Raw genomic sequence first — 45,475 nt, 5'->3', positions numbered from 1 at the left:
TCGCCGCTCTTGAACGGCCGATTCGTCATGCCCCCAAATCTTACCGTGAACACTGAGTTCTTGCCCAGCCTCGACGGCGCAACGTTTCAGCATGCGACATAATAACTCGACGGGCTGCCTCAAACAGGTAGTCCTCGAAACCATTATCGCAGCCGTCAAACGTCGGTCCCTCGGGGGGCTGCCGTGACAGAAATCTGGGTTGATTGCACAACAATCCTGGCGGGATGAAGCCGTAGCCGAAGTGTTTATCAATCGCCGCACCTGGCGGGGATCATGCTGCGCAGATATCATTGAAATGTTGTTGGAGTTCTGAAGTAGATCACATCTGGTGCAGGTGACGGTCCAGGCTTTGCTGCCGCACAGGGAGCGATAACAATGGCATCAGCGTACGGATACGGTAATCTAAAGAGATTCAGCGACGAGTGGGACGAATTACATAAGAATCCAAAGAGCGATGAAATTGAATGGATCAGCGCAAGTCGCGCCTTGCAGATGTTAAAGAGCCTCCAACTTTCGATCGCAACGCGGCGGATCTGTGAGCGAGCTAACCATGGACTTATCCGTGCTCGTGCTGAACGCCTTCAAATAAATGAGAAGCAGTTCGAGGATAGGGACATTCCCCGTGCGTTTTGGTGGGCTCACGGAGAGATCGCGCTAAAACAACAATGGGATTCCGGCGACTTTTCCACTTGGCTGGATAGCAAGATTCAGATCTTTGCGTACGGCGTGAAGTTTGATCGTGCCGCGATCGAGAAGATTTTGCCGGTGGAAGCCGTGAAGCCTGAAGTTGTTCCGCTCGTAGCTGGCGGTCGTCCACCGGCTGAGTGGTGGGATGACCTATGGGTCGAGATATGCCGACAGCTATACGAGGGCGACCTGAAACCAGAGAAGCAAGCTGACATCGAACAGGTCATGCTTACGTGGCTCACGGCCAAGGGCCACAATGCCAATGAAAGTACCGTGCGGCCGCGTGCCCGCAAGTTGTGGGCAGCCATAAAAGGCAAAAACTAGGTTTCTGGCCCTTTCTACTCTTACCTGCCCGACGTTAGGCCCGAACTTCCGCATGATGATCAGCACATTACTGGTGCGTTGCAGCGCCGACCGTAGCGGTTGACGCTCGCCTGCATCGGTTAGCGCTACTGGCCCCAATACGGGAGAGATCGGAAATGAGCTCGCGCGACAGGTTCGACAGCTTCAATAAGGTTGTTGTGGCCGTTGCCACCCTGATCACTGCTATCACTGGCGCCGCCAGCGTCGGCCACACCATAGGCTGGTGGTGATGCTCTAGATATCGCGAATTTGATCCAGCAAAGGCACGAATATCTATGATGATGAGTCGGTGTTTGCCGGGTCGACCTTCCAGAGCAGCCATAGGCTAAAGGTGACGAAATGTCTGGAGCAAGAAGCCGGCGCCCTTGATCGACTTAATCCCGTAGTGAATTTCTTACGCGACCCTTCCACTCATAACCGGTGTCGTCCCCGCGAACGCGGGGACCCATACCGCGTGATGTCTGAAATGGGCAGTCGGCACGTTCCGCGTGCCCCACTCCGTTCGGTGGTTATGGGTCCCGGATCTGCGCCCGCCGACGCGTTGCGTCGGCAGGCTTGTCCGGGACGACAGCGGAGCATGTGGCTGTCACGCCAACGACCGCCCAGTCCAGCTATCCCTTGTAGCCCATCAACAGGCGCGGCAGCCACAGTGAGAAGGCGGGGACGTAGGTCACGAACATCAGGGCGGCGATCAGCGCGGCGTAGAACGGCAGGATGGTGCGCATGACGGCGCCGACCGAGATGCCGCCGATGGCGCAGCCGACGAACTGGGTGGTTCCGACCGGCGGGGTGTTGAGGCCGAGCGCGCAGTTGATCAGCATCAGCATGCCGAACTGCACCGGATCCATGCCGGCCTTCATCGCGATCGGCAGGAAGATCGGGGTGCAGATCAGGATCGTCGCCGCCATGTCCATGAACGTGCCGAGCAGGAACAGGATGATGTTGATGAGCAGGAAGATCATCCAGGGCTGCGTCGAGACCTTGCTCATCAGATCGCCGGCGAAATCGGCGACCTCGTAGAGTCCCATCAGGTACTGGAACATCGTGGACACGCCGATCAGCAGCAGCACCACGCCGGTGGTCTTGACGGCCTTGGCGGCAGCCCGCAGGAAGTTCTGCAGGGTCATGGTGCGGTAGATGAAGAACGTCAGCAGGATCGTGTAGGTGACGGCGACGGCCGCGGACTCGGTGGCCGTGAACACGCCGGACAGGATGCCCGCCAGGATGATGCCGACGATCAAGAGGCCGGGCAGCGCCGCCGCGAACGAGCGGAACACCTCCGCCCAGCCGGGAAACTTGCCCGCGGGATAGCCGCGCTTCACGGCGACCGCGTAGGCGGCGACCAGCATGCAGACCATCAGCACGAGCGCCGGAAGAAGACCGGCGGCGATCAGCGCGCCGATCGACACCTTGCCGCCGGCGGCGAGCGCATAGATGATCATGTTGTGGCTGGTCGGCATCAGGGCGCCGACCAGCGAGGCGTGGGTGGTGACGTTGACGGCGTAGTCGGTGTCGAACCCTTCCTTCTTCATCATCGGGATCATCACCGCGCCCATCGCCGACACGTCGGCCACGGGAGAGCCGGAGACCCCGCCGAACAGCGTGCAGGCGACGACGTTCGACATGCCGAGCCCGCCGCGGATGTGACCGACGAGATTCTTGGCGAGCTGCACGATCTTGTCGGCGACGCCGCCATGCAGCATCAGCTCGCCGCTGAAGACGAAGAACGGGATGGCGAGGAACGAGAAGATGTTCATCCCCGACATCATCTGCTGGAAGATGACGGCAACCGGCAGGCCTTCATAGAGGATGGTGCAGATCGCCGAAAGGCCGATCGCAAACGCAACGGGAACGCCGAGGACCAGGAAGCCGAAGAAGGTGACGCCGAGAATGATCAGTTCCATGACGGGACGACCTCTTCGCCGCGCAAGAGAGCCATGATGTGCTCGATGGAAAACATGACGATCAGGATTCCCGAAGCGATCAGCGGCACGTAGCGGACGACTTCGGGCAGGCCGAGATTGGCGATCTTCACGGTGCCCACGGAGGCGCCGAGGATCCAGCCGTTGTAGGCCATCGCGACGCCGAACATCGCGACCAGCACGTGGATGACGAGCTCGATCTTTTCCCGCATATGATCCGGCAGCATCACGAGGAGGCTGTCCATGCCGATATGGCCGGCGTCGCGAACGCCGACGGCGGCGCCGATCAGCGTGACATAGAGGATCAGGACCAGCGCCAGATTCTCTGTCCAGGTCGGGCTGGAGTTGAGAACGTAGCGTCCGAACACCTGGTAGAAGACGATGGTGACGATGACGAGCAGGCCGGCGACGGACAGATACATGCCGACGCGCGCGATGACGGCGTTGATCCGCGAGAGCAGGCCGGTCGACGGACGTCCCTCCTGCTGCTCGTGGTCTCCAACATGAGGATCTGTCATTCCCGGCCCTCCCTGGCCTGAGTCCGGTGCCGCCGCACGGCGACGCCGGACCCGGTCCCTATTTTTATGTGGTTCTTACTTGGTGTCTTGGATGCGCTTGACGAGGCTCGAGAGCTTCTCGTCGCCGGCGAACTTCTGGTACACCGGCTTCATCGCGTCGACGAATTCCTGCTTGTTGGCGATCGTCACGACCTGGACGCCGGCGGCCTCGACGGCCTTGCGGGAGGTCTGCTCGCGCTCGTCCCAGAGCTTGCGCATGACCGGCACGGAGTCCTTGGCCGCCTTGCGGATCATCGCCTGATCCTCCTTGCTCAAGGTGTCCCAGACCTTCTTGGACATCACGAGGACTTCGGGCGCCAGCGAGTGCTCGGTGACGTTGTAGAACTTGGCGGCCTCGAAGTGACGCGAGGACTCGTAGGACGGCCAGTTGTTCTCGGCGGCGTCGACGAGGCCGGTCTTGAGCGCGGTGTAGACCTCGCCATAGGGCATCGGGGTCGGGTTGGCGCCGAGGCTCTGGATCATGCCGACCCAGAGGTCGGACTGCTGGACGCGAATCTTCAGGCCCTTGAGATCGGCGAGCGACTTCACCGGCGCCTTGACCGTGTAGATCGAGCGCGCGCCGCTGTCGTAATAGGCCAGGCCGACCAGGCCGGCGGGCTCCATGGCGGCCAGGATCTCATCGCCGATCGGCCCGTCCAGGACATTGCGCATATGCTGCGTGTCGCGGAACACGAAGGGCAGGCACAGCGCGACGGTCTCCGGCACGAAATTGTTGAGCGGCGACGAGTTGATCCGCATCATGTCGAGCGCGCCGATCTTGAGCTGCTCGATCGTGTCCTTCTCGGAGCCGAGGGCGCCGTTCGGAAACACCTTGACGCCAAGCTTGCCGCCGCTCGCGGTTGCGAGCTGCTTGCCCATGAACTTGACGGCTTCGACGGTCGGATAATCGGCGGGGTGCACATCGGCGGAGCGGAAATCGCGCGCGGTCGCCAAAGGCGACGAGACCGCCAGCACAGCGGCCGCAATGATACCTGTAAGTGCCTTCATCTTGGCTTCCTCCTCAATTGATTATGTCGTTGTTGTTGGGCAGATGCTGCAGGCCGCCTTGGGTCGCTGCACTCCAGATGCGAAGTCATGCGACAATATCACGCGTACGGCCAGTGGCATTTTCTGTCCAAGCCAAAGGCGGCATCGATCAATGCAAGAGTTGCATCGATCGATTGGGTGCGATCTGGCGCGATGCAACCAGCGGGTCGACCGCCTCAATGACGAAGGCGCCGCCTCGAACGGCCGCGGAGACATTGCCGGCGCCACCTCAGATGCGATCACCTGGCCCTGTCCGGCCCTTGCGCCCGGGCGGCGGGGCTGGCATTCCCACGGCTGATCTCCGGACCGGCCCGGCGGGTTTGCCGGTTGGTTACCAGCGCCGGGCTACAGCCGGTTCCCGAGCGCTTCCCGCGGCGTTGCTCCGGCCCGTCGCGTCCGATTTCGATTCGACGAGGTTTTGAGAGCCATGACCGTACGCCTGCACCGCGGCGACCTGCCCGATCTTTCCCGCTACACCACCTCGGTGGCGATCGACACCGAGACCATGGGGCTCAATCCGCACCGCGACCGGCTGTGCGTGGTGCAGCTGTCGCCCGGCGACGGCTCGGCCGACGTGGTGCAGATCCCCAAGGGGCACACCGATGCGCCGAACCTGAAGGCGCTGCTCGGCAACCCGGACATCACCAAAATCTTCCACTTCGCGCGCTTCGACGTCGCGGCGCTGTTTCACGCGTTCGGGGTGATGCCGCAGCCGGTCTATTGCACCAAGATCGCCTCGCGGCTGGCGCGCACCTATACCGACCGCCATGGTCTCAAGGACCTCGTGCGCGAGCTGCTCAATGTCGATCTCTCCAAGCAGCAGCAGTCGAGCGACTGGGGCGCCGAGCAGCTCAGCGAGCCGCAGCTCGCTTATGCTGCCTCCGACGTGCTGCATCTGCATGCGCTGCGCGAAAAGCTCGACGGGATGCTGGCGCGCGAAGGGCGGCTGGCGTTGGCGCAGGCCTGCTTCGCGTTCCTGCCGCACCGGGCGACGCTCGATCTGGGCGGATTCGAGGCTGAGGACATCTTCGCGCATTCCTGAGGGGGGCGAATCGCAGCCGCGTTCACGATCATTAATGTCTCGTAATGATCGCGAGGCCCCTGCGTCGCGATTTAGCGCCAGTTCCAGGCTGCAATGGTGGGGCCCCCCATGGTAGGATGGGTGCTGTTTCGCGCGCATCCCGTGTCCGTCGGAGCCCTGGTGAACTCGGTCCACAACCCCGCCTATGATCCCACCCTGCAGGCGCGCTTCGCGGTCGCGGCGCGCCACAGCCGCTTCGTGCGCGTGCTGCGGGTCGCGGTGCCGGCGGCGGTGGGACTGGCGATGGCGGTCGTGATCGGCATCGCGCTGTTCAATCCGTTCCACATGGAGATCAACACCCCGAATCTCACCGGCAACCTCGTCATCTCCGGCCGCAAGATCACGATGGAGACGCCGCATCTGACCGGCTTCACCCCGGACCAGCGGCCGTATGATCTCGTCGCCCGGAGCGCGGTGCAGGACCTCACCGATCCCGATCACGTCGAGCTCAACATCCTCCGCGCCAAGGTGCTGATGGAGGATCAGTCGACGGTGACCTTGAAGGCGAATACCGGCGTGTTCGACACCAAGCAGCAGCAGCTAGAGCTGACGAAGGACATCCTGCTGACGACGTCGACGGGCTACGAGGCGCGTCTGAGCCGCGCCTCGGTCGACATGGCCAAGGGCACCGTGAGCTCGGACGAGCGCGTCGACGTCAAGCTCACCAACGGTACGCTTTCTGCCGACCGCCTGCGCATCACCGACAATGGCGAGGTCATCCGCTTCGAGGGCAATGTGATGATGAACCTCGACAACATGAATGCCGCTCCGGCCACGACGGCGAGCGCCGATCCCGGCCGTCCGGCCCGCAACGTGAAGTGAGCTCATGACGACGTGTCGTTTCATTCCCGTAGCGATTCGCGGCGCCGGCTTCGCCGCGCTGGCGTTGCTCGCGCTTGCCGACTCATCGCAGGCGCAGAGCGCGACCACCGGTGTTCCGAACGCGCTGCAGGGATTTTCCCAGAACCGCGACCAGCCGATCCAGATCGAGGCCGCTGCGCTCGAGATGCGCGACAAGAAGAAGGAGGCGACCTTCACCGGCAACGTCAAGGTCGTGCAGGGCGATACCACCATGACCTCGAAGTCGCTGGTGGTGTTCTACGACGGCGGCGCCCAGCAGGGCGGCGCCAAGGCGACCAAGGCGACGCCGGCTGCGACGCCAGGGCCGGATGGCAGCTCGGCGATTCGCCGTCTCGAGGCGCGCGGCGACGTCAAGGTGACGCAGAAGGACCAGGTCGTGACCGGCGAGACCGCGGTCTACGACACCAAGACCAACATGATCTCGATGCAGGGCGGCGTGGTGCTGACCCAGTGCAAGAACGTGATGCGCGGCGACCGGCTGACGGTCGACATGACGACCGGCGTGTCGCGGGTCGAGTCGGACAGCGGGCGCGGGGTGCAGGTGCTGCTGCCGCAGGCGGGCGCGGGCGCGGGCGGCGGCTGCGGCCCGTCGACGGCCTCGGCGCCGGGCGGCGCCGGGCCGCTGCAGCTCGGTCCAGGCAAATCGAAGTGACTTCAATTATTTAGCAAAACACCGGCGGCCCAGTTGAACCGCGCCGCTGCTGCCTCTATCTAGCGAGCGGGCGGTTCTGTCGCAGGACCGATGCAACGGGAGGCCGTGGAACCCGTTGCGTGGCTGCGAAAGAGTGATGCCGGACACGATTGCGATCTTGCGATCGGTCGCCTGCGTGGGGCGACCGCGACTTCGCCGTCAGACGACGAACTCCGGAGCGCGGCCTCCCGCGCTTTGGCCGGCCTCGCGCTCCCTGTGATCCGCGAGAGGTGAGATGCGTTCGCTCGCGGTGGGCGGGCGAGCCAGCGCTGCGGTCGATGACGGGCAGCCTCGAAGGGCGTAAGCGAAGCGGGGATGGTGGATCTACTCGGCATGTTTCGTGGGCGTCCCGCCAAGCGCGGCCAGCGAGGCTCCTCGCGCCGGCGCGACGACATCACGGCCATGGACGATCCGTTCGGCAATTCCTACAGCGATGATCCGCTCGCCGCGCTCGCCGACTCCGTGCGCGATGAAACGGTGCCACGCATCAATCCGCGCTCGCCGCAGAACACCGAGCAGATCCAGCGCAAGCGGCCGGCCTCGCAGCCGATGCCAGCCAAGCCGCGCAACAATGGCGCGGGGGGCGGTCCGCAACTGCTGCGCCGGCCGGGCTTCCTCGCCGTGCACTCGATCGAGAAGAGCTTTGGCAGCCGCCAGGTCGTGCGCGGCGTGTCGATCTATGTCCGCCGCGGCGAGGCCGTCGGCCTGCTCGGGCCGAACGGCGCCGGCAAGACCACCGTGTTCTACATGATCACCGGCCTGATCAAGGCCGATCGCGGCGCCATCGAGCTCGATGGCCATGACGTCACGCGGCTGCCGATGTATCAGCGCGCGCGGCTCGGCATCGGCTACCTGCCGCAGGAGGCCTCGATCTTCCGCGGCCTCACCGTCGAGCAGAACATCCGCGCCGTGCTCGAAGTGGTCGAGCCGTCGCGCAAGAAGCGCGAGCGCGAGCTCGACGCGCTGCTGGAAGAATTCACCATCACGCGGCTGCGCAAGTCGCCGTCGATCGCGCTGTCCGGCGGCGAGCGCCGCCGCGTCGAGATCGCGCGCGCGCTGGCGACGCGCCCGAACTACATGCTGCTCGACGAGCCGTTCGCCGGCATCGATCCGATCGCGGTCGGCGACATTCAGCAGCTGGTGCGCCATCTCACCAACCGCGGCATCGGCGTGCTCATCACCGACCACAACGTCCGCGAGACGCTCGGCCTCACCGACCGCGCCTACATCGTCTATGCTGGGCAGATTCTCACCGAAGGCAGCCCGGAGGAGATCGTCGCCGATCCCGACGTGCGCCGGCTGTATCTCGGTGAGGAATTCCGGCTGTAGGATTGCCGACGCGGTGCTTGTCGGCTTTTGTCGTCTGCGCGACATCAGGCGGAAACGCTACGATTGACGTTGTTTCCAGCAGGTTCGCGATGGCCGGTAACCTCGTCTTCTCCGCGCGCCATACTCCGTTTTTCTTATTCGTCAAGCCGTGTACATCGTGCGCGGATTAGGATAAGCAAGAATTGGACCAGTAAGGGAATGTTCTTGCTCCCATGGCGTTGACGCAGAGATTAGAATTCCGCCAGTCGCAGTCGCTGGTGATGACGCCGCAGCTGATGCAGGCGATCAAGCTGCTGCAACTGTCCAATCTCGACCTCTCCACGTTCGTCGAAGAGGAGCTGGAGCGCAATCCGCTGCTGGAGCGCGCGAGCGACGGTCCGGAAGCGCCGGTCGCCGGCGAGCAGCAGATGTCCGAGCGCGCCGAGTTCTCGGAAGGCAGCGAAGCCAACGGCGACGATTTCGGCGAGGGCGCGAGCGGCGGCGGCGAGAGCTTCGAGGGCGCCCAGGAAGACTGGATGAGCCGCGATCTCGGCACCCGTACGGAGATCGAACAGACGCTCGACACCGGGCTCGACAACGTGTTCTCCGAGGAGCCGGCTGAGGCCGCCGCGCGCACCGCGCAGGACGCAGCGCCGACCACTTACACCGAATGGGGTGGCGGCGCCTCCGGTGACGAGGACTACAATCTCGAAGCCTTTGTCGCGGCCGAGACCACGCTGTCGGATCATCTCGCCGAGCAGGCGGCGGTGGCCTTCACCGCGCCGGCGGACCGCATGATCGGCCAGTACCTGATCGATCTCGTCGACGAGGCCGGCTATCTGCCGGCCGACCTCGGCCAGGCCGCCGACCGCCTCGGCGCCGAGCAGGCCGACGTCGATGCCGTGCTCGGCGTGCTGCAGACCTTCGATCCGCCGGGCATCTGCGCGCGCAACTTGAGCGAATGTCTCGCGATCCAGCTGCGCGAGCTCGACCGCTATGACCCGGCGATGCAGGCGCTGGTCGAGCATCTCGATCTGCTGGCGAAGCGCGACTTCGTTGCCCTTCGCAAGTTGTGCGCCGTCGACGACGAGGACCTCGTCGACATGATCGGCGAGATCCGCAGGCTCGATCCGAAGCCGGGGCTGAAGTTCGGCACCACGCGCACGCAGACCATGGTGCCCGACGTCTACGTCCGTCCCGGTCCCGACGGCGGCTGGCTGGTCGAGCTCAACAGCGACACGCTGCCGCGCGTCCTCGTGAATCAGGTCTATTACTCCGAGCTGTCGAAGACGATCCGAAAGGACGGCGACAAGTCCTACTTCACCGACTGCCTGCAGAACGCGACGTGGCTGGTGCGCGCGCTCGATCAGCGCGCCCGCACGATCCTGAAAGTGGCGACCGAGATCGTGCGCCAGCAGGACGGCTTCTTCACCCATGGTGTCGCGCATCTGCGTCCGCTCAACTTGAAGGCCGTTGCGGATGCGATCCAGATGCACGAATCGACCGTGTCGCGCGTTACCGCCAACAAATACATGGCGACCAATCGCGGCACGTTCGAGCTGAAATATTTCTTCACCGCCTCGATCGCATCGGCCGATGGCGGCGAGGCGCATTCGGCAGAGGCCGTGCGTCACCACATCAAGCAACTGATCGATGCGGAAGATCCCTCCGCAATTCTCTCCGATGATACGATCGTCGAGAAGCTGCGCGCCGCGGGCATCGACATCGCCCGCCGCACGGTCGCGAAATACCGGGAGGCGATGCGGATCCCGTCCTCGGTGCAGCGCCGCCGCGATAAGCAGAGCATGCTGGCGCATGCCCTCTCGGCCCCCGCCAGCGCCGACCGCACCCGGGATACCGCGTCAGTTTGACCGCTGCGCAAGATTGCGCCTTCACCAAATAGGCTTAGTGTCATACTTGGTTCACATGAATCGAGGCGGCACATGACCCTGCGGATTTCCGGAAAGAGCATCAGCGTCAGCGAAGCGCTGCGTGGGCGCGTCAGCGAGCGCACCGACGAGGTCTTGCGAAAATACTTCGACGGCAACTATTCCGGCCATGTCACGCTCTCCAAGGACGGTTTCGGGTTCAAGACCGATTGCGCGCTGCACCTCGATTCGGGCATCACGCTCGAGGCCGAATCGAACGCGCCGGACGCCTATGCCAGCGCCGACCAGGCGCTCTTGATGATCGAGAAGCGCCTACGCCGCTACAAGAGCCGGCTGAAGGACCGCTCGGGGCGCAAATCCCATGCCGCCAATGCAGCGCTCGCCAATCTCGACGGCGCGGTGCTGGATGCGCCGAGCTACGTGATCGAGGCGCCGGCCGAGGGCGACGAGGAGATCACCGGCTACAGCCCGGTGATCATCGCCGAGAACACCACGGCGTTGAAGCGCCTGTCGGTGTCCGAAGCCGTGATGGAGCTCGATCTTTCGGGGGCACCCTGCATGGTGTTTCAGCACGGCTCCAGCGGCCGGGTGAACATCATCTACCGCCGCGCCGACGGAAATATCGGCTGGGTCGATCCGCCGGCGGTGAAGCCGTAGTCCCGCGGATGCGTTCCAGGGATCTTCCGGCGGCGCGAAAACCGGTTCCCGATCAGGCGGTTGGCCGACCGGTTGCGACGTCACGCCACGGCAATGAACAGATGCGATCAAGCGGTTGGGGCGCTGGCGCCTTCAGGCCGCCACGCTCCGGCGATCTTTAAGGATAGGCTGCGGGAACACGCTTGCGGGTGTTGGCACGGCCGTTGCGTTGGGGTAGAAGCCCCACCCATCGGACACGGGTTAAGCCCGCCTGCCGCCTCAGCTTCTTGACGCCGGTCTGTCCCGACCTATTCGCACCCTGACGGTTCAATCACCTCGGAACGCCCTATGCCGATTACCGATCTGGTCGCACCCGAGGCGATCGTGCCGGCTTTGAAGGTCATCAGTAAGAAGCAGGCGCTGCAGGAGCTGGCAGCGCGCGCGGCTGCGCTGACCGGGCAGAATGAGCGCAACGTGTTCGAAGTCCTGCTGCAGCGGGAGAAGCTCGGAACCACGGCCGTCGGCTACGGCGTCGCGATTCCCCACGGCAAGCTGCCGAAGCTGGAGAAGCTGTTCGGCCTGTTCGCCCGGCTGGAGCGGCCGATCGATTTCGAAGCCATGGACGGCCAGCCGGTCGATCTCGTGTTCCTGCTGCTGGCGCCGGAAGGCGCCGGTGCCGACCATCTGAAGGCCCTGGCGCGGATCGCCCGCCTGCTCCGCGACCAGGATGTCGCCAAGAAGCTCCGCGCCTCGCGCGACGCCCAGGCGATCTATTCGGTGCTGGCGCTGCCGCCCGCTTCCGCGGCCTGACGTCGTATCGCGCCGCCCCGCAAGGACCGAGAAAGCCTGCTGGCGAACCTCCGCGCGGCCCCGAGCCCGTTCGTCCGAGCGCACGTGGGCAACGGCGTCGGCTCGTAGCCGAACTCGACGACGAGCTCCTGGAATGCCTCGCTGCGGAGCAGGTCGAAATGATGCGGCATCATTCGCTCCTTGTAGATGCCGACCTTCCGGCCGCGTCCCGACGACGTCAGGCCGCGGCCGAGCACATCGAGCTCCGCGGCCGTCTTGCGCGGAAGTCCCAGGTAGTCGCAGATGCGGTTAAGGACAGGAAACGACGACCGCGCCACATCGTCGATCGCGAGCTCTGAATAGAGCTCTTCGAACTTCACGGTCAGGCAGGCTGGCGAGTCCAGCCAGCTCATGAACTTCTTGATGCCCGATCGGGGCAAAGAGAGGAGGGTCGATGTGATTCGGGAGGCGTCATCGGAGTGAGCGGCCGATCCGGCCGACCGCAGATAGGCGTTCCACTTCCGCATCTTCGGATAGGCCGCCGAGTGGTAGACGAAGTCGACCCAGCTCACGACGATGTCGCGGGGGTCGCGGACGATGAACAGCATCTTGTGTTCTGGTCTGCCCAGGAGGTATTGCTCAAGATACGGACAATACTCGGTGTGCGAGGCGCAGGAGTAGCCGGAGCGCAGGGCCGACGCCCAGAGCGGGGCCGGAAGCGCGCGTCCGTAGTCGAGCGAACCGTCGGGATTCAGCTTGCTGATCGATGACGTGTAGGTGTGATAGCCGACATCGACATGACCGCCCAGCGCTCTGACGAGTTCGACCAGCAGGTACGTCCCCGCTTTCGGCACGCTGTTGCAGATGACGTAGTAAGGGCTCGGCCCCGGCGGAGGACTGCCAAGAAAGACGTGCCGGTTGGGTAGGGTCCCGAGTGCAAGTTCTCGAAAGACGCCTGCATCAAGCCGTGATCCATGCATTTGCCATCCCTACACATGCTCGTCACACAGCGGACTAGCGCGTGCCGCAACAGGGACAACTTAAGGATTGGACACCTTCGCCTTAAACCGGGTCGGATTGTATCTGGTTGTCAAATCGACCGTTACGGACATCGACGGAAACAAATTTCTCAAAAGCACTTCGGCCGCCGCTTCGTCCTTCCCCGGCTATCGCAATGATCTCGCCATGTAGCGCACCGTTTTGGCGCCGCCATGGATGCTGGCCGCCGCCAGCGGCGCGAAGCCGAGCGCAGCATGAAACGCGTCCGACTGCGGATTGGGCGGATCCAGATTGACCTCGCAGACGATGCGGTCGTGGTCCGCCGCGGTCGCCTCCCGAATCAGCTCCTCATAGAGCTGCCGCGCCAGGCCCCGGCCGCGGGCGGCCGGCGCCACCACGATGCGGTCGACATAGATGAACCGATCGTAGCGCGCGCGAAACCAGCGGTGATTGGGATTATCGTAGACGGCGGCGTGGTCGAGCGCGATCATCAGCGCATCGGCCCCGCCAATCCGCCAGGCCCGCCATGCCCGATCGAGCAGCTGCACGAGCGTTTCGGGCGTGAGCCACGACAGCTCGGAGGCATGCGCGTTGTTAAGCGCGAGCAGTGCGTCCGCGAGCGCAGGATCTGCGCGCAAACCGGCCGCGCTCATGGGTGTTGTCAGCAAGGTCATGTGCGGCGATCGTTCCGGGCAGCCCAGCAGAAAAAAGGGCCGTCCCCGTTTCCGGGGACCGCCCTCGTGTCAGTCCGTGAGCCGCGTGCTCCTCATGAGCATCGAGTCTCACGAGAAGCGGTCGCTGCAAGCGCTGCGGCTCGGCCTTTGCGTCAGTGGACGCTCACGGCCTGGAGTTCGTGGCTCCACGCATTCGCAATCGCTGCTTCGCGGCTGTCGGTAAGCATGATCGGCGTGCCGTCGGCGGCATGCAAGGCGAACAGCTTCAGTCCCGGCGCGATGTGCGGCGCCTGCGGAAACAGTCCCGGCACGTCTTCAGAGCGGATCTGCTTCACATAAGCGATGTGGCCCTCGCCCAGGGTTGCCAGTGACTCCAGGGAGACGGGGGATTCCGACGCGACATTACCTTCAGTCATGGTCTCGACTCCTTCTGAGACTCAAGCGGTCGAGTCCGCTACTCGTTCCATCAAACCATTATTCGTGTTCATTGATAGCGATTGTCTTAACGATCCGCTCAGGCTCCGGCCTGGCCAGATCGACCGACAACAACCCGTTCTTCAGGTCCGCACCGAGCACATGCATTCCCTCCGCCAGCACGAAGGTGCGCTGGAAGTGGCGCGCGGCGATGCCGCGATGAATGTATTGCCTGGTCTTGTCGTCCTGCTGCCGGCCGCGGATGACGAGCTGGTTTTCCTCAATGGTGACATCGAGTTGGTCGCGGGTAAAACCCGCCACCGCCAGCGTGATCCGCAGACGCTCGGGCTGGCCATTGGTGCGCTCGAACCGCTCGATATTGTAGGGCGGATAACCGTCGGCACCTTTGACGACGCGGTCGAGCACGCGCTCGATCTCGTCGAAGCCCAGCAGGAACGGACTGGAGAGCGAAGGAACACGAGACATGGTTTACAAAGTCCTCTCGAAGCGACTTTGATGTATCAGGGCCCTGACGGCACCCCTTGAGCAGCAATATGGGCACGATCCGGGGCGCGTTCAAGCACCCCGAATGCGCCGGAACGGCCAGCCTGTGGAAGGGTTTAAACGGACAGCCGCTGCCGGCCGTCGGCCGAGAACAGATGCAGCTTGGCCCGCGGCGCCACGGCGCGAATCCGCGCGCCGATCTCCGGCGCGGCGGTGCCCGGCAGCCGCACGATGATGTCGTTGGCGGTCGCGGTGAGCCGGTCATCGCTGCCCATATCCTGGCGCGCGCCATAGACATAGGTCTCGGCGCCGACATGCTCGATCGCCTCGACGCGGAGGTCGAGCCCGACCCCGCCCGCCGGAACGGTGTCGCCGAGCTGGAAATCCTCAGGCCGGATGCCGAGCTGGCCCGCCTCTGCGGGAACCGCGTCGGCGCCGTGCAACTGGGCGCGCACGCCATCGGTCGGCATCAGGTTCATCGGCGGTGCGCCGATGAAGGACGCGACGAAGGTGGTCGCGGGCTTCTGATAGATGTCGAGCGGATTGCCGATCTGCTCGACCTTGCCGCCGTTCATCACCACCAGGACGTCGGCGAGCGTCATGGCCTCGAGCTGGTCGTGGGTGACGTAGATCGCGGTCGTGTTGAGCCGGCGCTGCAATTTGCGGATCTCGACCCGCATCGCGATGCGCAGCTTGGCGTCGAGGTTGGACAGCGGCTCGTCGAACAGGAACACCTTGGGTTGGCGCACGATGGCGCGGCCCATCGCCACGCGCTGGCGCTGGCCCCCGGACAGCTGCCGCGGCTTCCGCTCGAGCATGGAGCCGAGCTCGAGAATGCGCGCGGCGTCCTCGACGCGCGTCCTGATCTCCTTCTCCGCCATGCCGCGATTGCGCAGGCCGTAGGCCATGTTGTTATAGACGGTCATGTGCGGATAGAGCGCATAGTTCTGGAACACCATCGCGATGTCGCGATCGGCAGGCTCGATGGCATTGACGATGCGGCCGCCGATGTCGATCTCGCCCGACGTGATCGTCTCGAGCCCCGCGACCATCCGCAGCAAGGTGGATTTGCCGCAGCCCGACGGCCCGACCAGCACGCAGAACTGACCATCGCCGACATCGACATCGACGCCTTTGATGGCTTCGAAGCCGCCGGGATAGACCTTGCGGACGTTGCGGAGTGTGACGTTGGCCATGGGTTACCTAGCGAATAGCGAATGGGGAGTGGCGAACAGGGAAGGGGACGAAGCGAGCCGTTGCGCGAACATCCCTGTTCGCCACTCGCCATTCGCTATTCGCCCCCTCGTCACTTTTCCGTCTCCACCAGCCCCTTGACGAACAGGCGCTGCATGACGACGACGACGAACACCGGCGGCAGCATCGCGAGCACGGCGGTCGCCATGACGACCGGCCACTCCGTCAGCGCGTCGGTCGTCGTGATCATCTTGCGGATGCCGATCTGGATGGTCTGCATGTCGTCGCGCGTGGTGATCAGCAGCGGCCAGAGATATTGATTCCAGCCGAGGATGAACAGGATCACGAACAGCGCCGCCATGTTGGTGCGCGACAGCGGCAGCAGGGTGTCCCAGAAGAAGCGGAGCGGCCCGGCGCCGTCGATGCGGGATGCCTCCAGGAGCTCATCCGGCACGGTCATGAAGAACTGGCGGAACAGCAGCGTGGCGGTGGCCGAGGCGATCAGGGGCAGCGCCAGCCCCGCATAGCTGTCGAGCATGTGCAGGTCGGCGACGATCTTGTAGGTCGGATAGATGCGCACCTCGACCGGCAGCATGAGGGTGATAAAGATCAGCCAGAAGATCGCCATGCGGAACGGGAAGCGGAAGTAGACGACCGCATAGGCCGAGATGATCGAGATCGCGATCTTGCCGACGGCGATCAGCAGCGCCATGACCAGCGAGTTCAGCAGCATGGTCGCCACCGGCTCGCGGGTCGAGCCGCTCGTGCCGACGAAGATGGTCTGATAGTAGGTCGACAGGAAGTGCCCGCCCGGCAGCAGCGACATCTGCCCGTTGGCGATGACCGCATTGTCCTGCGTCGAGGCGACGAACGCGAGATACACCGGGAACGCCACGATCGCGATTCCGATCCACAGGATGGCGTGCGCGACGTAGCGTCGAATGCCTTCTTGCTCGACCATCAGTAGGTCACCTTGCGCTCGACGAAGCGGAACTGGATCGCCGTCAGCACGATGACGATGACCATCAGAACGACGGATTGTGCGGCCGACGAGCCGAGATTGCCGCCGAGCAGGCCGTCCGTGTAGACCTTGTAGACCAGCGTCTCGGTGGACTTGCCCGGGCCGCCACGGGTCATCGTGTCGATGATGCCGAACGTCTCGAAGAAGGCGTAGACGATGTTGATGACCAGCAGGAAAAAGATGGTCGGCGACAGCAGCGGGAAGGTCACGGTCCAGAACCGCCGCATCGGCCGCGCGCCGTCGATCGCGGCGGCCTCGAGCACGCTGCGGGGGATGCTCTGCAGCCCGGCGAGGAAGAACAGGAAGTTGTAGGAGATCTGCTTCCAGGCGGCCGCGAGGATGATCTGCAGCGCCGCCTGGTCGCCGTCGAGCAGCGGATTCCAGTCGATGCCCATCGCGCGCAGATAGCGCGAGATCACGCCGAGCGACGGGTGCAGCATGAAGATCCAGAGCACGCCCACCACCGGCGGCGCGACGGCATAGGGCCAGATCAGCAGCGTCCGGTACAGCGTGACGCCGCGCAGCGGCTTGTCCGCCATGACCGCGAGCAGCAGCGCGACCGAGAGCGACGAGAGCGCGATGGCGAAGGAGAAGCCGAAGGTGCGGAGAATGGCTTGAAAATAGTCCGGCTGACTGAGCAGGTCGGCGTAGTTCTCGAACCAGACGAAGCTCGTGGACAGGCCGAACGCGTCCTGCAGCAGGAACGACTGGATGACGGCCTGGATCGCGGGCCAATAGAAGAAAATCAGCACGATCGCGAGCTGGGGAGCGACCAGCACGAACGGCAGCAGTTTTGATTGGAAGATGGCGTTCTTCTGCATGGTCGGTCGGCGAGCCGGCAGGCCGCGGGTGGCCTGCCGGCTCTTGGCCTCACTTCACGGCCGTCTTTTCGAACTGGCGCAGCATCTGGTTGCCGCGCTCGACCGCGGCGTCCAGCGCCTGCTTGGCGGTCTTCTTGCCGGCCAGAGCCTGCTCGATCTCCTCCGACCAGACGTCACGCAGTTGCACCATGTTGCCAAGACGCAGGCCGCGGGAATTCTCCGTCGGCTCCTTGTTGGTCAATTCGAGCAGCGGCGTCTCCAGGTAGGGCTGATCCTTGTAGAAGCCCTCGGCCTTGGCCTTCGCGTAGGCAGCCTTGGTGATCGGCAGATAGCCCGAGGCCTTGTGGATATAGACCTGACGATCGGTGTCCGAGAGGAAGGTCAGGAACTTCGCCACGCCCTTGTATTCGTCCGCGCTCTTGCCGCCCATCACCCAGAGCGAGGCGCCGCCGATGATCGAGTTCTGCGGTGCGCCCTTGGCGTCGGGATAATAGGGCATCGGCGCAGCGGTGAAGGCGAACTTGGCCTGCGCCTTGACGTTGCCGAAGAACGCCGACGAGGTCAGGTAGATCGGGCATTCGCCCGAGGTGAAGCGGCCCTCGCCGGTGTTGGTGCGGCCGGCATAGTCGTAGGTCTTGTCCTTCTGCAGCTCGACCAGGTTTTCGAGATGCTTCACCTGCAGCGGACCGTTGAATTCCAGCACGGTGTCGAAGCCGTCGAGACCGTTCGCCTTGCTGGCGAGCGGCACGTTGTGCCAGGCGGAGAGCTGCTCGAGATTGACCCAGGTGACCCACGAGCCGGAGAAGCCGCAGGTCGGATGGCCGGCCGCCTTCAGCTTCTTGGCGGTCTCGAACAGCTCGGGCCAGGTCTTCGGGATCTCGGCGTTGACCTTCTTCAGCTCGTCGAGATTGACCCACATGACCGTGGAGGACGAGTTGAAGGGGAACGACAGCATCTCGCCCTTGGAGGTCGAGTAGTAGCCGGTGATGGCCGGCAGGTAGCTCTTGGGATCGAACTTCTCGCTGGCGTCCTGCATCAGCTTGTAGACCGGCTTCACGGCGCCGGTGGCGGCCATCATCGTGGCGGTGCCGACCTCGAACACCTGCATGATATGCGGCGCATTGCCGGCGCGGAAGGCGGCAATGCCGGCATTCATCGTGTCGGCGTAGTTGCCCTTGTAGGTCGGAACGACCTTGTAGTCGGTCTGCGAGGCGTTGAAATCGTTGGCGAGCTTGACGATGACGTCGTTGTTGGCGCCGGTCATCGCGTGCCACCACTGAATCTCCGTCACCGCATGCGCGGGTGCGGCGGCGCCAAGGACCAGCGTGGCTGCCGCCGCGGCGGCGGTCCAGAATTGTCGAAGTGACATTAAAAAATACCTCCCATGGAACGTCATCGGCGTCGCGGCCGTAGCAGCGCGAGATGACAGTTTTGTGAATGTATAACCGGTTGGATCGTCAGCGGAAAGCGCGTTCGTCGCGGCTTCGCGGCGGAATGCCGCGACTTGCGCGAGACGGCGCGGCGCCGGGGCGATGCCCCAGGCGACGCTAGCGTGGGGAGACGACAGGCTGATGGCGCTTCAGCGCTTGCGCTCGGCGCACACCGTGCCCTGGGACAGCAGGGCCTGGATCTCGTGCTCCGAATAGCCGAACTCGCTGAGCACCTCCTGCGCATGCTGGCTGAACTTCGGCGGCGTGGAGCGCAGGGTCGGCTTGGTGCGTTCGAGCCGGATCGGCGACGCGACGCCCTTGTACCAGTCCTTTTCGATGACATCGCCGCGGTAGATCGTGTGCGGATTGGTCAGCGCCTGGTCGATCTTCTGCACGGGTCCCGCCGGCAGGCCGGCCGCGAGCAGCCGGTCGCACAGCGGCTCCGCCTCGAATTGGCTGAAGACGGCGGCGAGCTCGGCGCGCAGCGCCTCGCGATTGGCGACGCGATCCTTGTTGCGGGCGAAGCGCGGATCGGTGCCGAGCTCCGGCCGGCCGATTTCCTTGGCGAGCTTGCGGAAGGTGCCGTCATTGCCGACGCCGATGAAGATATCGTCCGTCTTGGTTGGGAAGATCGCGTAGGGAACGAGGTTCGGATGCTCGTTGCCGGTCAGCGACGGCGGCTTGCCGTGCATGAAGTAGTTTGCGGTATGCGGATGCATGATCGCGAGGCCGGTCTCATACAGCGTGACCTCGAGGAACTGGCCGAGCCCAGAGCGCTGCCGTTCCGACAGCGCCATCAGGATGCCGATCGCGGCATAGAGTCCGGTGGTGATGTCGACCAGCGGCACGCCGATCCGCATCGGTCCGCTCTGCGAGGAGCCGGTCGCGGCGATCATGCCGGTCATCGCCTGGATGATCGCGTCATAGCCGGGATTGCCGCCGCGCGGACCGTCGGCGCCGAAGCCGCAGATGCGGCAGTGCACCAGCTTCGGGAATGTCTCGCGCAGCGTGTCGCTGCCGATGCCCCACTTCTCCAAGGTGCCGGGCTTGAAGTTCTCGATCAGCACGTCGGCGGTCTCGAGCATCCGCATCAGCACGACGCGGCCACCCTCGGAAGCGAGATCGAGGCCGATCGAACGCTTGTTGCGGTTGATCCCGACGAAATAGGCAGCGTCTTCGTCGTGGAAGGGAGGGCCCCAGTCGCGGACCTCGTCGCCGGCCGGCGGTTCGACCTTGATCACGTCGGCGCCGTGATCGGCCAGGATCTGTGTGCAGTAGGGCCCGCCGAGCACGCGCGTCAGATCGATCACGCGCAGTCCGGCCATGGCGCCGGGAGCAAATTGGGGTGTCATCGGATGTCGCGAGGTTGGTTTCAGCTCGCGGCCATTAAGCATTGCTACGGCGCTGGTGCAAACGCGGCTCGCCGAATGGCGCCGTCGCGAAAACGCGAGGCCTGCCCTGCGGCGGACGCGGGAAAACGCTGCCGCAGGGCGGAATTCAGCCTCAGACGACGGTCAGCTTGACATCGACATTTCCGCGCGTGGCGTTGGAATAGGGGCACACCTCGTGCGCCTTGGCGACCAGAGCCTCGGCGTCGGCCTTGGCGAGGCCGGGCAGCGACACCGCGAGCTCGACGGTGATGCCGAAGCCGCCTTCTGAACGCGGGCCGATGCCGACGGTCGAGGTCACCGACGTGTCGGCGGGAACCTTCGGGCCGCCCTGCGAGCCGACAAACTTCATCGCGCCGATGAAGCAGGCCGCATAGCCGGCCGCGAACAACTGCTCCGGATTGTTGCCGGCGCCACCGCCGCCGCCGAGCTCCTTCGGGGTGGAGAGCTTGACCTTGAGCGAGCCGTCGAGGGTCGCGGCTTCGCCGTCGCGGCCGCCGGTCGCCTTGGCGCTGGTCTTGTAGAGCACGTTCACGGACATGGGGTGTCTCCCGGTTGGATGGACGAATTCAGTGGCGTCATATTGCACACAATTGAATTGTGAACAATATAATTGTTCGGTAGAAAATTCGTGATCGGGGCGCCGGGCCCGTTGTCGACCCGAGGCGTGCGGGCTCAAGATGCCGATAGGATCGACCTGTGGTGACCTCGATGCGAAAGAAGTCCGCGGCAGACCTGCCGCTCCAGCTCGGCAACCAGCTCTGCTTCGCAGTCTATTCGACCGCCCATGCCTTCAACCGGGTCTACAAGCCTTTGCTCGACCGTCTCGGCCTCACCTATCCGCAATATCTGGTGATGCTGGTGCTGTGGGAGCGCGACGGCCTGTCGGTGAAGGAGATCGGCGAGCGGCTATTCCTGGATTCCGGCACGCTGACGCCGCTGCTGAAGCGGATGGAGGCGCTGCATTTCATCAGGCGGACACGATCGGCCGAGGACGAGCGTCAGGTGATCGTCACCCTCACCGCCCAGGGCGCGGGACTACGCGACAAGGCAAGGTCGATCGTGCCGCCCGCGATCCTGGATGCGACGGGCTGCTCGCTCGCGGAACTGGCCGACCTGCACGGCAAGCTGGTGCGCCTGCGGGAGCATTTGAATGCGGCGGTGGAGGGGTGAGGAGCGGTCAGACTGGACCGAGCAGGCGCTTCTTTGAGAATGCCCGCCCAGAATGCGATTTCAGGTAGGTCTCGAACGCCAACGCGCGATGCTTGTCCGGAAAGGCGCAATACCAGACCAGCATCCACGGCATGAACTTGGACGTGTGAACTGACCGGCCAGCGTTGTGATCCTTCAGGCGCTGTCTGATGTCCGCTGTCGCGCCGACATATTCCTGCTCGGGGAAGGCGAGGCTGCGGATGATGTAGACGTACCACATGCGAAGGCACTCGCCGCGAAGGATTGCGGGCCGGCATTCTGCAATCGGGAAGGGAGTTTGTCATCCCGGCTGCCTGCGTACGAAATCAGGTCGTAAACCGTAGGCAGGCGTGACTCGAGAAAACACCAGCTGGAGAAGATGACGGGCCTCTCAAAGCCCGGCTTCGCCAAGGGGCTTCGCCGGGCACCACGCTTCGCCCTTCGGGCTCCGTCGTGGCTGCGCCACGCGTAGCCCGAAGGGCGAAGCGTGGTGGAGCCAGGCGGGATCGAACCGCCGACCTCTTGCATGCCATGCAAGCGCTCTCCCAGCTGAGCTATGGCCCCTGAACCGAACCGGCGGTCTGGGTGACCGCCGGGGAGCACCGTGAACCACAGTTCGCGGCTGATCTCAAGTGTCTTCGACGATTATTCTTCGTCGCCGCCGACATCGCCGATGATGTCGGTCACGTCCTCGTCGCCTTCTTCCTCGTCGGCGATGAAGGTGGAATCATCATCCTCGTCGTCGTCGAGGGTCTCGTCGATCTCGATGTCGTCCTCGGTCTCCGGCACGACGGCCTTGACCTTGCCGGTGTTCTCCTCGGCATCGGCCTCCTCGAGCGACACCAACTCCTCGGCCTCGGCGGGCTCGACCACGTCGGCCGCCGCAGCGGCACGCGCAGCCTCGCCGCGCATCGCGCGGGTCGGAGCCACCGGCGCGATCGGCACGACCTCGCCGGTGTAGGGCGAGATCACCGGGTTCTTGTTGAGGTCATAGAACTTTTTGCCCGTCGTCGGGCAAATGCGTTTGGTTCCGAGCTCGGATTTGGCCACGTGCAGGCGTCCTGGCAATGTCTGAAAAGCGGTGTCTCACTTGGCTAGTTGCCGCGCCGCTGTCAATAGCGCTGTCAACGGGAAAATCACCGCTCGTGACGGAGGGCGGGGGCTGTGATACCTGCCGCGTCCGAAACACGAGGATCCTGCCGTGAGCACGTCAATCGCCCCGACTCCCCTGGAATCACGCGCCTCCGGGCCCCTCTCGGGCACGATTCGCGTGCCCGGCGACAAGTCGATCTCGCACCGGGCGCTGATCCTGGGAGCATTGTCGGTCGGCGAGACCCGAATTTCCGGCCTGCTCGAGGGCGAAGACGTCCTCAACACCGCCCAATCAATGCGAGCCCTGGGTGCGAAGGTCGAACGCACCGGCGACTTCGCGTGGACCGTCCGTGGCGTGGGGGTCGGCGGCTTCGCCCAGCCGAGCGCGCCGCTCGATTTCGGCAACTCCGGCACCGGCTGCCGGCTGGTGATGGGCGCCGTCGCCGGCTGCCCGATCTCGGCCGTTTTCGACGGTGATGCCTCGCTGCGCAGCCGCCCGATGCGGCGCATCCTCGACCCGCTGGTGCTGATGGGCGCCAAGGTCACCGCCATCGCCGAGGGCGGCAAGCTGCCGTTGACCCTGCAGGGGGCCAGCAACCCGGTCCCGATCGAATACCGCACCCCCGTCGCCTCGGCCCAGATCAAGTCGGCCGTGCTGCTGGCCGGCCTCGCCGCGCCCGGCGTCACCACGGTGATCGAGCAGGAGGCGAGCCGCGACCATACCGAGCTGATGCTGAAGCATTTCGGTGCCGAGATCGTGACCACGCCGGAAGGCACCCACGGCCGCCGCATCGCGCTGACTGGCCAGCCGGAGCTAACAGGCGCGCCGGTAATCGTGCCGGCTGATCCGTCGTCGGCCGCGTTCCCGCTGGTCGCCGCGCTGATCGTCGACGGCTCGGATCTCGTGCTGTCCGACGTCATGACCAATCCGCTGCGGACTGGCCTGTTCACGACCTTGCGCGAGATGGGGGCCTCGATCGAGGAGGACGACGTCCGCGGCGATGCCGGCGAGCCGATGGCGCGCCTGCGCGTGCGCGCCTCCAAGCTGCGCGGCGTCGTGGTGCCGCCGGAGCGGGCGCCGTCGATGATCGACGAATATCTCGTGCTGGCGGTCGCCGCCGCCTATGCCGAGGGCACGACCGTGATGCGCGGCCTGCATGAGCTGCGCGTCAAGGAATCCGACCGGCTGGAGGCCACCGCGGCCATGCTGCGTGTCAACGGCGTCCAGGTCGAGATCACCGGCGACGATCTGATCGTCGAGGGCAGGGGCCATGTGCCGGGCGGCGGGCTGGTTGCGACCCACATGGACCACCGCATCGCGATGTCCGCGCTGGTCATGGGCCTCGCGTCTGATAAGCCGGTCACGGTCGACGACACCGCCTTCATCGCCACCAGCTTCCCCGATTTCATCCCGCTGATGTGCAAGGCGGGCGCGGATTTCGCATGATCATCGCCATCGACGGCCCGGCTGCCTCGGGCAAGGGCACCATGGCCAAGCGTCTCGCGGCGCATTACGGCCTCAGGCACCTGGATACGGGCGTGATCTACCGGGCCGTCGCGCATGCGCTACTGACCGCCGGCACCGACCTCAAGGATGAGACCCGGGCGGCGGACGTCGCCATGACCCTGGATCCCTCGACCTTCGACAACCCGGCGCTCAGGTCGCACCAGGTCGGGTCCGCGGCCTCCGTGGTCTCGGCGTTGCCGAAAGTGCGCGAGGCGCTGGTGGCTTTCCAGCGTCAGTTCGCGAGCCAGCCGCCCGGCGCCGTGCTCGACGGCCGCGACATCGGAACCGTGATCTGCCCGGACGCCGAGGTGAAGATCTACGTCGTCGCCGATCCCCGCATCCGGGCGCATCGTCGCACCCTCGAGGCGCTTTCACGTGGGGAACCGGCTGACGAGGCGGCCATTCTGGCCGACATCCTGGCGCGTGACGAGCGCGACCAGAACCGCGCCGTCGCCCCCTTGAAACAAGCCCCGGATGCTGTCTTGCTTGACAACTCCCATTTGGATATAGAAGGCGGCGTCCGGGCCGCCATCGATATCGTCGAGGCCGTTCGAGCGGGCCGTCAGCGGGTTTGATTTCCGCCGGCGTCATTGGAGGAATGCCCGCTCCCGCCCTTGACCATCGATAGCTCGATTGCGGTTCAATCGAGTCCGATCATCCGGACGCACTTCATACGTATCGCATGTGCAGGCACTGCCGGCCCGCGTCGTTTGCGCTTATCGCGCATCACGCGGACGTCTGGGGATTTGTGGACCTCCAGGCACTGTCCATTCGATGCGCCGATCAACCCAAGCTGGCGAGAATGTCCGCATCTGGAGAACAAATGGCTTCGAGTACCTCTGCTTCTTCCTACAATCCCAGCCGCGATGATTTCGCCGCGATGCTGGACGAGTCCTTCACCAAGGGCAACCTGCAGGAAAGCTCCGTCGTCAAGGGCAAGGTTGTTGCGATCGAGAAGGACATGGCCGTCATCGACGTCGGCCTGAAGACCGAAGGCCGCGTGGCGCTGCGCGAATTCGCCGGGCCCGGCCGTGACAGTGAATTGAAGGTCGGCGACGAGGTCGAGGTGTTCCTCGACCGCATCGAGAACGCGCTCGGCGAAGCGGTGCTGTCGCGCGACAAGGCCCGCCGCGAAGAGAGCTGGGGCAAGCTCGAGAAGGCGTTCCAGAACAACGAAAAGGTCAACGGCGTCATCTTCAACCAGGTCAAGGGCGGCTTCACCGTCGACCTCGACGGTGCCGTGGCCTTCCTGCCGCGCTCGCAGGTCGACATCCGTCCGATCCGCGACGTCGCGCCGCTGATGAACAACTCGCAGCCGTTCCAGATCCTCAAGATGGACCGCCGCCGCGGCAACATCGTCGTGTCGCGCCGCACCGTGCTGGAGGAGACCCGCGCCGAGCAGCGCCAGGAGCTGGTGCAGAACCTCGAAGAGGGTCAGGTCATCGACGGCGTCGTCAAGAACATCACCGATTACGGTGCGTTCGTTGACCTCGGCGGCATCGACGGCCTGCTGCACGTCACCGACATCGCGTGGCGCCGCGTCAACCATCCGACCGAGGTGCTCAGCATCGGTCAGACGGTGAAGGTCAAGATCATCAAGATCAACCACGAGACGCACCGCATCTCGCTGGGCATGAAGCAGCTGCTCGACGATCCGTGGCAGGGCATCGAGGCGAAGTATCCGCTGCAGGCCCGCTTCCATGGCCGCGTCACCAACATCACCGACTACGGCGCGTTCGTCGAGCTCGAGCCGGGCATCGAAGGCCTGATCCACGTCTCCGAGATGTCGTGGACCAAGAAGAACATGCACCCCGGCAAGATCGTGTCGACCTCGCAGGAGGTCGAAGTGCAGGTGCTCGAGGTCGACAGCGTCAAGCGCCGCATCTCGCTCGGTCTCAAGCAGACGATGCGCAATCCGTGGGAGGTCTTCGTCGAGAAGCATCCGACCGGTTCGGTGGTCGAGGGCGAGGTCAAGAACAAGACCGAGTTCGGCCTGTTCCTGGGTCTCGAAGGCGACGTCGACGGCATGGTCCATCTGTCGGATCTCGACTGGAAGCAACCCGGCGAGCAGGTCATCGACAACTACAAGAAGGGCGACATGGTCAAGGCCGTGGTGCTCGACGTCGACGTGGAGAAGGAGCGCATCTCGCTCGGCATCAAGCAGCTCGAAGGCGATCCCTTCGCCGAGCCGGGCGATGTCAAGAAGGGCGCGGTCGTCACCTGCGAAGTGCTCGACGTCAAGGACGGCGGCATCGACGTCAAGATCACCGGCACCGACTTCACCACCTTCATCAAGCGCTCCGAGCTGGCGCGCGATCGCAACGACCAGCGCACCGAGCGGTTCGCCGTCGGTGAGAAGGTCGATGCCCGCGTGATCCAGTTCGACAAGAAGGCCCGCAAGGTGCAGGTGTCGATCAAGGCGTTGGAAGTCGCGGAAGAGAAGGAAGCCATCGCGCAGTACGGCTCGTCCGATTCGGGCGCCACGCTGGGCGACATCCTGGGCACCGCGCTCAAGAACCGCGACTCGAAGTAAGCCTTCGGTTCGCGTGATCAGATCAAAGCCCCGGCGAAAGCCGGGGCTTTTTTTGTTCCAGCGAGGCAGAGATGCGCGCTCTGTTCCGGGCGGATCGGGCATCCGGCCGCTTCGCCGCAAGCCTTCCTTTCTTCAAATTGCGCCGCGATTGATGTAATCGGATAACGAGATATTCAGGCTGCGGATGCAAAACGCGCCGAGACTTCCAGGAGCTGTCCATGTCGCTTGATTCGGATGTGATCGTCGATCGCCGCAGGCTGCGCCGCAAGCTGACGTTCTGGCGTGTCGTCGCGGTGCTGATTGCGATTGCGGCTCTTTCCGCCATCGGTCTGGCGATGTCGCCGCGCGGCCGCACCGCGCTCTCGACCTCTGGCTCGATCGCCCGCGTCAATATCGAGGGCCTGATCCGCAGCGACCATGAGCGCGTCGCGGCGCTGGAGCGGCTGGAGAACTCCTCGGCGGAAGCCGTCATCGTTCACATCAATTCGCCGGGCGGCACCACCGCCGGCTCCGAGCAGCTCTACGACTCGCTGGTGCGATTGAAGGCGAAGAAGCCGCTGGTCGTCGTCGTGGAAGGCCTGGCGGCTTCCGGCGGCTATATCGGCGCGATCGCTGCCGATCACATCGTCGCGCAGCAGAGCTCGCTGGTCGGCTCGATCGGCGTGCTGTTCCAGTATCCGAATGTCGGCGAGCTGTTGAAGACGGTCGGCGTGAAGATCGAGGAGGTCAAATCCTCGCCGCTGAAGGCCGCCCCCAACGGCTACGAGCCGACCAGCCCGGAAGCGCGCGCGGCGCTCGACGCCCTGGTCAAGGATTCCTACGCCTGGTTCCGCGGACTGGTGAAGGACCGCCGCGCCATGAACGATGAGCAGTTGGAGAAGGTGGCCGACGGCCGCGTCTTCACCGGCAGGCAGGCGATCGAGCTGAAGCTCATCGACGAGCTCGGCGACGAGAAGGCCGCCGTCGCGTGGCTCGTCGCCAACAAGAACGTCAAGAAGGACCTTCCGGTGCGCGACTACAAGCTCACGCCGCGGTTCGGCGATCTGACCTTCCTGCGAACGGCGACCTCGATCGCGCTCGATGCCGTCGGCCTCTCCGGGATCGCCCGCCAGATCGAGCGCACCGGCGTGGTCCAGGCGGTCGATCGGATTGGTCTCGACGGCATGCTCGCGCTCTGGACGCCCGCGCCGGGCAATTGAACCCGCCAAGACCATCCTCAGGGCGATCTTCCCGTTTTGCGTGTGCCATGGCGAGGCCCCGTACCGGGCCTCGCAACCCGATTCATGGCCGCGATGAATGATTTAGCGTCTTGACAGTCCAGCATATTTTCACGGAAATGGGACTTGTCTCCCCGGGTACATTTTCTCGATGATCAAATCCGAGCTTGTTCAGCGTATCGCCGAGCACAACCCGCATCTCTACCAGCGGGATGTCGAGAACATCGTCAATGCGATCCTCGATGAGATCGTCGCGGCGCTCGCCCGCGGTGACCGCGTCGAGCTGCGCGGCTTCGGCGCCTTCTCGGTCAAGCATCGGCCGGCCCGCGCCGGGCGCAACCCACGGACCGGAGCTCATGTCCCGGTGGACCAGAAGAGCGTCCCGTTCTTCAAGACGGGCAAGGAAATGCGCGAGCGGCTGAACCGGGACAATCCCGCCGGCGCCGCGGCTGACGACGCCGACGATTGAAGCATCTCGCGCCGGCCGTGCTAATCGTCTGCGGCTGATTTCGAGGCGAATCCGGCCTGACTGACACGAGCGAGCGCATGCGAAAATTCTTCACTGTCGTGGTCGTCCTTCCGCTGCTGGTGCTGTTCGTCATCTTCGCGGTCGCCAATCGGCATTTCGTTACCGTGTCGTTTGATCCCTTCAACGCGACTGATCCGGCGCTTGCGGCGTCGGTCCCGCTGTTCGCCTTGATCATCGCCGTCGCGATCCTGGGCGTGATCGCGGGTGGCTGTGCCACCTGGATCGGCCAGCGCCGCTGGCGCCGGGCCGCGCGCCGCCATCAGGCCGATGCCGAAGCGGCCCGCGCGCAGGTGGCGCAGCTCAGCGCCGCGGCGCGTGCAAATCAGGGGCCGGCACAATCCCTGGTTCCGGCAGCGCCGGCGCGCCTTTTCGCCCCTTATGGGCGAGACAAGCAGGGCGCCGCGTTGTAGAAGGCGCCAAAGCTCGGCGGCCTTCGAAGCCGCCGGCTTCTGGTGATCCTTTCCGCCCGGACGTGCGTTGTTCATCGATGTCCCTGATCGTCAAAATCTGCGGCCTGACCACGCCCGACACCCTCGCTGCGGCGCTCGACGCGGGCGCCGACATGGTGGGCTTCGTGTTCTTTCCGCCGTCCCCACGCCATGTCGGTCTGACGGCCGCGCGTGAGCTGGGTCGTGACGTCAGGGGCCGCGCGCTCAAGGTGGCGCTGACCGTCGATGCCGACGACGCGACTGTCGAGAACATCGTCGAGACCCTGCACCCCGATCTCCTGCAGCTGCACGGACGTGAAAGCGTCGCGCGCATCCGTGACCTCAAGCAGCGCTTCGGCCTGCCCGTCATGAAGGCCATCCCGGTCGCGACCTCCGCCGATCTCGCGCCGCTGGCGGGCTATGCCGATGTGTGCGATCGCATCCTGTTCGATGCGCGGGCGCCCAAGGATGCGACCCGCCCCGGTGGCCTCGGTGCCACCTTCGATTGGCGTCTGCTACAGGGCCTGAAGCTCGATCGCCCGTTCATGGTCTCTGGCGGCCTGAGCGTCGACAACGTCGCCGAGGCCGTGCGGATCACCTGCGCGGGCGGCGTCGACGTGTCATCGGGCGTCGAGCGGGCGCCGGGTGTGAAGGATTGCGACATGATCCGGGATTTCATTCGCGCGGCGCGGGCCGCTGAAGAGTTGAGCGTTCAATGACGACAGCCATTCCCAATTCCTACCGCAGCGGTCCGGACGACCGCGGTCACTTCGGCATTTTCGGCGGCCGCTTCGTCGCCGAAACCCTGATGCCGCTGATCCTCGATCTGGAAAAGGCCTATGCGGAGGCCAAGGCCGATCCCGCGTTTCATGCCGAGATGAACGGCTATCTAAAGAACTACGTGGGCCGGCCCTCGCCGCTGTACTACGCAGAGCGCCTGACCGAGCATCTCGGCGGCGCCAAGATCTACTTCAAGCGCGAGGAGCTCAATCACACCGGCTCGCACAAGGTCAACAACGTGCTCGGCCAGATCATGGTCGCGCGCCGCATGGGCAAGAAGCGCATCATCGCCGAGACCGGCGCCGGCCAGCACGGCGTGGCGACGGCGACGCTGTGCGCGCGCTTCGGTCTCGATTGCGTCGTCTACATGGGCGCGGTCGACGTCGAGCGGCAGCAGCCCAACGTGATCCGCATGGAGATGCTCGGCGCCAAAGTGGTGCCGGTGCAGTCCGGTGCGAAGACCCTGAAGGACGCGATGAACGAGGCGCTGCGTGACTGGGTCACCAACGTCCACGACACGTTTTATTGCATCGGTACCGTCGCCGGCCCGCACCCCTATCCGATGATGGTGCGCGATTTCCAGTCGGTGATCGGCAACGAGACGCGCACGCAGATGCAGGAGGCCGAGGGCCGGCTGCCGGACTCGCTGATTGCCTGCATCGGCGGCGGCTCCAATGCGATGGGCCTGTTCCATCCGTTCCTCGATGATCCCTCGGTCGAGATCTATGGCGTCGAAGCGGCGGGCCACGGCCTGACGCATCTGCACGCCGCCTCGATCGCCGGCGGCCGCCCCGGTGTGCTGCACGGCAACCGCACCTATCTGCTGATGGACGAGGACGGGCAGATCGAGGAGGCGCATTCGATCTCGGCCGGTCTCGATTACCCCGGCATCGGGCCAGAGCATTCCTGGCTGCACGACGTCGGCCGCGTGAACTATTTGTCGGCGACCGACGAGGAGGCGCTTGCGGCGTTCCAGTTGCTGTCGCGGCTCGAGGGCATCATTCCCGCGCTGGAGCCGGCGCACGCGATCGCCAAGGTCATGGAGCTCGCGCCGAAGAAGCCGAAAGACCACTTGATGGTGGTCAACATGTCCGGCCGCGGCGACAAGGACGTGCCGCAGGTCGGCGATATCCTGCGAGGAAGGGCGAAGGCATCGTGACCAGACGGATGGATGCGCGCTTCGCGCAGTTGAAGCAGGAAGGCCGCTCGGCGTTCGTCACCTTCGTCATGGGTGGTGATCCCGATCCCGAGACATCGCTCGCCATCGTCAAGGCGCTGCCGCAGGCGGGCGCCGATATCATCGAGATCGGCATGCCGTTCACCGATCCGATGGCCGATGGTCCGTCGATCCAGGCGGCGGGTCTGCGCGCGCTCAAGGCGGGGATGACCCTGAGGAAGACGCTGCAACTGGTGCGCAGCTTCCGCGAGAGCGATGCTGACACGCCGATCGTGCTGATGGGCTACTACAACCCGATCTACATCTACGGCGTCGACAAGTTCCTCGATGATGCGAAGAGCGCCGGCGTCGACGGCCTGATCATCGTCGACCTGCCGCCGGAGGAAGACAGCGAGCTGTGCATTCCCGCCCTGAAGGCCGGGCTGAATTTCATCCGGCTGGCGACGCCGACCACCGATGACAAGCGGCTGCCGGCCGTGCTCGCGAACACCTCCGGCTTCGTCTACTACGTCTCGATCACCGGCATTACCGGCGCGGCGGCGGCGGACTCCTCCGCCGTCGGTGCCGCCGTGGCCCGGATCAAGCGGCATACGGCGCTGCCTGTCTGCGTCGGCTTCGGCATCCGGACACCGGAGACCGCCCGCGCCATCGCCGCCAATGCCGACGGCGCCGTGGTCGGCACCGCCCTGGTCGACGCGCTCCGCGCCAGCCTCGATGCCGAGGGACGCGCGACCGCCAAGACGGTGAGCGCCGTCGCCGATCTGGCCGCTGCGCTGGCAAGGGGCGTGCACGGGGCGCAACAGGCCGCGGAATAGGCCGTCAACCACTATTCGACCGGGCGTCGCGGCCGTCTTGCCGTGACCCCGCCGTCCCGCCATATATTCGGGCGACCGCAACACGGAGCGACACATGAACTGGCTTACCAACGTGGTCCGGCCGAAGATCCGCAACATCCTGCGCCGCGAGACGCCGGAGAACCTCTGGATCAAGTGCCCGGATTCCGGACAGCTCGTGTTCTACAAGGACGTCGAGGCCAACCAGTTCGTCATCCCCGGCTCCAACTACCACATGCGCATGGGCGCGGTGGCGCGGCTGAAGTCGATGTTCGACAACGAGACCTGGTTCGACGTCGCCCTGCCCGAGGTGACGCCAGATCCGCTGAAATTCCGTGACGAGCGCCGCTATGCCGACCGCATCAAGGATGCCCGGGCGCGGACCGGCATGAACGATGCGGTCAAGGTCGGCTTCGGCAAGCTCGAAGGCATGGGCGTTGTCATCGCCGTGCAGGATTTCGATTTCATGGGCGGCTCGCTCGGCATGGCCGCGGGCGAAGCGATCGTGCGTGGCCTCGAACTCGCGGTCGAGAAGAAGTCGCCGTTCATCGTGTTCGCGGCCTCCGGTGGCGCGCGCATGCAGGAAGGCATCCTGTCCTTGATGCAGATGCCGCGCACGACGGTGGCCGTGCAGATGCTGCGCGAGGCCAAGCTGCCCTACATCGTCGTGCAGACCAATCCGACCACCGGCGGCGTCACCGCGTCCTACGCGATGCTCGGCGACGTCCACATCGCCGAGCCCGGCGCGCTGATCGGGTTCGCCGGCGCCCGGGTGATCGAGCAGACCATTCGCGAGAAGCTGCCCGAAGGTTTCCAGCGCGCTGAATACCTCCTGGACCACGGCATGGTCGACATGGTCGTGCATCGTCATGACCTGCGCCCGACCCTGGCGCGGCTGTGTCGCCTGCTGACCAAGGCGCCGGCTGTCGAACACGCCAAGCCCGCGCCGCAGCTGCCGCCGCCGGCGAAGGCCGTTGAGGCGGCGGATGCGCCGGCGGTCGCGCCGACCGCGTGAACGATCTCGCCAAGTCACCGCCCTCGCTCGACGAGTTGATCGCGCGGCTGTCCGTGCTGCATCCGAGCAAGATTTCGCTCGGGCTCGAACGCATGCACCGGCTGCTCGGCCAGCTCGGTCATCCCGAGCGCAAGCTGCCGCCGGTGATCCACGTCGCCGGCACCAACGGCAAGGGCTCCACTGTCGCCTATCTCCGTGCCATGCTCGAAGCGGCGGGCCTGCGCGTCCACGTCTTCACCTCGCCCTGGCTGGTGCGCATCAACGAGAGCTATCGGCTCGGCAAGGTCGGCGGCGGCGTCCTCGTCGACGACGAGGTGCTGATCTCCGCGCTGCTGGAATGCGAGCGGGTCAATGCCGGCGCGCCGATCACCTTCTTCGAGGTCAAGACCGTCGCGGCGTTCGTGCTGTTCGCGAAGCATCCGGCCGATGTCGTGCTGCTCGAGGTCGGCCTCGGTGGCCGGCTCGATTCCACCAATGTGCTCGAGCAGGTCGCAGCGTCGGTGCTGACCCCGATCGGCATGGACCACATGGAATTTCTCGGCGACACCCGCGCGCTGATCGCGGCCGAGAAGGCCGCCATCATCAAGCGCGGCTGTCCGGTGATCTCGGCCGCGCAGGAGCCCGATGCCATGGCCGTGATCGAGCGTGAGGCCAGGCGCCAGCGCGCGCCGTTGTTTGCCGCCGGCGAGAGCTGGCACGTCAGTGTCGAGCGCAACCGGCTCGTCTATCAGGACGATCGTGGTCTTCTTGATCTTCCGGCGCCAAAACTGTTCGGCCGGCATCAGTTCGACAATGCGGGCCTCGCGATCGCGACCTTGCGCGCGGTCGATCAGTTCAAGCTCACCACCAAGGCGTTCGAGGACGGCATCGTCGGCGCTGAATGGCCGGCACGCATGCAGCGGCTGTCGAGCGGTGCGCTCACCGCCATCGCCCCGCAGGGCGCGGAGATCTGGCTCGATGGCGGCCACAACGCGGACGGCGGCCGCGTCGTTGCGGCGGCGATCGGCGACCTCGAGGAACGCGTGTCGCGGCAGCTCGTCGTGATCGTCGGGATGATGGGCAATAAGGATGCGGCGGCGTTCCTCGCCAATTTCGCGGGCCTGACGCGGCACATCATCGTCGTGCCGATACCCAATGAGAGCAAGGCGATGGCGCCGGCTGATCTGGCCGCCGCCGCACGCACGCTCGGCATGCGCGTCGAGATCGCCGATGACGTCGCGTCCGCGCTCGCCGGCATCGCGCGGCTTGCCTATGAGGTCCCGCCGCGTATCCTGATCACGGGGTCGCTCTATCTCGCAGGGCACGTGCTCGACCTCAACGGCACGCCGCCGACCTGAGGGGAATAGCGCATGCGCTTTGCCGCGATCGCAGACGTCCACGGCAACCATCTCGCGCTCGAAGCCGTGCTGGCCGACATCCGGGCGCAAGGCGTGACCGAGATCGTCAACCTCGGCGACATGGCCAGTGGTCCGCTCGACGCGCGCAAGACAATGGACTTGCTGATGCCGCTCGAGGCGATGCATGTGCGCGGCAATCATGACCGCTGGCTGATCGATCGGCCGCCGGAGAAGATGGGGGCTTGGGAGCGACCCGCCTACGCCCAGCTCGAAGCTGATCATCTCGACTGGCTGCGCGCGATCCCGGCGACGGCCGTCTATCGGGACCAGGCCTTCCTTTGTCACGCGACGCCCGATGACGATAACGTCTACTGGCTCGAGAGCGTCGCTCAGGACGGTGCGATCACTTGCGCGCCGCTCGATGCGATCGAGAAACTTGCCGCTGATATCTCGCAGCCGCTGATCCTGTGCGGCCATACGCACACGGCCCGCGCGGTGCGCCTGCGCGACGGGCGGCTGATCGTCAATCCCGGCAGCGTCGGCAGTCCCGGCTATTCCTACGACGTGCCGCATCCGCATGTCGTCGAAGCGGGCACGCCCGATGCGCGCTACGCGATCCTGGAGCAGCGGTCGGCCGGCTGGAGCGTGACCTTCCGCCACGTGCCCTATGATCACCAGGCCATGGCCGCGCTCGCGCGCGCCAATGGTGACGGCGAGTTTGCCGCTGCGCTCGCGACCGGCTGGATCCGCTGACCTCACGCGAGCAGCTTCAAGGGATCAGCAACCTTCTGCCTGAGCTGCTCGAAGGTGCATTGCCGCGGTGACTTGTCGGGGCGCCAGCGTAGGATCGAGGTGCCGTGGCGAAAGCGCTCGCCGGAGAAATGGTCGTAGCAGACCTCGATCACCAGCTTCGGCTTCAGCGGACACCATTCCGCCGAGCGCTCGGTCGACCACCGGCTCGGCCCGCCCGGCGTATTGCCGGTGAAGCCGGGCGGCGAGATCAGCGGCTCGAGCTTGTCGGTCAGCGCGGGCTTCTCCTCCTTCTTGAGCGCGGAGGTGAAGCCGACGTGGTGCAGCAGGCCGTCATCGTCGTAGAGCCCGAGCAGCAGCGAGCCGACCAGCTTGCGCCCGTTGGCGCCCTTGTTGGTGGCGTAACGGAAGCCGCCGATCACGCAGTCGGCTGAGCGGTAGCGCTTGATCTTCTGCATGCCCTCGCGGTTGCCGGCCTGGTAGGGCAGGTCGAGGCGCTTGGCGATTACGCCATCCGAGCCGCCGCCGGACTGCGCCAGCCAGCTTTGCGCGGTCGCGAAGCGCCTCGTCGCCGGCGACAGCCGGAACGTCGGATGATCCGCGAAGTTCGCTTTCGCGAACGCCTCCAGCGCCGGCCGCCGCTCGTGCAGCGTGTGCGTCACTAGCTCCTTCTTGCCACTCGCCAGCAGATCGAAGGCCAGGAACAGCGCCGGCGTCTCCACCGATAGCTTCTTCACCCGGCTGGCGGCGGGATGAATCCGCTGCAGCAATGCATCGAACGAGAACGACTTCGCCTGCGGCACCACCAGCTCGCCGTCGAGGATGAAGCTCGTCGCCTCGAGCTCGCGCGCCGCAGCGACAATCTCCGGGAAGTAGCGCGCGAGGTCCTCGCCGGCCTTCGACTGCATCGTCACCGTTGCGCCGTCGCGCGTCAGCAGGCAACGGAAGCCGTCCCATTTCGGCTCGTACTGCCAGTCCTCGCCGCGCGGGATTGCATCCACCGAGCGCGCCTCCATGGCCAGCAGGCCGGATTTGCGGGAGGGCGAGCGATGGGCGCGGGCGGGCATGGCGACATCCGAAAACGCTGACTCACACCCCTCAACGCAAACGGCCGGCGATTCCGCCGGCCGCTCGCCAAAAATCATGGTTCTCGACGCGTCACACCGCCGACGAGATCCACTGCTGCAGCTTCGCCTTCGGCGCGGCACCGACCTGGCGCGAGGCCATCTCGCCGCCCTTGAACACCATGAGGGTGGGGATCGACATCACGCCGTACTTCGAGGCCGTCTTCGGGCTCTCGTCGACGTTCAACTTCACGATCTTGACCTTGTCGCCCATCGCGCTCGAGATCTCGTCGAGGGCCGGCGCGATCATGCGGCACGGGCCGCACCATTCGGCCCAGAAGTCGACCACGACCGGGCCGTCGGCCTTGAGCACTTCGCTTTCGAAATCGGCGTCGGAAACCTTGCCAACGGCCATGGGATTACCTCGTTCGGTTGGAGGGAGCGGCGCGGACGCGCCGCCTCAGCGTGGATGTCAAAGTAGGAATGGCGTGATGCCGGGTCAAGCGGGCTCACTCAGTCGGGATCGGATGGCAGCATGGCGTCCGGCGCGGAGGCCGGAAGCTCCATGAATTCAGCGGCTTCGGTCCAGAGCAGGGCGGCCCGGACGGCGCGCCCGGGGTACAATTGGCCAAGCACGGCGCGGTACAGCGCAAGCTGCCGGACATAGGCCGGGGGCACGTCGGCCAGCTCCGCGGGCGGCTGCTGGTTGGTCTTGAAGTCGACGATCAGCACCTCGGCCTCGGTCACCACCAGTCGGTCGATCTGGCCGGAGACCAGCGCCGGCGGCTGGCCGGCCAGTGCGAGGCGGCCCACGATCGAGACTTCCGCCCGGCTCCCGGCCGCGAACACCGCGGCAAAGCGCGGGTCTTCGATGACGGCGAGCACGCGGTCCGCGAGACCCGCACGGTCGTCGTCCGGCCAGTCGGCGGCATTGCGAATCAAATATCGCAGCGCGGCGTCGCGGCGCCGCTCCGGCAGCACGTCGGGCAGCGACTGCAGCAGGCGATGCACCAGCGTGCCGCGCTGCATCGCAAGACTGCGCGCCGCCAGCGATTCGCCCGTGCGCACCGGCCGCTCGTCGGCGGATGGATCGGACGGCCTGAGCACGGCGACCTCGCCGGGCGCCTCCACCGCCGCCGTGCGCAGCCAAGCCGGCAGCTCGACCGCCGTCTCGACCATGCGCCGCGTTTCGTCAGCAGCGGTTTCCGCGATGTCCTCGGCCCGCGCATAGCGCTTGACCGGTCCGTCTTCGGTTTCGATCACCTCGATCTGCAGCCCCGCGGCATCGAGCCCGCGCGCCATCAGGTCGTACCAGCTGCCGCCGCGGACGTTGTTCATGTTGCCCGGCATGCAGCCGCCGATGACCAGCCGATCCGCGGCGCGGGTCATCGCGACATAGAGCAGCCGGCGATATTCGTCCTCGGTCTCCTTGAGCATCGCCACGCGTGCCGCCGCGACGGCTTGCGGATCGTCGGCCTTGCGCCCGGCCCAGACCACGATCTCCTGCTCGCCATGCGGCACGTGGATCAGCCGCAGCCGCTGCGAATCCGCCGGCGACGAGGTGGTGTCGACCAGGAAGACGACGGAGGCCTCGAGGCCCTTGGCGCCGTGCACGGTCATCACCCTGATCTCGTCGCGCGAGATCTCCATGTCGCGCTTCACCTCGGTGTCGGCGGCGCGCAGCCAGGCGACGAAGCCCTGCAGCGCGGCCGGCGCCTTGCGCTCGTAGGACAGCGCGAGCTCGAGGAATTCGTCGAGGGCGTCATTGGCCTCGTGACCCAGCCGCGCCAGGACGCGTCGCCGGCCGCCATCGCCGCCGAGCAGCCAGGCATAGAAGGCGAACGGCGTGTCCTCGGCGGCACGGCGCTCGCATTGCTGGAGCCGGCGCACCACGCCCTGCAGCCGCTCGTCCGTTGTCGCGTGCGCGACGAGCGCATCTCGCAAGGACCCGCGGCGCTGCCAGGCGAGCTTGAACAGATCGTCGTCGTCGAGCCCGAACAACGGGCTCTTCAGCGCGGTCGCCAGCGCCAGATCGTCCTGCGGCAGCAGCAGCGCGTCGGCGAGGTTCATCAGGTCGATGATCGCGATGTGCTCGGTCAGCTTGAGCCGGTCGGCGCCCGCCACGGGGATGCCGGCATGCTTCAGCGCCTGGATCACCGCGTCGAATGCGTTGCCGCGACGGCGCACCAGGATCAGCATGTCGCCATAGCTCAGCCGCCGCCGCGCACCGTCATGGCCGGTCATCGTCCCCACACGAATGAGCCGCTTGATCTCGGCCTGGATGCGCCGGGAAAGCTTGACCTCGGGGCTGGTGACGGAGACGCCGTCGAACGGCGCGCGCCAGCCCTCGATCTCCTTGCGGTCGTCGCGCTCGCACAGGCTCCAGAGCTCGACCATGCTCGGTCCGGCATCGGTCAGCGCGTTGTGGATAGGATGGCCGATGTCAGGCGAGTGGATGCTGCTGTAGACCTCGCGCTCGCGGAACACGTGGTCGACCGCGTGCAGCACCGTCGGCCCGGAGCGGAACGAATAGGTGAAGGACACCGGATCGAACGACAGCCCGGCGTCGGTGAAGCGCTTCTGCAATTGCCGCCGGCGCGCATCGAACTCGTGCGGGTCGGCGCCCTGGAACGAGAAGATCGACTGCTTCTCGTCGCCCACCGCGAAGATCGTACGCGTGAGTCCGTCGCGCGCCCCGGCGCCGGCGGTGAACTCCTCGATGATGTGGGCGACAATGTCCCATTGCCGTGGGCTCGTGTCCTGCGCCTCGTCGATCAGCACGTGATCGACGCCGCGGTCGAGCTTGTAGTGCACCCAGCCCGCCGAGACGCGGTTCAGCATCGCCAGCGTCTTGTCGATCAGGTCGTCATAATCGAGGAGACCGCGTTCCTCCTTCTCGCGGCGATAGTTCGCAGCCGCCGCGGTGGCGATCTGCAGCAGCGCCTCGGTGCGGTCGCGCACGACAGCGGCGCGGCGCTTCTCGATCAGGCGGTCGAGCCGGCGCGCTTCCGATTCGAATAGGCCGGCGATGCCGGGATTGGCGTCGGCGAACTTCTTGGTGAGCAGGGACTTCCGCGGCTCCTTGTCCTCGGTCAGGAATACGCGGAGATATTCATCGACCTGATCGGCGCCCGAGAACGCCAGCGCCGCGCGCAACTGCTCGGCCTGCTTCTGATCGGTCTTGGCGCCGCCGTCGAGCCGGCCGCCGATGTCGGTCCAATCCCTCAGTGGCAGATTGGGGCCGTCGACAATGTCGCGCTCGATGGCTTCCAGCGTCTCGTCGGCGCTGATGCCGAGCACCTCGCCGAGCTGTTGCGCCGCGACCTCGACGCGCCCGGCGCCATCGGTCCAGGCCATGAAATGATCGCGGCTGAGACAGGCGTCGCGCACGACATCCTTGAAGGTCGAGTCCGCCGCATTGGCCATCGCCACCTGCAGCGCGCGGCCGACCGCGCTGTTGGGCGCCCGCGCGGCGTCGAGCAGCACCTTGAGATTGGCGCGCTCCATCATCTCGGTCTGGTCGCGCTCGTCGAGCACCGAGAACCGCGCCGGCACGTTGGCTTCGAACGGGAACTGTTGCAGCAGCCGCGTGCACAGCGCGTGAATGGTCTGCACCTTCAGCCCGCCCGGCGTCTCCAGCGCGCTGGCGAACAGCTTTCGCGCCGACGCCCGCAGCTTCTTGTCGGGGTTTGGGATGCCGGTGGATTGGATCGCGCTGTCGAGCGCGTCGTCGTCGAGCGTCACCCAATGGCCGAGCGTCGAGAACACGCGCTCGGCCATGTTGGCGGCGGCGGCCTTGGTGAAGGTGATGCAGAGGATCTTCTCCGGCGGCACGCCGTCGAGCAGCAGTCGGATCACGCGCTGCACCAGCACATGCGTCTTGCCCGAGCCGGCATTCGCCGACACGAAGGCCGACGCCGCCGGATTCGACGCGCGCGTCTGCGCGTCGCGCACGGCCTGCGGAATGGGGCGGGGCGCCTTCACCATTCTTCGACTCCCAGTCCGCCGGCCGCCGACCATTCCTTGATGCGGGCGAGGTCGTCATAGCTGCCGTAGCGGTTCGCCCACATCGACAGGTTCAGCGAGGTGTAGCCTTGATTGACATCCTCGAAGCTGCGGATCAGTGCTTCGAGCTTGGCGCGCGCCTCCTGCGCGGCCTGGTCCGGGTGCTGCGCCGTGTCGCTCTTGTTGATCTTCAGCTCGAGGATGCGCTCTTCGCCTGGCGGATTGTTGCCGGACAGCCTGACATAAACGAGCTGACTGATCATGCTGCCGGCCGGGATGCCCTCGAAGCCGCCTTCGCGCAGGATCGCGGCTTCGAGTGTGAGCTGCGGCGACAGCCCCATGCGCACCTGCTTGGCCGTCGGCGGCTGGCCAGTCTTGTAGTCGAGAATGGCGTAGGTGCCCTCGGCACGCTGTTCGATGCGGTCGGCGCGCGCCGACAGGATGAAGGTGCGGCCCTGATCCAAGGGAATGCCGATCTCGCCGCGGATCTCCGCGGTGATGGCGCCGATCTGCGCGCGCCGCGCGGTCTCCCACGCCGCGAACCAGCCGGCGATGCGCTGGAAACGCGGCCACCACAATGCCCGCGCCTCGGGCCGCTCCATCAGCGGCGCAAAGTGTTTCTCGCCGATGACGCGCAGCGCATGCGCCGGATGCAGCGGCAGGGCATCAGCATAAGTCTGCGTGAATTCGCCGATCGCCTCGTGAATCGCCGAGCCGCGATCGGCCGCCGACAGTGGCATGTCGACAGGATCGAGCGGATCGAGCCGCAGGATGTAGCGCGCGAAGATGGTGTAGGGATCGCGCAGCCAGTCCTCGATGGCGGTCACCGACATGCGCAGCGGCCGTGCTGCCAGCGGCGGCTTCGGCGCCGGCTGTTCGACCGGCTTCACCGCAGCCGGCTGGTCGAGCACCTCGGCATAGCGGACGTAAGTCTCGCCGCGCGCGGTCGCCGCCTTCCAGCGCTCGGCGCCGGCGACGGCTTCGAGACGGTGCAGGAAGCGCGAGGCCACGGCCGGCGCGCCGCCGGACTTTGCGGCGTGCGTCAGGATCACCTCGGGCGCGCCGAGCAGTTGTGCGAAATCGTGTGCTGATAGTCCGATGCGGCGCTCGGGCAGATCGAGCCCGAGCTGATGCCGCATCGGGCGGCTGAGCCAGGGATCGATGCGCGGCGCCGGCGGCCATATGCCCTCGATCAGGCCGCCGACGATCATGCGGTCGGCCTGCATCAGTCGCGCTTCGAGCGGACCGTAGATCTGCAGCTGCGCACCGTGGCGCTCGGGCCGGCGCACCGCCCGATCGGAGAAGGCGGTATGGAACAGATCCGGATAGTCCGACAGCGGCGCCATCAGGCCGCAGCGCTCGCCGGACGCGAGCAGGTCGTCGAAGCAGCGCGACAGCGCGGCGCCGTCGCGATCGGTGAAGGCGGTGCTGAGACCGACATCGTCGGTCGACAACGCGATCAGCACCTCGCGATGCCGCGCGGCGAGCTCGGCGAAATCCTGCGGGCGCGGCGAGGCGAGGTTTTCGAGCGGCGCCAAGGCCGTCTGCAATTGCGCGATCAGCCCGCCGGCGCGGTCGAGCTGCTCGGGACTGAGACGCGCGCGCGGCTCGGCCTTGTGCAGCGATGATGCTTCGCCCTGGTGCAGCTTGGTGTGCTCGTCGCGGAAGCGCGCGAAGTCGCGCGCAAGCCCGCTGCTTCCGGCTTGTGGCCGCGTGCCGCGGAGCATGGCGAGCTCCAGCGTCTCGATGGCACTCCTCCAGCCATTCGCGGCGCGGCCGAGCCGGCACAGCGGATGCTTGAGCAGCGCCAGCAAGGTCGGCGGCTCCAGTCCGCGCGCGGCGGCTTCGGCGGCGAGGCGCGCGAAGATGCCGGCTGGCGTCTCCAACAGCGCATCGCCGCCGGAATCGTCGAAGGTCAGATGCCAGCGCGTCAGCGCCGCCATCACGCGGCGCGCCAGCGCGCGGTCCGGCGTCACCAGCGCGGCCGACTTGCCGAGATGCCGCGCCTCGCGCATCGCGATCGCAATCGCCAGCGCCTCCATCTCCGGATTGGGGGCCGCGACGACAGCGAGATTGTCCATTGCTTCGGCGATGTTGGCGGCGATGTCGAACTGGCGCAGCCGCTCGTGCCACATCGCCGTCGCTTCCGACGGCCGCATCGCTTCTGAGATCAGCACCTCGCGGCCGCCGCGGCCGGTTGGGGCGAGACGGACCACGTCGCGCCGCTCCAGGCCGAAGCGTTTGAGCAGCAGGTGCATCGCATATTGCGGATGGTTGACGGCAGGTGGCGTCAGCACGCGGCCGCCGCGATCTTTGCTGCCGCCGATCGAACTCCACGCGGCTTCGTCGAGATCGGTGTCGAGCCCCGGCAGCACGACAGCACCATGCGGCAGCTTGGCGACGGCGAGCAGGAATTTTGCCGTGGCCGGCATCGAGCCGGTGGAGCCTGCGGCAATGACGGGACCATCGGGATGCGCCGACAGCCGCGCCGCTTCGGCCGCGATCAGCAGATCGCGCCGCGCCGCCGGCTCGATGCGCTCGATCTCCTGCAGATAGGCAGGCCACGCGGTCCGCGCGATGCGCAGGAACTCGAGCGAATACTGCCAGTATTTGTCGAGCTGATCCGGCACCAGCGCATCGAGCGCATCCCAGGACACGCCGCGCGTCACCATGTCGTCGATCAGCCGCGCCAGGTCGCCGGCCAGGGCCAGCGTCGAGGCCGGGCCGCCGATCACCAGCGGCGCCGAGACCGGCGTCTTGGCCCAGGCCGCGACCAGCCGCGCCAAGGTGAGCCGGCGCTGCAGGTCGTCGAGCCGTTCCGGAATCTCCAGCGGCGCCGGCCCGAGGAACGCGTCGCGATCCTCCGCGAAGGCGAGCTCGTCCTCGTCGATGTCGCCGAGCGCCACGAGCCGCGGCAGCACCGCGGCATCGGTCTTCAGCTCGTCGAGGAACATCTCGCGCGCCACCCGCAGGGAGCGCCGCGTCGGCAGATACAGCGTCGCGGTCGCGAGCCGGGCGGGATCGCTGCGCGCCTCGAAGCCGTCGACCAGCCGGCCGTCGACCAGCGCCGCGATCACGCTGCGCAGGAACGGCGCCGAGATGGGAACGGTGAAGACGCGCATGGCCTGCGATTCGGGTTGCTCGAGGCGTCTATATAGGGAGCGATCGGCCGCAGGTCATATCGGGGGTGTGGATGGGTGTTGACAGGTGCGGCTGCCTAGAACTTGCGGGTGGGGCAGTTCGCGGCGTGAAGCGGCGGTCCGGGATGACGTTCGCCACTCGGATGAAGTGAGGTGATCACGCGACCTCCGCATATTCGCCGTCGTCCCGGGCAAGCCTCTGACGGCGCGTCAGCGCTGTCGGAGGCGCCGACCCGGGATCCATAGCCCCAGGCTGATGTTTGTGGCGCGATGGTCATGGCTAGCCTACGCAACACGCCCCCCTGTGGATATGGGTCCCGGCCAAGCCCTGGCCTCGCTGCGCGATGCCAGGCTTGGCCGGGACGACACTGAATATGAGGAAGCAGTTTCGCCCGATTCGCCATCTTAGGCAGGCCACCGACCGCGCCTCATGCGTCCTCATTCCCGCGACGCCGTCGCGCCCGAGTGATGCAAATCGTTCGCCCTCATCCGAAGCAAGGGCGCAGGGAAGGCCGGGCCTCGGCTGAGGCCCGTGGCCCCCGTGCGTGAAAGAGTGCACGGGGCAGGAACCACAGGTTCAGCCGGAACGACCCGGCCTTCCCTGCGCGATGGGTTGACGGCTTATACGTCCTCTCCTCGGTGTGCCGGCTTGTAGCCACCGTCGCCCGCGCGCGGCGTCAGCAGCGGCGCGAGCTTGGCATCAGCATCGGGATGCCGGGACCTTACGATTTCGCCGTCCTGCCAAAACCGTTCGTCGGCGCGCATGAGCGCGCTGCGGTTCTGACAGGCCATCGCATCCCGCGCTCAACGTTCGTGACGACCGCGATACGCCCCTCGCAACGAGGCGGGATGCGCATGAGAGAACACGAATTCTGCAAAAGCGAAAGAAGAATTTTGTGCGCGTCGAATGCGACGAGCGGGATCGGGTTGAATGTGCGGACGAAAATAGCTTCTCGACGCAGATAATTTGAGCGATGCCAGCGCAGGGTCGGCGCCGACGAGGCGGAGCAAATCGCGCAATGCGCCGACTTGATTCGCCCGACGGGCAGTCCGCTACGCCGCACTCTCCATCAGAGCCTCTTCCGCTTCCGCCACCGCGGCCGGCGTGCCGACATGCATCCAGACGCCTTCGAGGCGGAGGCCGAACAGGCGGTCCTGCTCGTTCGCCTTGTCGAACATCTTCGTCAGCGAAAACTCGCCCGATGGTGCGCCATCGAAGATCGCGGGCGAGATGATGGCCGCTCCCGCATAGACGAACGGCACCACCTGATGCTCCCGCCGGTTGCGCAAGGTCCCGTCGGCGAGCATCGCGTAGTCGCCTTGACCCGCGTAGCCGATCGAGGTCGCGGTCGGCGCCATCAGCAGCATGATGTCCATGCGTTCGGGATCGAACGCGTCGGCGAGACGCGAGAGGTTCTGGCGCACGCCCTCGATCCACATCGTGTCGGAGTTGACGTGGAAGAACGGCTCGTGGCCGAGCAGCGGCAGCGCCTTGACGACGCCGCCGCCGGTGCCGAGCACCTGGTCGCGCTCGTCGGAGATGATCACGCGGGGCGTGCTGCGCGCGGCCGTGTGCGCGATGATCTGGTCGGCGAGATAGTGGACATTGACGACGGCTTCGGTGACCCCGGCTTCGGCGAGGCGGTCGAGCACATGGTCGAGCAGCGGGCGGCCGGCGACGCGCACCAGCGGTTTGGGCATCGTCTCCGTCAGTGGGCGCATGCGCAATCCGAGACCGGCGGCGAGGACCATGGCTTTGTGCGGCTTGACGGGCATCTCAGGCAATCTCGATCAAAGGTGGTACGCACGAATCATACCACGCAAAAACATCTATCGTCTCGGTCGGTTGCGATAGCCCGGCGCGATGACGAATGTGCGACGGCGGCGCCGTCGTCCCGATGCAGGATGCCGCAGGTGTCTCCCGGTACGCCGTCAGGCCTCCGCTGTGGCGCGCTTGTTGGTCTTCTTCTTGCCCTGCTTCAGGAAGGTGACGCCGATCTGGTCGCCATTGACCCAGGCCAGCTCGCAGCGCCGGTAGGCCAAGCCGGTCGACGACAACAGCAGGAAGAACTCCTTCAGGTGCAGGCCTTCGACCGAGCCCTCGACCGTCAGCTTCGCCCCGGTCTCCGAGACGTCCTCAATGGTGCAGTTGCGCCGCCAGGTGCCGTCGATGCCCATCATGAAAGCCGGGATGCCGCGCTCGAAGACGACGCGTTCGCCCTTCATCCGCTCTGCCATCGCAACCTCCATTCATGCGCGGCGCGCAACCGGCGCCGCGGGCGCAAGGTAAGGGGGGATGGCTAAGAACCGGTAAAGCGACGCGGGTGGGTGGTTTTGGCGCGTCCTCTTCCCACAACGGCGGTCCGCTCCCCTCCCCCTTGCGGGGAGGGGTTGGGGGGGCCACGGATGCGGAATTTGTTGGTTTACTCGGACCGGCAGCTGACAGCCGCCGGCGGTCATGATTGCCGCTGATGGCTAGAGGTCTGCGCTCGTCACTTTGAGCCTCGCCCGTGACCGACCGGGTTGATCCCTGACACTATTCGATCACTGCTGTGTTGTCTCCGCCGTTTCCTGCGCGACGCGGAGCCGCGCACGCGGCGG

42 protein-coding genes and 1 tRNA gene are annotated in these 45,475 nt (G+C 65.7%); 21 read left to right on the top strand and 22 right to left on the bottom strand.

Annotation, left to right across the window (positions count from 1 at the left end):
* Window positions 1–375 precede the first annotated feature (375 nt).
* A complete protein-coding gene (locus QX070_RS32710; RefSeq protein ID WP_315741257.1) occupies window positions 376–1,011 on the top strand; it encodes a hypothetical protein in 636 nt (211 codons plus the stop codon).
* 650 nt (window positions 1,012–1,661) lie between these two features.
* Here QX070_RS32710 and QX070_RS32705 read toward each other — a convergent pair.
* From QX070_RS32705 to QX070_RS32695, 3 genes are all read right to left on the bottom strand, one after another.
* Window positions 1,662–2,954 carry a TRAP transporter large permease gene (locus QX070_RS32705; RefSeq protein WP_315741256.1) on the bottom strand — a complete coding sequence of 431 codons (1,293 nt, stop codon included), beginning with the start codon at window positions 2,952–2,954 and terminating at the stop codon, window positions 1,662–1,664.
* A complete protein-coding gene (locus QX070_RS32700) occupies window positions 2,945–3,490 on the bottom strand; it encodes a TRAP transporter small permease (RefSeq protein ID WP_315741255.1) in 546 nt (181 codons plus the stop codon). Before QX070_RS32700 ends, QX070_RS32705 begins: the two co-directional genes overlap by 10 nt.
* A gap of 75 nt (window positions 3,491–3,565) precedes the next feature.
* Window positions 3,566–4,537: a TRAP transporter substrate-binding protein gene (locus QX070_RS32695; RefSeq protein ID WP_315741254.1), complete on the bottom strand. Its 972-nt coding sequence runs from the start codon at window positions 4,535–4,537 to the stop codon at window positions 3,566–3,568.
* Between the two features lie 466 nt (window positions 4,538–5,003).
* Between QX070_RS32695 and QX070_RS32690 the strand changes: the two genes are divergently transcribed.
* From QX070_RS32690 to ptsN, 7 genes are all read left to right on the top strand, one after another.
* A complete protein-coding gene (locus QX070_RS32690) occupies window positions 5,004–5,618 on the top strand; it encodes a ribonuclease D (RefSeq protein WP_315741253.1) in 615 nt (204 codons plus the stop codon).
* 159 nt (window positions 5,619–5,777) lie between these two features.
* Window positions 5,778–6,479 (top strand): LPS export ABC transporter periplasmic protein LptC, encoded by a 702-nt coding sequence (lptC, locus tag QX070_RS32685; protein ID WP_315716868.1) that lies wholly within the window; start codon window positions 5,778–5,780, stop codon window positions 6,477–6,479.
* Between the two features lie 4 nt (window positions 6,480–6,483).
* Window positions 6,484–7,170: an LptA/OstA family protein gene (locus tag QX070_RS32680; RefSeq protein ID WP_315741252.1), complete on the top strand. Its 687-nt coding sequence runs from the start codon at window positions 6,484–6,486 to the stop codon at window positions 7,168–7,170.
* Window positions 7,171–7,524: 354 nt separating this feature from the next.
* Window positions 7,525–8,538, top strand: a complete 1,014-nt coding sequence (gene lptB, locus QX070_RS32675) for an LPS export ABC transporter ATP-binding protein (RefSeq protein ID WP_315741251.1) — start codon at window positions 7,525–7,527, stop codon at window positions 8,536–8,538.
* Window positions 8,539–8,750: 212 nt separating this feature from the next.
* The gene (gene rpoN, locus QX070_RS32670) at window positions 8,751–10,388 is read left to right on the top strand and encodes an RNA polymerase factor sigma-54 (protein ID WP_315741250.1); all 1,638 of its coding nucleotides are present in this window, start codon (window positions 8,751–8,753) and stop codon (window positions 10,386–10,388) included.
* A gap of 72 nt (window positions 10,389–10,460) precedes the next feature.
* The gene (hpf, locus tag QX070_RS32665) at window positions 10,461–11,063 is read left to right on the top strand and encodes a ribosome hibernation-promoting factor, HPF/YfiA family (protein ID WP_315741249.1); all 603 of its coding nucleotides are present in this window, start codon (window positions 10,461–10,463) and stop codon (window positions 11,061–11,063) included.
* A gap of 327 nt (window positions 11,064–11,390) precedes the next feature.
* A complete protein-coding gene (ptsN, locus tag QX070_RS32660; RefSeq protein ID WP_315716874.1) occupies window positions 11,391–11,852 on the top strand; it encodes a PTS IIA-like nitrogen regulatory protein PtsN in 462 nt (153 codons plus the stop codon).
* Here the strand turns inward: ptsN and QX070_RS32655 are convergent.
* The 10 genes from QX070_RS32655 to QX070_RS32610 all read right to left on the bottom strand — a co-directional run bounded on the left by QX070_RS32655 (window position 11,813) and on the right by QX070_RS32610 (window position 20,817).
* Window positions 11,813–12,811 carry a sulfotransferase domain-containing protein gene (locus tag QX070_RS32655; protein ID WP_315741248.1) on the bottom strand — a complete coding sequence of 333 codons (999 nt, stop codon included), beginning with the start codon at window positions 12,809–12,811 and terminating at the stop codon, window positions 11,813–11,815. The two genes, ptsN and QX070_RS32655, sit on opposite strands and share 40 nt — an antisense overlap.
* A 186-nt stretch (window positions 12,812–12,997) precedes the next feature.
* Complete coding sequence (locus QX070_RS32650; protein WP_315741247.1) at window positions 12,998–13,504, bottom strand: GNAT family N-acetyltransferase; 507 nt, start codon at window positions 13,502–13,504, stop codon at window positions 12,998–13,000.
* Between the two features lie 152 nt (window positions 13,505–13,656).
* Window positions 13,657–13,920, bottom strand: coding sequence for a DUF1150 family protein (locus QX070_RS32645; RefSeq protein WP_009026315.1), 264 nt, complete (start codon window positions 13,918–13,920; stop codon window positions 13,657–13,659).
* A 58-nt stretch (window positions 13,921–13,978) separates the two neighbouring features.
* The gene (locus QX070_RS32640) at window positions 13,979–14,404 is read right to left on the bottom strand and encodes an Hsp20 family protein (protein WP_006613108.1); all 426 of its coding nucleotides are present in this window, start codon (window positions 14,402–14,404) and stop codon (window positions 13,979–13,981) included.
* 134 nt (window positions 14,405–14,538) lie between these two features.
* Complete coding sequence (locus QX070_RS32635) at window positions 14,539–15,618, bottom strand: sn-glycerol-3-phosphate import ATP-binding protein UgpC (protein ID WP_315741246.1); 1,080 nt, start codon at window positions 15,616–15,618, stop codon at window positions 14,539–14,541.
* Between the two features lie 110 nt (window positions 15,619–15,728).
* Window positions 15,729–16,577 carry a sn-glycerol-3-phosphate ABC transporter permease UgpE gene (gene ugpE, locus QX070_RS32630; RefSeq protein WP_315741245.1) on the bottom strand — a complete coding sequence of 283 codons (849 nt, stop codon included), beginning with the start codon at window positions 16,575–16,577 and terminating at the stop codon, window positions 15,729–15,731.
* A complete protein-coding gene (gene ugpA, locus QX070_RS32625) occupies window positions 16,577–17,458 on the bottom strand; it encodes a sn-glycerol-3-phosphate ABC transporter permease UgpA (RefSeq protein WP_315741244.1) in 882 nt (293 codons plus the stop codon). Before ugpA ends, ugpE begins: the two co-directional genes overlap by 1 nt.
* Window positions 17,459–17,507: 49 nt before the next feature.
* On the bottom strand, window positions 17,508–18,827 hold the full coding sequence (gene ugpB / locus QX070_RS32620; protein ID WP_315741243.1) for a sn-glycerol-3-phosphate ABC transporter substrate-binding protein UgpB: 1,320 nt from the start codon (window positions 18,825–18,827) through the stop codon (window positions 17,508–17,510).
* A 210-nt stretch (window positions 18,828–19,037) separates the two neighbouring features.
* Window positions 19,038–20,240, bottom strand: a complete 1,203-nt coding sequence (locus QX070_RS32615; RefSeq protein ID WP_315741242.1) for a CaiB/BaiF CoA-transferase family protein — start codon at window positions 20,238–20,240, stop codon at window positions 19,038–19,040.
* 151 nt (window positions 20,241–20,391) lie between these two features.
* Window positions 20,392–20,817: an organic hydroperoxide resistance protein gene (locus tag QX070_RS32610; RefSeq protein WP_315741241.1), complete on the bottom strand. Its 426-nt coding sequence runs from the start codon at window positions 20,815–20,817 to the stop codon at window positions 20,392–20,394.
* A 170-nt stretch (window positions 20,818–20,987) separates the two neighbouring features.
* On the opposite strand from QX070_RS32610, the gene QX070_RS32605 reads away from it, so the two are divergent.
* Window positions 20,988–21,449 (top strand): MarR family transcriptional regulator, encoded by a 462-nt coding sequence (locus QX070_RS32605; protein ID WP_315741240.1) that lies wholly within the window; start codon window positions 20,988–20,990, stop codon window positions 21,447–21,449.
* Between the two features lie 7 nt (window positions 21,450–21,456).
* Here the strand turns inward: QX070_RS32605 and QX070_RS32600 are convergent, their stop codons facing one another.
* The 3 genes from QX070_RS32600 to QX070_RS32590 all read right to left on the bottom strand — a co-directional run bounded on the left by QX070_RS32600 (window position 21,457) and on the right by QX070_RS32590 (window position 22,517).
* Entirely contained in the window at window positions 21,457–21,708 is a 252-nt protein-coding gene (locus tag QX070_RS32600; protein WP_315741239.1) for a GIY-YIG nuclease family protein, read from the bottom strand.
* Window positions 21,709–21,955: 247 nt separating this feature from the next.
* Window positions 21,956–22,031 (bottom strand) — tRNA-Ala (locus QX070_RS32595).
* An 81-nt stretch (window positions 22,032–22,112) separates the two neighbouring features.
* On the bottom strand, window positions 22,113–22,517 hold the full coding sequence (locus QX070_RS32590) for a TIGR02300 family protein (RefSeq protein ID WP_315741238.1): 405 nt from the start codon (window positions 22,515–22,517) through the stop codon (window positions 22,113–22,115).
* A 151-nt stretch (window positions 22,518–22,668) separates the two neighbouring features.
* Between QX070_RS32590 and aroA the strand changes: the two genes are divergently transcribed.
* From aroA to QX070_RS32530, 12 genes are all read left to right on the top strand, one after another.
* Window positions 22,669–24,006, top strand: coding sequence for a 3-phosphoshikimate 1-carboxyvinyltransferase (gene aroA, locus QX070_RS32585; RefSeq protein ID WP_315741237.1), 1,338 nt, complete (start codon window positions 22,669–22,671; stop codon window positions 24,004–24,006).
* A complete protein-coding gene (cmk, locus tag QX070_RS32580) occupies window positions 24,003–24,641 on the top strand; it encodes a (d)CMP kinase (RefSeq protein ID WP_315741236.1) in 639 nt (212 codons plus the stop codon). The genes aroA and cmk overlap by 4 nt, the downstream gene beginning before the upstream one ends.
* A gap of 248 nt (window positions 24,642–24,889) precedes the next feature.
* Complete coding sequence (gene rpsA, locus QX070_RS32575) at window positions 24,890–26,599, top strand: 30S ribosomal protein S1 (protein ID WP_315741235.1); 1,710 nt, start codon at window positions 24,890–24,892, stop codon at window positions 26,597–26,599.
* A gap of 218 nt (window positions 26,600–26,817) precedes the next feature.
* Complete coding sequence (gene sppA / locus QX070_RS32570; RefSeq protein ID WP_315741234.1) at window positions 26,818–27,798, top strand: signal peptide peptidase SppA; 981 nt, start codon at window positions 26,818–26,820, stop codon at window positions 27,796–27,798.
* Between the two features lie 169 nt (window positions 27,799–27,967).
* Entirely contained in the window at window positions 27,968–28,285 is a 318-nt protein-coding gene (locus QX070_RS32565; protein WP_315716888.1) for an integration host factor subunit beta, read from the top strand.
* 77 nt (window positions 28,286–28,362) lie between these two features.
* On the top strand, window positions 28,363–28,755 hold the full coding sequence (locus QX070_RS32560; protein ID WP_315741233.1) for a lipopolysaccharide assembly protein LapA domain-containing protein: 393 nt from the start codon (window positions 28,363–28,365) through the stop codon (window positions 28,753–28,755).
* 77 nt (window positions 28,756–28,832) lie between these two features.
* The gene (locus QX070_RS32555; protein ID WP_315741232.1) at window positions 28,833–29,492 is read left to right on the top strand and encodes a phosphoribosylanthranilate isomerase; all 660 of its coding nucleotides are present in this window, start codon (window positions 28,833–28,835) and stop codon (window positions 29,490–29,492) included.
* Window positions 29,489–30,712, top strand: coding sequence for a tryptophan synthase subunit beta (gene trpB, locus QX070_RS32550; RefSeq protein ID WP_315741231.1), 1,224 nt, complete (start codon window positions 29,489–29,491; stop codon window positions 30,710–30,712). Before QX070_RS32555 ends, trpB begins: the two co-directional genes overlap by 4 nt.
* Entirely contained in the window at window positions 30,709–31,545 is an 837-nt protein-coding gene (gene trpA / locus QX070_RS32545) for a tryptophan synthase subunit alpha (RefSeq protein WP_315741230.1), read from the top strand. Before trpB ends, trpA begins: the two co-directional genes overlap by 4 nt.
* Window positions 31,546–31,639: 94 nt before the next feature.
* Complete coding sequence (gene accD, locus QX070_RS32540; protein ID WP_315741229.1) at window positions 31,640–32,578, top strand: acetyl-CoA carboxylase, carboxyltransferase subunit beta; 939 nt, start codon at window positions 31,640–31,642, stop codon at window positions 32,576–32,578.
* Complete coding sequence (locus QX070_RS32535; RefSeq protein ID WP_315741228.1) at window positions 32,575–33,915, top strand: folylpolyglutamate synthase/dihydrofolate synthase family protein; 1,341 nt, start codon at window positions 32,575–32,577, stop codon at window positions 33,913–33,915. Before accD ends, QX070_RS32535 begins: the two co-directional genes overlap by 4 nt.
* Before the next feature lie 12 nt (window positions 33,916–33,927).
* A complete protein-coding gene (locus tag QX070_RS32530; protein WP_315741227.1) occupies window positions 33,928–34,668 on the top strand; it encodes a metallophosphoesterase family protein in 741 nt (246 codons plus the stop codon).
* Between the two features lie 2 nt (window positions 34,669–34,670).
* Here the strand turns inward: QX070_RS32530 and QX070_RS32525 are convergent, their stop codons facing one another.
* The 6 genes from QX070_RS32525 to QX070_RS32500 form a co-directional block, all read right to left on the bottom strand.
* Window positions 34,671–35,681, bottom strand: a complete 1,011-nt coding sequence (locus QX070_RS32525; RefSeq protein WP_315741258.1) for an ATP-dependent DNA ligase — start codon at window positions 35,679–35,681, stop codon at window positions 34,671–34,673.
* Between the two features lie 142 nt (window positions 35,682–35,823).
* The gene (gene trxA / locus QX070_RS32520; protein ID WP_015663255.1) at window positions 35,824–36,144 is read right to left on the bottom strand and encodes a thioredoxin; all 321 of its coding nucleotides are present in this window, start codon (window positions 36,142–36,144) and stop codon (window positions 35,824–35,826) included.
* Between the two features lie 98 nt (window positions 36,145–36,242).
* Complete coding sequence (gene addA, locus QX070_RS32515; RefSeq protein WP_315741226.1) at window positions 36,243–39,716, bottom strand: double-strand break repair helicase AddA; 3,474 nt, start codon at window positions 39,714–39,716, stop codon at window positions 36,243–36,245.
* Entirely contained in the window at window positions 39,710–42,856 is a 3,147-nt protein-coding gene (addB, locus tag QX070_RS32510) for a double-strand break repair protein AddB (RefSeq protein WP_315741225.1), read from the bottom strand. The genes addA and addB overlap by 7 nt, the downstream gene beginning before the upstream one ends.
* Window positions 42,857–43,927: 1,071 nt before the next feature.
* Window positions 43,928–44,650: a nucleotidyltransferase family protein gene (locus tag QX070_RS32505; protein WP_315741224.1), complete on the bottom strand. Its 723-nt coding sequence runs from the start codon at window positions 44,648–44,650 to the stop codon at window positions 43,928–43,930.
* Window positions 44,651–44,806: 156 nt separating this feature from the next.
* A complete protein-coding gene (locus QX070_RS32500) occupies window positions 44,807–45,112 on the bottom strand; it encodes a PilZ domain-containing protein (RefSeq protein WP_008963143.1) in 306 nt (101 codons plus the stop codon).
* Window positions 45,113–45,475: the final 363 nt, after the last annotated feature.

The organism is Bradyrhizobium sp. SZCCHNR1093, from assembly GCF_032381175.1.
In the GTDB taxonomy this organism is placed as follows: domain Bacteria; phylum Pseudomonadota; class Alphaproteobacteria; order Rhizobiales; family Xanthobacteraceae; genus Bradyrhizobium.
Note: the sequence above shows the minus strand (reverse complement) of the source record. Positions and strands in the feature narration are given on the sequence as shown.

Coding starts and splice junctions, on each gene's coding strand:
- QX070_RS32695 (WP_315741254.1), bottom strand. CDS start 4,537: ATGAAGGCACTTACAGGTATCATTGCGGCCGCTGTGCTGGCGGTCTCG.
- QX070_RS32555 (WP_315741232.1), top strand. CDS start 28,833: ATGTCCCTGATCGTCAAAATCTGCGGCCTGACCACGCCCGACACCCTC.
- QX070_RS32705 (WP_315741256.1), bottom strand. CDS start 2,954: ATGGAACTGATCATTCTCGGCGTCACCTTCTTCGGCTTCCTGGTCCTC.
- QX070_RS32505 (WP_315741224.1), bottom strand. CDS start 44,650: ATGCCCGTCAAGCCGCACAAAGCCATGGTCCTCGCCGCCGGTCTCGGA.
- QX070_RS32615 (WP_315741242.1), bottom strand. CDS start 20,240: ATGACACCCCAATTTGCTCCCGGCGCCATGGCCGGACTGCGCGTGATC.
- QX070_RS32700 (WP_315741255.1), bottom strand. CDS start 3,490: ATGACAGATCCTCATGTTGGAGACCACGAGCAGCAGGAGGGACGTCCG.
- QX070_RS32650 (WP_315741247.1), bottom strand. CDS start 13,504: ATGACCTTGCTGACAACACCCATGAGCGCGGCCGGTTTGCGCGCAGAT.
- QX070_RS32560 (WP_315741233.1), top strand. CDS start 28,363: ATGCGAAAATTCTTCACTGTCGTGGTCGTCCTTCCGCTGCTGGTGCTG.
- sppA (WP_315741234.1), top strand. CDS start 26,818: ATGTCGCTTGATTCGGATGTGATCGTCGATCGCCGCAGGCTGCGCCGC.
- ugpB (WP_315741243.1), bottom strand. CDS start 18,827: ATGTCACTTCGACAATTCTGGACCGCCGCCGCGGCGGCAGCCACGCTG.
- addB (WP_315741225.1), bottom strand. CDS start 42,856: ATGCGCGTCTTCACCGTTCCCATCTCGGCGCCGTTCCTGCGCAGCGTG.
- accD (WP_315741229.1), top strand. CDS start 31,640: ATGAACTGGCTTACCAACGTGGTCCGGCCGAAGATCCGCAACATCCTG.
- lptB (WP_315741251.1), top strand. CDS start 7,525: ATGGTGGATCTACTCGGCATGTTTCGTGGGCGTCCCGCCAAGCGCGGC.
- QX070_RS32680 (WP_315741252.1), top strand. CDS start 6,484: ATGACGACGTGTCGTTTCATTCCCGTAGCGATTCGCGGCGCCGGCTTC.
- QX070_RS32610 (WP_315741241.1), bottom strand. CDS start 20,817: ATGTCCGTGAACGTGCTCTACAAGACCAGCGCCAAGGCGACCGGCGGC.
- trpB (WP_315741231.1), top strand. CDS start 29,489: ATGACGACAGCCATTCCCAATTCCTACCGCAGCGGTCCGGACGACCGC.
- hpf (WP_315741249.1), top strand. CDS start 10,461: ATGACCCTGCGGATTTCCGGAAAGAGCATCAGCGTCAGCGAAGCGCTG.
- QX070_RS32640 (WP_006613108.1), bottom strand. CDS start 14,404: ATGTCTCGTGTTCCTTCGCTCTCCAGTCCGTTCCTGCTGGGCTTCGAC.
- ugpA (WP_315741244.1), bottom strand. CDS start 17,458: ATGCAGAAGAACGCCATCTTCCAATCAAAACTGCTGCCGTTCGTGCTG.
- QX070_RS32690 (WP_315741253.1), top strand. CDS start 5,004: ATGACCGTACGCCTGCACCGCGGCGACCTGCCCGATCTTTCCCGCTAC.
- QX070_RS32710 (WP_315741257.1), top strand. CDS start 376: ATGGCATCAGCGTACGGATACGGTAATCTAAAGAGATTCAGCGACGAG.
- addA (WP_315741226.1), bottom strand. CDS start 39,716: ATGGTGAAGGCGCCCCGCCCCATTCCGCAGGCCGTGCGCGACGCGCAG.
- QX070_RS32605 (WP_315741240.1), top strand. CDS start 20,988: ATGCGAAAGAAGTCCGCGGCAGACCTGCCGCTCCAGCTCGGCAACCAG.
- QX070_RS32565 (WP_315716888.1), top strand. CDS start 27,968: ATGATCAAATCCGAGCTTGTTCAGCGTATCGCCGAGCACAACCCGCAT.
- QX070_RS32525 (WP_315741258.1), bottom strand. CDS start 35,681: ATGGAGGCGCGCTCGGTGGATGCAATCCCGCGCGGCGAGGACTGGCAG.
- trxA (WP_015663255.1), bottom strand. CDS start 36,144: ATGGCCGTTGGCAAGGTTTCCGACGCCGATTTCGAAAGCGAAGTGCTC.
- ptsN (WP_315716874.1), top strand. CDS start 11,391: ATGCCGATTACCGATCTGGTCGCACCCGAGGCGATCGTGCCGGCTTTG.
- cmk (WP_315741236.1), top strand. CDS start 24,003: ATGATCATCGCCATCGACGGCCCGGCTGCCTCGGGCAAGGGCACCATG.
- QX070_RS32655 (WP_315741248.1), bottom strand. CDS start 12,811: ATGCATGGATCACGGCTTGATGCAGGCGTCTTTCGAGAACTTGCACTC.
- rpsA (WP_315741235.1), top strand. CDS start 24,890: ATGGCTTCGAGTACCTCTGCTTCTTCCTACAATCCCAGCCGCGATGAT.
- QX070_RS32530 (WP_315741227.1), top strand. CDS start 33,928: ATGCGCTTTGCCGCGATCGCAGACGTCCACGGCAACCATCTCGCGCTC.
- QX070_RS32500 (WP_008963143.1), bottom strand. CDS start 45,112: ATGGCAGAGCGGATGAAGGGCGAACGCGTCGTCTTCGAGCGCGGCATC.
- QX070_RS32645 (WP_009026315.1), bottom strand. CDS start 13,920: ATGACTGAAGGTAATGTCGCGTCGGAATCCCCCGTCTCCCTGGAGTCA.
- rpoN (WP_315741250.1), top strand. CDS start 8,751: ATGGCGTTGACGCAGAGATTAGAATTCCGCCAGTCGCAGTCGCTGGTG.
- QX070_RS32635 (WP_315741246.1), bottom strand. CDS start 15,618: ATGGCCAACGTCACACTCCGCAACGTCCGCAAGGTCTATCCCGGCGGC.
- ugpE (WP_315741245.1), bottom strand. CDS start 16,577: ATGGTCGAGCAAGAAGGCATTCGACGCTACGTCGCGCACGCCATCCTG.
- QX070_RS32600 (WP_315741239.1), bottom strand. CDS start 21,708: ATGTGGTACGTCTACATCATCCGCAGCCTCGCCTTCCCCGAGCAGGAA.